49 protein-coding genes and 2 pseudogenes (1 of these 51 running past the window's edge) are annotated in these 57,671 nt (G+C 45.1%); 21 read left to right on the top strand and 30 right to left on the bottom strand.

Translation table 11 applies throughout. The features are described from left to right. The 4 genes in view from MiSe_RS10120 to MiSe_RS10105 are tightly spaced (at most 41 nt apart) and all read left to right on the top strand, a layout consistent with a single transcriptional unit that may run on beyond the window. Window positions 1-345: the 3' portion of a glycosyltransferase family 10 domain-containing protein gene (locus MiSe_RS10120; protein ID WP_226578319.1), read on the top strand. Its footprint begins 612 nt before the window's first position; 345 of the gene's 957 nt are visible here — the last part of the coding sequence; its start codon lies beyond the left edge, outside the window; it ends in the stop codon at window positions 343-345. 40 nt (window positions 346-385) lie between these two features. Continuing rightward, complete coding sequence (locus MiSe_RS10115; RefSeq protein WP_226578317.1) at window positions 386-1,234, top strand: ABC transporter permease; 849 nt, start codon at window positions 386-388, stop codon at window positions 1,232-1,234. Beyond that, on the top strand, window positions 1,234-2,511 hold the full coding sequence (locus MiSe_RS10110) for an ABC transporter ATP-binding protein (RefSeq protein WP_444980479.1): 1,278 nt from the start codon (window positions 1,234-1,236) through the stop codon (window positions 2,509-2,511). Before MiSe_RS10115 ends, MiSe_RS10110 begins: the two co-directional genes overlap by 1 nt. Window positions 2,512-2,552: 41 nt before the next feature. After that, window positions 2,553-3,365: a DUF6817 domain-containing protein gene (locus MiSe_RS10105; RefSeq protein WP_226578310.1), complete on the top strand. Its 813-nt coding sequence runs from the start codon at window positions 2,553-2,555 to the stop codon at window positions 3,363-3,365. A 434-nt stretch (window positions 3,366-3,799) separates the two neighbouring features. On the opposite strand, the gene MiSe_RS10100 is transcribed toward MiSe_RS10105, so the two are convergent. After that, window positions 3,800-4,123 (bottom strand): hypothetical protein, encoded by a 324-nt coding sequence (locus MiSe_RS10100; protein WP_226578307.1) that lies wholly within the window; start codon window positions 4,121-4,123, stop codon window positions 3,800-3,802. Between MiSe_RS10100 and MiSe_RS10095 the strand changes: the two genes are divergently transcribed. Continuing rightward, window positions 4,117-5,094 carry a glycosyltransferase family 2 protein gene (locus tag MiSe_RS10095; protein ID WP_226578304.1) on the top strand — a complete coding sequence of 326 codons (978 nt, stop codon included), beginning with the start codon at window positions 4,117-4,119 and terminating at the stop codon, window positions 5,092-5,094. The genes MiSe_RS10100 and MiSe_RS10095 overlap by 7 nt on opposite strands. 182 nt (window positions 5,095-5,276) lie before the next feature. Continuing rightward, window positions 5,277-6,878 (top strand): hypothetical protein, encoded by a 1,602-nt coding sequence (locus MiSe_RS10090; RefSeq protein ID WP_226578301.1) that lies wholly within the window; start codon window positions 5,277-5,279, stop codon window positions 6,876-6,878. 81 nt (window positions 6,879-6,959) lie between these two features. Here MiSe_RS10090 and MiSe_RS10085 read toward each other — a convergent pair whose 3' ends face one another. From MiSe_RS10085 to MiSe_RS10065, 5 genes and pseudogenes are all read right to left on the bottom strand, one after another. Next, window positions 6,960-7,568 carry a calcium-binding protein gene (locus MiSe_RS10085; RefSeq protein WP_226578351.1) on the bottom strand — a complete coding sequence of 203 codons (609 nt, stop codon included), beginning with the start codon at window positions 7,566-7,568 and terminating at the stop codon, window positions 6,960-6,962. Between the two features lie 45 nt (window positions 7,569-7,613). Continuing rightward, window positions 7,614-7,736, bottom strand: a pseudogene (locus tag MiSe_RS54440) (hypothetical protein); the annotation flags it as partial. 267 nt (window positions 7,737-8,003) lie between these two features. Further along, window positions 8,004-9,089 carry an RNA-guided endonuclease InsQ/TnpB family protein gene (locus MiSe_RS10075; RefSeq protein ID WP_226578298.1) on the bottom strand — a complete coding sequence of 362 codons (1,086 nt, stop codon included), beginning with the start codon at window positions 9,087-9,089 and terminating at the stop codon, window positions 8,004-8,006. A 53-nt stretch (window positions 9,090-9,142) separates the two neighbouring features. Beyond that, the gene (locus MiSe_RS10070; protein WP_226578296.1) at window positions 9,143-9,646 is read right to left on the bottom strand and encodes a calcium-binding protein; all 504 of its coding nucleotides are present in this window, start codon (window positions 9,644-9,646) and stop codon (window positions 9,143-9,145) included. A 347-nt stretch (window positions 9,647-9,993) separates the two neighbouring features. Beyond that, entirely contained in the window at window positions 9,994-11,985 is a 1,992-nt protein-coding gene (locus MiSe_RS10065) for a gamma-glutamyltransferase family protein (RefSeq protein WP_226578293.1), read from the bottom strand. Between the two features lie 157 nt (window positions 11,986-12,142). Between MiSe_RS10065 and MiSe_RS10060 the strand changes: the two genes are divergently transcribed. From MiSe_RS10060 to MiSe_RS10045, 4 genes are all read left to right on the top strand, one after another. Continuing rightward, a complete protein-coding gene (locus MiSe_RS10060; protein WP_226578291.1) occupies window positions 12,143-13,114 on the top strand; it encodes a sodium-dependent bicarbonate transport family permease in 972 nt (323 codons plus the stop codon). 4 nt (window positions 13,115-13,118) lie between these two features. Next, window positions 13,119-13,412: a P-II family nitrogen regulator gene (locus MiSe_RS10055; protein ID WP_226578289.1), complete on the top strand. Its 294-nt coding sequence runs from the start codon at window positions 13,119-13,121 to the stop codon at window positions 13,410-13,412. Window positions 13,413-13,594: 182 nt separating this feature from the next. Then, on the top strand, window positions 13,595-14,263 hold the full coding sequence (locus MiSe_RS10050) for a carbonic anhydrase (RefSeq protein WP_373872772.1): 669 nt from the start codon (window positions 13,595-13,597) through the stop codon (window positions 14,261-14,263). Window positions 14,264-14,354: 91 nt separating this feature from the next. Continuing rightward, complete coding sequence (locus MiSe_RS10045) at window positions 14,355-15,629, top strand: proton extrusion protein PcxA (RefSeq protein ID WP_226578287.1); 1,275 nt, start codon at window positions 14,355-14,357, stop codon at window positions 15,627-15,629. Between the two features lie 357 nt (window positions 15,630-15,986). On the opposite strand, the gene MiSe_RS10040 is transcribed toward MiSe_RS10045, so the two are convergent. The 6 genes and pseudogenes from MiSe_RS10040 to MiSe_RS10015 form a co-directional block, all read right to left on the bottom strand. Continuing rightward, window positions 15,987-17,222: a HAMP domain-containing sensor histidine kinase gene (locus tag MiSe_RS10040; RefSeq protein WP_444980478.1), complete on the bottom strand. Its 1,236-nt coding sequence runs from the start codon at window positions 17,220-17,222 to the stop codon at window positions 15,987-15,989. A 29-nt stretch (window positions 17,223-17,251) separates the two neighbouring features. Then, window positions 17,252-17,926 (bottom strand): response regulator transcription factor, encoded by a 675-nt coding sequence (locus MiSe_RS10035; protein ID WP_226578284.1) that lies wholly within the window; start codon window positions 17,924-17,926, stop codon window positions 17,252-17,254. A gap of 44 nt (window positions 17,927-17,970) precedes the next feature. Continuing rightward, window positions 17,971-18,687 (bottom strand): annotated as a pseudogene (locus MiSe_RS10030) (phytochelatin synthase family protein). A 123-nt stretch (window positions 18,688-18,810) separates the two neighbouring features. Continuing rightward, the gene (locus tag MiSe_RS10025; protein ID WP_226578281.1) at window positions 18,811-19,713 is read right to left on the bottom strand and encodes a glycine betaine ABC transporter substrate-binding protein; all 903 of its coding nucleotides are present in this window, start codon (window positions 19,711-19,713) and stop codon (window positions 18,811-18,813) included. Then, window positions 19,710-20,351 carry an ABC transporter permease gene (locus tag MiSe_RS10020; RefSeq protein WP_226578278.1) on the bottom strand — a complete coding sequence of 214 codons (642 nt, stop codon included), beginning with the start codon at window positions 20,349-20,351 and terminating at the stop codon, window positions 19,710-19,712. The genes MiSe_RS10025 and MiSe_RS10020 overlap by 4 nt, the downstream gene beginning before the upstream one ends. A 103-nt stretch (window positions 20,352-20,454) precedes the next feature. Continuing rightward, the gene (locus MiSe_RS10015) at window positions 20,455-21,207 is read right to left on the bottom strand and encodes an ATP-binding cassette domain-containing protein (RefSeq protein ID WP_226578274.1); all 753 of its coding nucleotides are present in this window, start codon (window positions 21,205-21,207) and stop codon (window positions 20,455-20,457) included. Between the two features lie 238 nt (window positions 21,208-21,445). Here MiSe_RS10015 and MiSe_RS10010 point away from each other — a divergent pair, with 238 nt between their 5' ends. From MiSe_RS10010 to MiSe_RS09965, 10 genes are all read left to right on the top strand, one after another. Further along, on the top strand, window positions 21,446-21,673 hold the full coding sequence (locus tag MiSe_RS10010; RefSeq protein WP_226578272.1) for a hypothetical protein: 228 nt from the start codon (window positions 21,446-21,448) through the stop codon (window positions 21,671-21,673). Continuing rightward, a complete protein-coding gene (locus MiSe_RS10005; protein WP_226578269.1) occupies window positions 21,654-22,115 on the top strand; it encodes a type II toxin-antitoxin system VapC family toxin in 462 nt (153 codons plus the stop codon). The genes MiSe_RS10010 and MiSe_RS10005 overlap by 20 nt, the downstream gene beginning before the upstream one ends. A gap of 7 nt (window positions 22,116-22,122) precedes the next feature. Next, window positions 22,123-23,712, top strand: a complete 1,590-nt coding sequence (locus MiSe_RS10000) for a DEAD/DEAH box helicase (RefSeq protein ID WP_226578266.1) — start codon at window positions 22,123-22,125, stop codon at window positions 23,710-23,712. 179 nt (window positions 23,713-23,891) lie between these two features. Beyond that, entirely contained in the window at window positions 23,892-25,106 is a 1,215-nt protein-coding gene (locus tag MiSe_RS09995; protein ID WP_226578263.1) for a DUF790 family protein, read from the top strand. A 33-nt stretch (window positions 25,107-25,139) separates the two neighbouring features. Beyond that, window positions 25,140-25,727: a Uma2 family endonuclease gene (locus MiSe_RS09990; RefSeq protein WP_226578260.1), complete on the top strand. Its 588-nt coding sequence runs from the start codon at window positions 25,140-25,142 to the stop codon at window positions 25,725-25,727. Between the two features lie 67 nt (window positions 25,728-25,794). After that, window positions 25,795-26,355 carry a Uma2 family endonuclease gene (locus tag MiSe_RS09985; protein WP_226578257.1) on the top strand — a complete coding sequence of 187 codons (561 nt, stop codon included), beginning with the start codon at window positions 25,795-25,797 and terminating at the stop codon, window positions 26,353-26,355. A gap of 241 nt (window positions 26,356-26,596) precedes the next feature. Continuing rightward, complete coding sequence (locus MiSe_RS09980; protein ID WP_226578254.1) at window positions 26,597-27,055, top strand: PIN domain-containing protein; 459 nt, start codon at window positions 26,597-26,599, stop codon at window positions 27,053-27,055. 1 nt (window position 27,056) lies between these two features. Then, on the top strand, window positions 27,057-27,248 hold the full coding sequence (locus MiSe_RS09975; RefSeq protein WP_226578251.1) for a hypothetical protein: 192 nt from the start codon (window positions 27,057-27,059) through the stop codon (window positions 27,246-27,248). Between the two features lie 130 nt (window positions 27,249-27,378). Then, a complete protein-coding gene (locus tag MiSe_RS09970) occupies window positions 27,379-27,696 on the top strand; it encodes a hypothetical protein (protein ID WP_226578248.1) in 318 nt (105 codons plus the stop codon). Further along, on the top strand, window positions 27,693-28,076 hold the full coding sequence (locus tag MiSe_RS09965; protein WP_226578245.1) for an aspartyl protease: 384 nt from the start codon (window positions 27,693-27,695) through the stop codon (window positions 28,074-28,076). Before MiSe_RS09970 ends, MiSe_RS09965 begins: the two co-directional genes overlap by 4 nt. A gap of 236 nt (window positions 28,077-28,312) precedes the next feature. Here MiSe_RS09965 and MiSe_RS09960 read toward each other — a convergent pair whose 3' ends face one another. The 13 genes from MiSe_RS09960 to MiSe_RS09900 form a co-directional block, all read right to left on the bottom strand. Next, complete coding sequence (locus MiSe_RS09960; RefSeq protein WP_226578243.1) at window positions 28,313-30,154, bottom strand: caspase, EACC1-associated type; 1,842 nt, start codon at window positions 30,152-30,154, stop codon at window positions 28,313-28,315. Between the two features lie 9 nt (window positions 30,155-30,163). Beyond that, window positions 30,164-30,544, bottom strand: coding sequence for a sugar ABC transporter permease (locus MiSe_RS09955; protein ID WP_226578240.1), 381 nt, complete (start codon window positions 30,542-30,544; stop codon window positions 30,164-30,166). 194 nt (window positions 30,545-30,738) lie between these two features. After that, a complete protein-coding gene (locus tag MiSe_RS09950) occupies window positions 30,739-30,975 on the bottom strand; it encodes a hypothetical protein (protein WP_226578238.1) in 237 nt (78 codons plus the stop codon). 3 nt (window positions 30,976-30,978) lie between these two features. Beyond that, entirely contained in the window at window positions 30,979-32,064 is a 1,086-nt protein-coding gene (locus MiSe_RS09945; protein WP_444980477.1) for a glycosyltransferase family 4 protein, read from the bottom strand. 74 nt (window positions 32,065-32,138) lie between these two features. Then, window positions 32,139-32,990 carry a glycosyltransferase gene (locus MiSe_RS09940; protein ID WP_226578235.1) on the bottom strand — a complete coding sequence of 284 codons (852 nt, stop codon included), beginning with the start codon at window positions 32,988-32,990 and terminating at the stop codon, window positions 32,139-32,141. Beyond that, entirely contained in the window at window positions 32,987-34,063 is a 1,077-nt protein-coding gene (locus MiSe_RS09935; protein WP_226578232.1) for a glucose-1-phosphate thymidylyltransferase, read from the bottom strand. Before MiSe_RS09935 ends, MiSe_RS09940 begins: the two co-directional genes overlap by 4 nt. A gap of 7 nt (window positions 34,064-34,070) precedes the next feature. Then, window positions 34,071-34,946 carry a dTDP-4-dehydrorhamnose reductase gene (gene rfbD / locus MiSe_RS09930; protein ID WP_226578229.1) on the bottom strand — a complete coding sequence of 292 codons (876 nt, stop codon included), beginning with the start codon at window positions 34,944-34,946 and terminating at the stop codon, window positions 34,071-34,073. Between the two features lie 77 nt (window positions 34,947-35,023). Further along, window positions 35,024-35,569: a dTDP-4-dehydrorhamnose 3,5-epimerase gene (gene rfbC, locus MiSe_RS09925; RefSeq protein ID WP_226578226.1), complete on the bottom strand. Its 546-nt coding sequence runs from the start codon at window positions 35,567-35,569 to the stop codon at window positions 35,024-35,026. A 43-nt stretch (window positions 35,570-35,612) separates the two neighbouring features. Next, window positions 35,613-37,376: a hypothetical protein gene (locus tag MiSe_RS09920; RefSeq protein WP_226578223.1), complete on the bottom strand. Its 1,764-nt coding sequence runs from the start codon at window positions 37,374-37,376 to the stop codon at window positions 35,613-35,615. A gap of 13 nt (window positions 37,377-37,389) precedes the next feature. Next, entirely contained in the window at window positions 37,390-37,932 is a 543-nt protein-coding gene (locus tag MiSe_RS09915; RefSeq protein ID WP_226578220.1) for a glycosyltransferase, read from the bottom strand. Between the two features lie 715 nt (window positions 37,933-38,647). Further along, window positions 38,648-40,819, bottom strand: coding sequence for a beta-barrel domain-containing protein (locus tag MiSe_RS09910; protein WP_226578216.1), 2,172 nt, complete (start codon window positions 40,817-40,819; stop codon window positions 38,648-38,650). 112 nt (window positions 40,820-40,931) lie between these two features. Then, on the bottom strand, window positions 40,932-43,922 hold the full coding sequence (locus MiSe_RS09905; RefSeq protein ID WP_226578214.1) for a peptidase domain-containing ABC transporter: 2,991 nt from the start codon (window positions 43,920-43,922) through the stop codon (window positions 40,932-40,934). A gap of 94 nt (window positions 43,923-44,016) precedes the next feature. Next, a complete protein-coding gene (locus MiSe_RS09900; protein WP_226578211.1) occupies window positions 44,017-44,760 on the bottom strand; it encodes a peptidylprolyl isomerase in 744 nt (247 codons plus the stop codon). 429 nt (window positions 44,761-45,189) lie between these two features. Here MiSe_RS09900 and MiSe_RS09895 point away from each other — a divergent pair, with 429 nt between their 5' ends. Further along, window positions 45,190-47,937 carry a methyltransferase domain-containing protein gene (locus MiSe_RS09895; protein ID WP_226578208.1) on the top strand — a complete coding sequence of 916 codons (2,748 nt, stop codon included), beginning with the start codon at window positions 45,190-45,192 and terminating at the stop codon, window positions 47,935-47,937. A gap of 320 nt (window positions 47,938-48,257) precedes the next feature. Here the strand turns inward: MiSe_RS09895 and MiSe_RS09890 are convergent, their stop codons facing one another. The 5 genes from MiSe_RS09890 to MiSe_RS09870 form a co-directional block, all read right to left on the bottom strand. Further along, window positions 48,258-49,736, bottom strand: a complete 1,479-nt coding sequence (locus MiSe_RS09890; RefSeq protein ID WP_226578205.1) for a calcium-binding protein — start codon at window positions 49,734-49,736, stop codon at window positions 48,258-48,260. Between the two features lie 427 nt (window positions 49,737-50,163). Then, a complete protein-coding gene (locus MiSe_RS09885) occupies window positions 50,164-51,444 on the bottom strand; it encodes a glycosyltransferase family 4 protein (protein WP_226578203.1) in 1,281 nt (426 codons plus the stop codon). Window positions 51,445-51,525: 81 nt separating this feature from the next. Further along, entirely contained in the window at window positions 51,526-52,278 is a 753-nt protein-coding gene (locus tag MiSe_RS09880; RefSeq protein ID WP_226578201.1) for a sulfotransferase domain-containing protein, read from the bottom strand. Beyond that, window positions 52,278-53,411 carry a class I SAM-dependent methyltransferase gene (locus MiSe_RS09875; RefSeq protein ID WP_226578199.1) on the bottom strand — a complete coding sequence of 378 codons (1,134 nt, stop codon included), beginning with the start codon at window positions 53,409-53,411 and terminating at the stop codon, window positions 52,278-52,280. Before MiSe_RS09875 ends, MiSe_RS09880 begins: the two co-directional genes overlap by 1 nt. A gap of 94 nt (window positions 53,412-53,505) precedes the next feature. After that, window positions 53,506-57,671: glycosyltransferase (locus tag MiSe_RS09870; protein WP_226578197.1), on the bottom strand; the 4,166-nt coding region annotated here is incomplete at its 5' end.

Raw genomic sequence — 57,671 nt, 5'->3', positions numbered from 1 at the left:
AATTTGTGTTTTGAAAATACTAATATTGATTATTATTGTAGCGAAAAAATTTGGGACAGCATAAATGCTGGCTGTTTGCCTATATATCATGGAAAAAATCACAAAATTTCCGAAGAATTTCCGAAAAATAGTTTTATAGACTACGCTGAGCTTAAAACACCAGCGGAATTATTTGAATATGTGGAAAAAATAGACGATAATGAATTTTGCGATCGCTTGAATCTTTGCATTGAAACGTTTAACAAAATTTACGAAAAGCGGAAACTTAAAAAGTATTATGACAAAAACTTCGATTTAGATATCCTTCAAAAAAATATAAATAAACTTGAACAAATAGTCGGTTAACCAAATAGAAGCTACCAAAAAATTGTAATCCCGGTTAAATATGCCACCTGAAGTTATTTACACCCCCGAAAGTCTCCTGCGTCATCCCGTCCAATTATTTAAACTCATGTGGCGAGATTTGTTAGCTGCGCGCGAACTCGCTTGGCGACTCATGGTGCGAGATATTAGCGCTCAATACCGTCAATCATTTTTGGGTTTTGCCTGGGCTTTTTTACCGCCGATTGTAATGGCAGCAGGTTTTACCCTTGCGGGTGAAGCCAAAATTTTTAATGTGGGAGCCACAGATTTACCTTATCCCGCTTATGTGATGTTTAGTACTGCCCTTTGGCAGACGTTTGTGGAAGCGCTCAACGGCCCGGTACAGGCAGTTATTGTGGCAAAACCAATGTTAGCTAGAGTGAATTTTCCCCGCGAGGCACTTATTCTAGCAAAGGTGGGTGAGGTGTTATTTAACTTCGCGATTAAACTGATTTTAATTGTGGGGTTGTTTATCTGGTTTCGGATTCCAGTCAGTTGGACGGTAATATTAGCTTTTGTGGCCTTAATTCACTTAATTATGCTGGGAACATTAATTGGTATGTTGTTGTCTCCTTTAGGAGTTTTATACCAAGATGTGTCAAAAGGTTTAACAATGGTGACAGGCTTTTGGTTATTCTTGACTCCAGTTGTTTATCCCATGCCATCGGGGGAAGGACTTTTTGGCTTGCTGGTTAAACTGAATCCGGTGACGCCTTTGTTGGTGACGACGCGGGAGTTAGCAACTGTGGGAGTTATATCAAATCCGGTGGGATTTTGGGTAGTGAGTATCATTACAATATTTGGTTTGGTGGTAACATGGATAGCATTCCGACTGGCGATGCCTTATGCGATCGAGAGAGTGAGCGCATGATGACTGAGTTGAAAGATAGCGCCGCAGGAAAACCTGACGACAGCGAGGTTGTAATCTCGGTTGAGAATCTGTCTAAAAAGTTTTGCCGGGACTTGAAGCGATCGCTCGCTTACGGCATCCAGGATATCGCGACGGAATTGGTAGGAGGACGCCGCCACAGCGAAAATTTGCGAAACGGCGAGTTTTGGGCGCTGAAAAATGTTAATTTCCAACTGCGGCGCGGCGAGGCAGTGGGTTTAGTTGGCTCAAATGGCGCTGGGAAAAGTACCCTGCTGCGGATTATTAGCGGTTTAATTAAACCCGATACTGGAAAGGTAAAAGTTAGGGGCAGTTTGGCTCCTTTAATTGCACTGGGAGCCGGGTTTAATCCCATTTTAACCGGAAGAGAAAATATTTATGCAAATATGTCAATTTTAGGGCTATCAACCCAAGAAATTAAAAAAAGATTTGATGATGTGGTAGATTTCGCCGAAATTTGGGAAGCGATTGATTCCCCCGTTCAAAGTTATAGCTCTGGGATGGCAGCCAGGTTAGGTTTTGCCTGTGCCATTCATATCGAACCCGATATTTTATTGATAGATGAAGTTTTAGCGGTTGGGGATATTAAATTTAGGATGAAATGTCATCGCCGACTGGCAAAACTGCGCGAAAACGGCACAGCTTTTATTTTAGTTTCTCATAATCCACCGGCAATATTAAACGTTTGTAACATGGGGCTTTACCTCTCAAAGGGTAAGCTACTCGCGACGGGTGACATTGATTCTGTTGTGCGGAAATACGAAGAGGATTTATGTTTAAACGGGATAGAAAAATCTGTAGGATATGCGTACTATCCCGAAAAAAATAAGAGTGAAAGTTTAGGGTTGGATATTGTTTCTATTAGCTTGAAAGATCGGCAAGGAAATATAACCGAAGCACTCACAAGTGGCGAACCATCTTACTTCTGTGTAGGATGCAAAGCTCATCATCAGATTAATAATGCTAATTTATGTTTAACGATTACCGATTTGTCTGGAGAAAACGAGCGGGTTTTGTATCTCACTTCCGCCAGCGACAATGAGTGTTTAGAAGTGTTTACTGGGGAAAAAGTAGAAATACAATTATACATGCCTTACTGTTGCTTAAAACCGGGGCGTTACAACGCTAAGGTTATTATGAGAGAGGGAGCTTACTCTTTTGATGCGGTTGAATCTTTTAGATTTACTGTGAAAGCAGATCGCTCGCTCAATCAGTCTTTATTTTATCAGCCACGGAAGTGGAAAATTATGCGAAATTAGCCTAAATCCTTGCTTCATTCAATCAAATTGAGAGCGGAATTATGCACTATTATGCCCAAACCAACATCCAACTTTTTAACCAGCTACGGCGCGAGGGTTACTCGAATCCCGATCTAAGCTGTATCTTTAAGGCTTATCAGTTAACTATGCGCCTATTTACAGGCAGCTTTCGAGCTTCTGGCAAAACATTTATTGCTCATTTGGTAGGTACGGCAAGCATCCTGGGTTCGCTTCATCTGCCTGCAAATGTAGTGGCGGCGAGTCTTTTACATGCTGCTTATGTCAATGGTGACTTTGGAGACGGAAGAAAGGGAATTTCCCAGACCAAACGCAAGCAAGTCAGAGATGTCGTTGGTGAGGAAATTGAGGGATATATTGCCAGATACACGGCTATGCAGTGGAACGAACAGACGATTCCTGATATCTGCGATCGCATAAATTCCCTTGATGCAATTGACCGCGATGTTCTGTTAATACGCTTGGCAAATGAACTAGAGGAATATCTGGATCTAGGCATCATTTATTGTGGAGATGTCAAGTATCAAAGATACATTAACCATAGCGGCGCTCTGATTGTAAAAATGGCAGAAAAACTAGGTTTTCCTAGTTTAGCTTTAGAAATAGAAACGGCGTTTAACGAAACCGTTGCCGCTGAACTTCCGCCAGAAATTCGCAATCAAAGCGGCTACAATTCATCCTATACGATTGTGCCTAATTCGTACCGGATACGACCATCAGTAGCCTTGTTGAAGTGGCTATTTGTTCAACTCAATTATTGGCGGTCTGCCATCGCTTACCGACTTGGTAATTGGCGGTCTGGTCGTGATATCGCAACCCAGGCTGAGATTCAGTAATCCCTCAAAAAAACTACAAAATTACCGACTGAAAACAAAGGTAAGTTTTTATGGCACAAAAACAGCTTTTTTACTCAATCGTAATCATTAATAACGCTTGTTGCTAGTTATAAACAAGGGCGTTGCTAATTGCTAATTGCTAATTGCTAATATAGGATTTTTACTGATTCGCCTCGTTCCCAGGCTCATGCCTGGGAACGAGGCATGAGCCTGGGAACGAGGCGACTGCCTGGGAACGCCATTAGCCGCTCTTCGAGAGATAACTAGCAACTTGAGTTAATACAATCCGGAAGAGCAAATTGCTAATTTTATCGAGTGGCCCAATCGCTTGAAGAATTATAAGCGCTCGCGCTCGTGATTCTGCTGTTGGGCAAGTTTTATCAGAGAAAAATAATCTCTATCTTAAGGGTGATTTGCTAAGCAATATATACAAATTACGCTCGCTCAAACGCTAGAATAAACAATCGAATGATAAAGGTTCCCGGTGCATCTAATTGATCAGAAATGCTGGGTAAAGTTCCCAGAGAGAGAAAAAAGATGTAAATCATTCCGCCAAAAAATTGCTGATGACAAGACTTGGGTTGATAGGGATGCCGAACGTCTGAAAATTTGTTAGAAGGAGCTAAAACATCAAACCTATCCCAAAAATTTATCTGGATTGGTTGTTGAAGCTTTGCTGATAAAGGAAGAATATTTTGGGTCAAGACTGTCCTGATTTCTGAAAGCTGAAATAAGTTATGAGGTAACGCTCGTGGCACAAGAACAACTTTTCTTTTCAATTATTATCCCCACCTACAATCGTCCAGAGCGCCTTACTACTTGTCTGGAGTCGCTGACTCGGTTGAATTATCCCTGGCATCGCTTTGAGGTTATTGTAGTGGACGACGGCAGCAAAACGCCTTTGGAGAATGTAGTTGCTCGCTTTCAAGATACACTTAACCTAACGTTGCTCAGACAACCCAATGCAGGTCCAGCATCGGCGCGAAACGCGGGTGCTGCGACAGCGAGGGGTAAGTATTTAGCGTTTACCGACGACGACTGCACGCCTGCTTCTAACTGGTTGCAAGTGTTAGAAACTTACTTTACCACGACGCCCGATTGCGCGATCGGCGGTCTGACACTTAACGCACTTCCCGATAATTTGTATTCAACGGCAAGTCAGATCCTGATCGATTATCTTTACGAGTACTTTAATCCAGACCCGGAGCGATCGCGTTTTTTTGCTTCTAATAACTTTGCCTTACCTGCCAAATATTTTCGCCAGAGCGGCAGCTTTGATACAAGCTTTCCTTTGGCGGCGGGGGAAGACCGGGAGTTATGCGATCGCTTACTCTACTATGGTTACCCGATGCGCTATGCAAAAGAAGCGCAAATTTACCACGCCCACAAATTATCATTGACAACATTCTGGCGGCAACATTTCAACTACGGTCGCGGCGCCTTCCACTTTCATCAATTGCGTTCCCGACGCAAATCAGAACAGATTAAAGTCGAACCTCTGTCCTTTTATTTCAACTTACTGAAATATCCCTTTTCCCATTCTTCGCGTCAACCAGGACTCCTGTTAGCGGCATTACTCTTCCTGTCGCAGGTAGCAAATATAGCAGGCTTTTTCTGGGAACGGAATCAGGTGAGGCAGACCGAAGTGGGAGAGAAGGACGGAACTTCTTTATTACAGGCAGTCTCAAAACTCACTTCCACCAGGCAAATGAGGGAGATGAGGAAGTAAGCTGGTTCGTCATCAGAGATAGGGAAGATGAAAAACAATTCTTCCCCTTCTTCCCCATATCCGGAATAATTACGTATTAATTTTTGTAAACAAGTATTAACTTATACCTAAATTACAGATGTATTTTATCTAAAGGGTAGATAATAGATCGGCAACCTTGACAACCCGAAGTAAGCGCCGTCATGGCAACTATCCAAAGAGATAATTATCGGAATTCGACTTTTAAAAGTAATAATGCCTTAAAAAACTGGCTAATTTTATTGTTTTTTAGTTTAGGACTTATTGGCATTCTCCATCATGAAATGTGGCGCGATGAACTCCAATCTTGGCTAATCGCCAAAGATAGTTCATCGATGATTGATTTATTCAATAACTTGAGATATGAGGGACATCCAGCTTTATGGCATAGCTGTTTGTATTTAATTACCAGGTTCACGCATAATCCGCTAGCCATGCAAATATTTCATTTATTGCTAGCTACCAGCGTTATTTATATTTTTATCGAATTCTCTCCCTTTACTCGTTTCCAGAAAATATTATTTACATTTGGATATTTTCCTTTTTACGAGTACAGCATCATCAGTAGAAGTTATAGCTTGGGAATTTTACTAATTTTTATGTTCTGTGCGTTATATCCAACGCGCAATCGCAGTTATTTTCCCCTGTCTGTTATTTTGGCTTTACTAGCTAATACCCATGCTTATGGGTTGATAATTGCTCATGTGTTGGCAATGACATTAGTTTTAGATGGGTTTTTAGATCCGGATATAAGAACATTATTTAAAACTAAAAAATGGAATGCGCTCGTTAGCTTAGCCATAGTATGTTTGGGGATTTTAATGGCGATTTTTCAAATTATACCACCCGATGATGCAGATTTAAAAAATGATGTTATCAGACTTGAAGATTGGGCTGCATTCCCATTATTGAATAACCGCTTATTCGCAACCATCTTAACAATTTGGCGAAGCTATATTCCCATACCAAACTTTTTTCATTATCAATTTTGGAATACTAATATTTTGATAAATGGCGATTCAATTGCCAGAATATGTGCAATTTCACTTACCATAATTATACTGTTATATTCGGCGGCGCTGTTTATTCGGAAGCCGATTGTCCTGTTTCTGTATTTATCCGGAACTTGTGGATTTCTGGTTTTTAGTTATACAAAGTTTCTAGGTTCTTTAAGACATCACGGACAGTTATTTTTCCTATTTTTAGCTTTTCTTTGGATTTCAAGCTTTTATATCAAATCAGACTTGTTAATCGAAAAATTAAAATCGAGTCAAAAAATACTGGCAACGTTAAATTTAGTAGAGCGGTCTAAAAATGTTTATTTAAGTGTAATTTTATTCGCTCATGTTATCGCTGGATTGTTTGCCTTTTCTATGGATTTGAATTATACATTCTCTGGGAGTAAAGCAGTGGCAAATTATATCGATCGAACAGGGGTAAAAGATTATGTATTAGTGGGAAGTCGGGATTATGCAGCCGCGCCAGTTGCCGGGTTTTTAAATCGTCAAATTTATTATCTTGAAAGCGATAAGCTTGGCAGTTTTATTGTATGGAGAAACCGAAAATTGCCCAAGCAAAGAGAAGTTCTTGAGCGGGTCGAACGCCTGATAAAGCAGAACAATAAGGCTTTACTAATTTTAAATTACAAGCTGAAGGTTAAAAGAAACGACCTGAACATTTCTTTTCTGTTCAAATCTAGTCAGAGTATTGTTCCTGACGAGACTTACTATTTGTACCTGATAGAGAAAAAGCCGGTTAACAATTAGGGGGACGGGGGGGGTTCAAGAAACCCGGTTTTTTAGAAAAACCGGGTTTGTTGAACCCGCCAAAAGGGGCTTGGTAGCTCACTAGGCAATCAGCGCGATATCTGTAGCACTTAATGGCGGGATGCCTTGCAGGAAGGCAAACTGAGCGCCGTTTCCCAAACCCTCAGCAGCGCCATTTTGGTTGTAGAATAACTTGCCACTGCCAGTGCTGTAGGTGATGAAAGCATTGCTGACAGCAGCAGCAATGTCATCAGCCACAACTGCAAACTCATTAGCGTTGATCGAACCACCTACGGCACTGGTAAGCGCACTAAAGGTTGTTTTGCTCAGAACAATTTTGTCTGTACCTGCTTTAAAGTCAGTGATGGTATCGATGCCAATCTCTTGTGTGTCGAAAGTTTTGCTGGTTTTGTAGAGGAAAGTATCAGCACCTTGATTTCCGGTGAGCAGGTCATTACCAGCTCCACCTACGAGGGTATCATTGCCAAACCCACCCTCAATAGTGTCATTGCGGTCTAGAACTTGAGTCCAACTTTGGTAAATTTGCACGACGTCATTGTCTCCCCCACCGTAGAGGAGGTCATTTCCGTTTCCGCCAGTCAGGAGGTCGTCGTCTTCTTCACCATAGAGGGTATCGTTGCCAGAACCCCCTTCGAGGGTGTCATTATCTTGTGCATCCCTGAGGCCAATGTCGAGGGTAAAGCTTCGCCCACCACGGATCAGGTCATCGCCGTCTCCACCATAGAGTCTGTCATTACCTCCCCCGGTATAAAGTCCATACCGACCGTAGACAAAGTAATCCCCGCCATCGAGGGTGTCATTACCAGACCCGCCATCGAGGGTATCATCGCCAGCCCCGCTATAAAGATTATCGTTGCCAGCTTCACCATAGAGGTGGTCAGGGGCACCAGACCACCAACTGCTAAGGGTGTCATCCCCCGTTCCACCATAGCCAGACCAGCCAACAGCGAAGGCAGAAAGGTAATCATTGCCGCTTCCGTTACATAAAACCTACTCAAACCTCATCACCACTTATCAAAGCTATGCAATTAGGCTTTGAGTATCGTTTACTTCCTGTTTCATCCTGGCGGTGTCGGCACTCACCAGTCCACAGGCTAGCATCGTCTAACTGACGACTCTTGACAGATTAATTGCTGCGTTCAAATCGCGGTCAATTACGAAACCGCAATCTTCGCACTGAAACACTCTTTCACTAAGGGAGAGCATTTCTTTCTTGGTTCCACAGTTGGAGCAATTCTTACTAGAGGGAAACCACCGATCGACAACAACCAGTTTTGAGCCATATAGTTCGCACTTATAAGTTAACTGCCTTCTGAACTCAAAGAACCCCATATCAGCAATAGCTTTGGCTAGCTTGTGGTTTGCCATCATGCCAGATACATTTAGATCTTCAATTACTACAGTGCCGTGGTTTTTAGCCAGTAGAGTTGTGAGTTTGTGCAACGTATCAAAGCGAATGTTGGCAATCTTCCTATGGAGCCTAGCAATTTGCACTTGTGCTTTCTTCCAATTGGCAGAACCGATGACTTTATGACGGTGCAACCATTGCATCCTGGACAACTTTGAAGAGTATTTTTTATAGGACTTAGCACCTGGAACAACTTCACCTGTTGAGAGAGTTGCCTGGTTCTTAATTCCGAGGTCAACGCCTACAATACTTTTCTGGGCTGATTTTTGTGGTTCTACATCAAATCGAAAACTGATAAACCATCTGTCAGCTTGACGACTTATTGTTGCTGACTTAGTTAGCAACTGTGGCAGGTATTCGTAAGTCTTGAGAACACCAATCACAGGGACTTGGATTTTATTGTTCCCCAAGATTTTGACCGGGCCTTCTAACGTAAAAGAATCTTTTTGACCTTTCTTTTTGAATTTGGGCGTTCCTTTCTTTTTATTGAAACAATCTTTCCAAGCTTCACGCAATGCCATCAATGACTGTTGTGGCGTAGATTTGCTGCATTCATAGTACCAGGGATTTTCTGATTTTACCAGCGCTACTAACAATTTATGCAGGTCAATCGCACTGGGAAATTTCAGTTTCTCATCTGGATGGTTCTGGTTGTGGTCAAGGATGTTTTTGGTCAGCCACAACCCCCAATTCCAGGCATGGCGAGCTACTCCACAATGTTTGATTAATGCTGTGCGCTGTTGGTTATTTAGTTTCAATTCGGTTTTGAACCCTAACAGCACTTCAGATACCTCCTCATACCAGAAGAAATGATAATAATTGATCAGATATTTAGTTACAGTTCCTTACCCCCATATAGGATGTCACCATAATCTCCCAGGAGGGTATCATTACCGGCTCCGCCATCGAGGATGTTGCTGCCATAGCCAAACCCTTCGCGCCTGCCACCGCTATTGAGCAAGTCATCGCCAGCGCCGCCTCTGAGGGTGTCGTTGCGGTACAAGCCCCCGCCATAGAGGACGTCATTGCCCGTCCCGCCTTCCAGGAGGTTATCGTTGTTGCTCGCGGCTTTGAGAGTGTCGTTACCAGACCCGCCTATGAGGGTATTTTTTTCCATTGGGGGGCCAGATCCGCCATCGAGGTAGTCATTGCCAGCCCCGCCATCAAGGTAGTCGCTGCCAAACCCCCCATCGAGGCTATCATCGCCAGTCCCACCATTGAGGGTGTCATCCCCCAACCCGCCATTGAGGGTGTCATTGCCTGCATAGCCTGATATCAGGTCATTTTCGTCAGTACCAATCAGGTAGTTATTGAAGCGATCGCCTGTTAAAATAGCCATAATTTATGACATTTTCTTTGATTTAACTGGATTTTCAATTTCCTTTTTAATTCTCTAATATTTAGAGTTATTTTTCTGACCATTTTGGCAATTTTTTACACAATTTTAATGTTCTAAATCTAACTAAACATAAAGGTTTAACCGTGAGCTTTAGGATAAATTTTTTCCGTTAAAACCCACATTCCGCCCCCTCAACTTTCCCTATCGGTTTTTACCTATTAATCAAGCTATAAATTATACTTTTATCCCGGAGATAAACGGAATAAAAAAAGGCATAATTTATAACTTGAAAAATAGAGTTTTCTGAGTAATTATCCTGTGTGACACCCCAGGGTGCGGAATGTGGGTTAAAAACCTTTAGCAGCACCTTCGCCGCGAGGATCGGCAGCACCTTCTAACCATCCGTCAGAAGTTTGGGATATCGCATTCGCATTTCCCCAAGGATTTTGTTGCTCAATTTGATGTCCTCGGCGGCGCAATTCTGCCAAAGTAAGGGCATCTAAACCAAAGGGTTCTACGCGCAGTTTATCGGGCGACCATTGATGATGAATGCGCGAGGCAGAAACGGCAGCACCGGCGTCCATATCGTAGACCAAGACGTTGAGGATAATTTGCAAAACGGTGGTAATAATTGTACTGCCGCCAGGGGAACCCGTCGCCAAACGCAGGCGATTATTTTCGGTGACGATAGTGGGAGACATGCTGGATAAGGGGATTTTGCGGGGTGCGATCGCATTTGCATCTCCACCTACTAAACCAAATAAATTGGGGACACCGGGTGCAATAGCAAAATCATCCATTTCATTGTTTAATAAAATACCCGTTCCCGGCACAACTACACCTGCACCAAAACCCGTGTTAATCGTAAAAGTAAGACTTACTGTATTTCTTTGTTCATCTACTACGGTTAAATGACTGGTATCGGGTGATTCTCTGGACATCAAGGACGGGCAAGATGCCCATCCCACAATACAAGATGCCCATCCCACAATACAAGATGCCTGTCCCACAATACAAGATGCCTGTCCCACAATACAAGATGCCTGTCCCACAATACAAGATGCCTGTCCCACAATCATAGATGAAGGGTCTTGTGGGGTAGGCATCCTGCCTGCCCGATCCCAGGACATGTCAATAAAACTAACAAAACGCTGCAAGATATCCCTACTTATTGGTTTAATTTCGCTAGCAGGACGTGCGCGTTGCATGGATATTTCCTGACGTCTTTTTGCGGCATAGGCGCGACTGGTAAGTGCTGCAACTGGCACGTCAACAAAATCCGGATCGCCTAAATGTACGGAGCGATCTGCATAGGCAATTTTCATGTTTTCTGCTAAGAAATGCAGCGTGTCCGGGTGATTCCATCCCTTGGATTTTATATCGGTATCGCCGATAATATTCAGCATTTCTAATAGCAAAACGCCTCCAGAAGAAGGCGGCGGCATGGAACAAATCTGATAAACGCGGAAAGTGCCGCATAAAGGTTCGCGCCAAGTTGGTTGGTAAGATTTAAGGTCTTCGAGGGTAATTAAACCGCCGTTTCTTGCCATGTCTTCGGCAATTGTGCGGGCGATATTGCCAGTGTAAAAAGATTGGGGGTTTTGCGCGATCGCGCGTAACGTCATCGCCAAATCTCGCTGGATTAAGCGATCGCCCAACCCAAATAATACTCCGTTGGGCGCGAAAATTTGCCGCGCCGCCGGATTATTCAAAATAATATTTGTGCGGGTTTCCGATATTTGACTGAACCGCCAAGTACGCACGGGACTGACAATAAATCCCTCATCGGCGAGGCGAATAGCGGGTGCAACTACTTCTCGCCAAGGCAACTTGCCATAGCGACGATGCACTTCGGCAAGTCCCGCAACGGTACCGGGAACTGCGACTGCCAAGTAACCATTTACACTTGCATTCGGACGCACCTTGCCTTGTGAGTCTAGATACATATCCCGCGTTGCCCGCAAGGGGGCGCGTTCGCGAAAGTCAAGCGCTTTCATTTCCCCGGTTTGTGCCAAATGCAACAGCAAAAACCCTCCGCCGCCGATGCCTGCGGAAAAAGGTTCGACGACGGAAATTGCAAAAGCGGTTGCAACGGCTGCATCTACGGCATTTCCGCCCTTTTTCAGGATGGCAAGTCCCGCCTCGCTTGCTAGGGGATGGGCGGAAACGACCATGCCTTTTTTACTGCGCTGGGGCTGGATAAAGGCAGCAGATGCGGGTTTATGAGGCCATAACAGCGAGATAGAGAAGCAAAGATGCAGTAAAAGCAGCGAAAGCCCGGTGCTTCTGTCGAAAATGCGCCATTGTTTCAATTTCAGTTGTTCCTTGTTTATATTCATTGATTTTTTTAAGCGATCCCCCCGACACCCGTCAATCTTTCCGATTTCTTTACTTTTGTAACCTAAAGTGAAACTACTTATCAATCGTTGAAGCGTTTGTTCGCAAACAACCTATGCCCAAATTCCCCATCTACCAACGTGAGGAGGAACCGAGAGTATGAATGCCAGCCTGATTTTGTCCAATATCCTGAATCCGCCAGTGCTTTTCTTCTTTCTGGGGATATTGGCAATTCTGCTGAAATCGGATTTGGAAATTCCGCAACCTTTGCCCAAACTATTCTCGCTTTATCTTCTGCTTGCCATCGGGTTTAAGGGAGGATATGAAATTGAAGAAAGCGGGATTAATCCGGAAATTGCGCTAACTTTGTTGGCAGCGATTTTCATGGCTACCGCTGTCCCGATTTACACTTTCTTCATCCTGAAAATCAAACTCGATACTTACAATGCCGCAGCGATCGCAGCCACTTACGGCTCGATCAGCGCCGTCACATTTATCACAGCCAGTTCTTTTCTAGAGCAACTTAACATTACCTTCAGCGGTCACATGGTCGCCGCGCTGGCACTGATGGAATCTCCAGCGATTATTGTGGGAATTATCCTGGTGAGGATGTTTGCTAAAAGTCAGGAAGAAAAAGAATTTTCTTGGGGCGAAGTTTTGCGAGAAGCTTTCCTCAATGGCTCAGTTTTTCTCTTAATTGGTAGTGTCATTATCGGCATTATGACTGGAGCAAAAGGCTGGGAAAAATTGCACTTTTTTACCCAAGAAATGTTTTACGGCTTCTTGTCTTTCTTCCTGCTAGACATGGGAATGGTTGCTGCCAGAAGACTGAAAGATGTTGGCAGAACAGGTTCTTTCTTAATCAGCTTTGCAGTATTTATCCCGGTAGCCAATGCAATTCTCGGCATTGTAATTGCAAAAATTATCGGCATGTCAGTCGGAAATGCGCTGTTATTTGCGGTTTTGTGCGCGAGTGCTTCTTATATTGCCGTTCCCGCTGCAATGAGAATGTCCGTCCCCGAAGCGAATCCCAGTTTGTACGTTTCCACCGCACTAGGAATTACCTTCCCCTTTAACATCATCGTGGGAATTCCTTTGTATCTCAACATCATCAAGACAATCGGATTTTAACAACATGGAACGGGTGAAAAAAGTTGAAATCATCACGAATACTTTAGAACTGGGAAAAGTTCTGGATATTCTAGAAAAGGTCGGTGTTTCTGGTTACACGATCGTCAAAGACGTGACAGGGAAAGGTGACCGTGGCGAAGTACTCGACGATCTAGAAACCGAAGCACTCACCAACGGGTACGTCCTCAGTGTTTGCACGGAAGAGCAAGAGCATCAATTAGTAGAAGCCATCAGACCCATTCTCAAAAAATATGGCGGTGTCTGTCTGGTTTCCGATGCCAAGTGGATCGAACATTAGGCGGATTTTGCAGTCCGTAAAGAAACCCGGTGTCTTGTAAAAATCTTGCCCATAAAGAAACCGGGTTTCTAAATTCCAGATTTTGCAGCAGAGGTGTTATTCATCCCCCCCGACTGGGAATACTCTATTCAGGAGTATGAACTTGCCAACTCAACCTTAATGCTAAGGAGGAGTGATTACCCATGCCAATGAAACGCTTAATTCAAGGTTTGAATGAGTTCCATGACAACTATTTCAGCACCCACCGAGAGTTGTTTGAGCAACTAACTCACGGTCAAGCGCCTGATGTACTCTTCATCACTTGTTCTGACTCGCGAATTGACCCGAATTTGCTCACACAAACTCAGCCTGGTGAACTATTTATCATTCGCAATGTGGGAAATATCATTCCTCCCTACGGCGGACTCAATAGTGGTGAAGGCGCTGGGATTGAATATGCCGTGTACGCTTTGGGTATCAAGGAGATTATTATCTGCGGTCATACCCACTGCGGTGCGATGAAAGGATTGTTGCAACTGAACAAACTTTCGGAAGAGATGCCTTTGGTTTATGATTGGTTGAAGTGTTATGCAGAGGCTACCCGCCGCTTGGTCAAGGACAACTACAAAGATTACGACCCGGAAAAACTTTTGAAGCTCACCATCGAGCAAAATATTTTGACTCAGATCGAAAATCTGGAGACTTATCCAGTCATTCGTTCTAAAATGCATAGTGGTGAACTTAATCTTCATGCCTGGATTTACGAGATTGAAACGGGAGAAATTTTAGCTTACAATGCCGATGTAGCGAAATTTACCCCCCTGGAAAAAGGGCCATTCCCCGTGCCAAATCCTTTGGCTGCATTGCACTGAACATAAACGCAAGGTTATGCCTTGTCGCCCTTACGCAAGGCATAACCTGCCAAATCCTAAAAACAAATTACGGTTCATTTGAAAATTGGTCATGAAAGCTTCTTTTTCTAATAAAACCACCGATGATGCACCAAATAAAGTCAATGGCTCATTGTCCTCTAGTTACCAATGGTTTTTGCAAACACCAGAGCGAGCGATCGAGCAAGCATACAAGGCAGCATTGAGAATTAAGTCGATCGAAGAGGAACACTTTGGTGGCAATAAAATATCTGCCGATTCAGTTGATTACGGTGAAAATGTGATGGATTATTGGCAAGAGCAGCTTGCCAAAAATTTAAATAATGCCAAGCTAAGAATTGCCGAATATAAGGCGAGTCGTTTAGTTATTAGCACCGCCAATCCGGTTATTTTAGAAAAGCTAGCTTTCATCGATGAGGTGCTAGCTAAGTACGAGTCTGACAAGAGTAGTTCTAAGGCGTTAGTGCCATTTTCTAATGCCGTGCAACTCGTAGAACAAAAATTAGCAGACGATGAGTCAGATCCAGAAAACAATAAAGTTGATGGCATCTCTGATAAAACAGGAGTATTTCCAAGGTCGATCGGGAGAACGATTAGTAGAATCAAAACCGAACTAAACCCGAAGTCTGAGGAAGAAGTTGTTAAAAAGTTTCGTAACTCAAGCCGGAAAACCAAAACGGCGATTGGGTTTGTCATCATTTTAATTATTGTTCCTGTCTTAACGCAGCAGGTTTCCAAACAATTTCTAGTTAGTTTGCTGGTGGAACGTTTCCGAGGTGAAAGTGAAGTTCCCATTTTTATCAATAGCGAAATGAAAGAAGAAGCGCTGCGGGAGTTGCAAAGTTTTGAAGAAGAACTTAAGTTTGATAGTTTAATTAAGGGGAGTCCTCAAATTGCTCCGGAAGTACTGTCAGAGCGAGTGAGGGAAAAGGCGAAAGAAATTGCTGAAGAATTCCAGCATAAAAGTCGCGACGCAATCGGCAATATTTTTGCAGATTTGCTGGCGCTTGGTGCTTTGGCTGCGGTCATCGTGACGAACCAAAAAGGAATCATCGCTTTGAAGTCTTTTATTGATGACATTGTGTATGGTTTGAGCGACAGCGCTAAGGCTTTTATTATTATTTTGTTTACCGATGTCTTTGTGGGATTCCACTCACCCCATGGCTGGGAAGTTGTGCTGGAAGGATTGGCGAATCATTTGGGAATTGCGGCAAATAAAAGTGCGATATCCCTATTTATTGCAACGGTTCCGGTGTTTTTAGATAAGGTGTTTAAGTATTGGATATTCCGCTATTTGAGTCGGATTTCTCCTTCAGCGGTGGCGACGCTGAGAAATATGAATGAGTAATCTGCTATGTAAGCGTGGGGCGGGAGCATGTCAGGAATGCAAATCTGCACCAACACCCTGAAGGGTGCGGCTATACAAACGAAGCCCGCTTTAGCGGGCTAAAGCTTTTAAAGCCTGTCTTCGCAGGCTTTGTTTGTGTAGCGACACCATGCGCGGGTGTCGGCTACAAAGTTGACATGCTCCCGCCTGGGGCGGGCGAATCTGCCCACCCCACCAGAGATGTGAAATTCTGGTGGGGTGGGCGCCTGGGGCGGGCGAATCTGCCCACCCCACCAGAGATCTGAAATTCTTGTGGGGTGGGCGTCCCGCCCGCCCCGCGTTCAGTTTATACTCACGGTAGCCGGGACGAAACCCAACCTACTTTGCTGGTAGGCGGACTTGGAAACAACTGCCAATTCCTAATTCGCTGGTGACGGTAATTGTACCGCCGTGATTTTGGGCGATCGCACAAGCAATAGCTAACCCCAATCCCGATCCCCCATTCCAGTAAGATCGCGATTTCTCCGCACGCCAAAACCGCTCAAATACCCGTTCGAGATGTTCTGGTGCAATTCCCACACCCGTATCTTCAATTTTGACAGAAAGTTGCGAACCAACGCGCTTGGCTTTGATTTCAACTACACCCCCCGATTCCGTATAGTGAAGTGCATTTTCAATCAAATTGCTAAACAATCGCACGAGTTGAACTGCATCGCCTTGCAAGTACAAATTTTCACTGAAACTAATTTTTAAATCGATTTGTTTGGCTTCTGCTTGCGGTTTATGCAATTGCACCAAATTTGTCAAAATTTCGGTTAATTTAACCCGCTCCCAATTGCGATTGGGAACTGTGTCGGTGCGTGCTAAAAATAGTAGGTCTTCGGTGAGGCGAGACATTTGATTGGTGGCGGATGCGATCGCGCTAAATTTCTCTCGATCCCCCTGTCGCATTCCTTCAGGATATTTCAGCGCTACCGCTGCATTGCTTTTAATAGCCATTAGAGGCGATCGCAGTTCGTGGGAAGCATCCGCAGTAAACTGTTTTAGTCTTTGAAAACTCTCTTCAATTGGCTTCATTGCTTGTCTCGTCAGCCAAATTCCACCCACTCCACTCAACACCAACGCCACAATAATTCCACCGCCTAACCCCCAGTCTAATTTCTCTTGCGTTGCATCTAATTCTTCTAAAGATTGACTCGCTCTCACATACCCGACCAATTTTTTTTCATCGCTGCTAATCAGCGGTACAGTCACGCCTTGGATGCGAACTTTACCAACGGTTTCCATTTGTACGGTTTGATGGGTTAAAATCGGCGAAGTTAAAACCGTTTTTCCTTGTTGCGCGATTAAGCGACCTTTAGCATCAAACCACTGCAAGGCTTGATGGCGCATGATTAAATCTTTTGATTCTACCTTGTTTTTGATTTTTAAATGACCAAAATTAATCTCGGCATTAACCGCCGCACCTTCTGCTAAAGCCATTAATTTTTCATTCATTTGTTGGCTTAAACTGCGAGCGAAGTTCACCCGCACTGCAATGGCAAATGTTCCGAGAATCGATGCAAATACTACAAGGTAAGATAACAGCAAATAATACTGAGTTCTCTGAAACACTATTTTCTGTAATTTGGCGTAAGTTTCCCTCAATTGCTCGACAGACAATAACCAACCCCGTATACTGTTTTGATAAAGTCTTCTGGACTTCCGGCTGCTCTTAACTTTTTCCTTAAGTTTGTCAAGTGCGTTTTGACTGTTTCTTCCCCAGATAATTTATCAATCTCCCACAGTTTATTGAGAATTTCCGAGCGAGCTATAACTTGATTTGGCTTTCTTAAAAAGCATTCTATTATCATATACTCTTTGGGAGTTAATGACAAGTTTTTTCCCCCATAAGTCACCTGGTGCGTGCTGGGGTCGAGTTCTAAATACCCATAGCTTAAAATCGGAGGTTTGATTTCTGGAACTCTGCGAGATAAAGCTCTAATTCTGGCTGATAATTCTTCTAAATCAAACGGCTTGACTAAATAATCATCTGCCCCCGCATCAAGTCCAATTACTTTATCACCCGTTGTATCTCGCGCTGTTAGCATTAATATTAAAGCGTTGATTTTTTGGGCGCGCAAACGCTTGCACAGGGTAATTCCATCTAATTTAGGCAACATCAAATCTAACAAAATGATATCGTAATTCGCGGCCTCGGCATACTCCCATCCCTTGATGCCATCTGCTGCTATATCTACGACGTGATGCTGATACTTTAAATCTTCCGCTAAGGGTTTGGCAATTCGGTCATCGTCTTCTACTATCAAGATTCTCATAGGCAATGGGTAATCGGTAATAGGTAATGGGTAATTGCCATACGCTATTCTCTACTTACTAACACAAATCCTCGCGTTTTACCCGAAACTGAATCCTGGGTTGCCATTGCTTGCCAGAGTTCTTCTGTTTTGACCCAGACTGGGGGATATTTGTAGCGGGAAACGTCTAGGATGAGGAAGCGATCGCTTGCTTCATTATATGCAGCAATAGGAGAAATATGACCGCCTCTTTCTTGACCAATGCTTCGGCGTAAATAGTTGATTAAAACAAAATTTCCCGGTTGTTTTAAATTCTCTACAGCTAATCGGCGAAATTCTGCTAAACTCGTGTCTGAAGCATGATAAACCTTGACTTTTGTCCTGTAACTTGCTAATAATTGCCCCAACTCTTCTCAGGTTATCCCTTGACGAGAAACCCTTTCAGGTGTAATGACTTGTCTTGTTCTTTCGTTATTAAAAAAGTTCTCTTGCGTAAAGACGCGATCAGGCCCAAATTCCGGTGATTCGGGTGCGGGAACGGATAAAGCATTTAACACCATCACCATGCTGGCAACTCCACAAAACGCTTGGTTTCTTTGGGTGATAAATTGCATACTGAGAGGCCAGTAGTCTTGTCGAGATTGGCTTTCAATTAACAATTTTTCGCCTTCGGGAGAGTTGAATGGTATTAGGTTTTGGGGAAGAGAAAGTGTTTGGGCAATGACACTTCCACCCGCGATGCAGAGGGCGAAAATAAATGTTTTTATACTCAGATTTTGCACCAGTTGCTAACCGAGGCAGAGCCTCGTTGCTTTCGTACCCAGGCAAGAGCCTGGGTACGAGATCTGGGAGGATCTGCCTCGCTTTGCGAGGGGTTTGATTGCAGGATGTTTCATAGATTTACTCTAATTTTTTACTAAACCTTTAGACTTGAGAAACTGTTGTGCGACCTGTTTAACATCTTTGCCTTCTGCATCAACTTGGTAATTTAAGTTCTGCATATCTTTTTCAGTAATAATTCCACCGAGTTGTTGCAGTGCTTGACGCAATTGGGGATATTTTTCTACAGTCTGTTTCCGGACGATGGGGACTGCATAGTAGGGTGGAAAGTATTGCTTATCATCTTTCAGCACTACCAAGTCCAAACGTTCAATTAATCCGTCTGTGGAGGCGCCAGCAATCAAATCCACTTGTCTTTCTTTTATGGCGCGGTACATTAATCCTAAATCCATGACGCGGGGGGGTTCGGAAAAGCGCAAACCGTAGGTTTTTGCGAGTCCGGAAAATCCATCTTTCCGTTCGATGAATTCGTAGCCAAATCCAGCTTTCCATTCAGGAGCTTTCTGCGCCGCTTGGGAGAGAGTTTTGATATTTTCTTTCCGGGCATCTTCGCCGCGAATGAGCATCGCAAAGGTATTGTTAAATCCCAGGGGTTCGGTTAACTCTAATTGGAATTGCTTCGCGTAGGCTTGTTTGACTTCCTGGTAAACTTGTTGGGAATTAGAGATAGGCGGTTTTTTCAAGATGGCGGTAAAAGCCGTTCCCGTATACTCGACGTAAACATCAATTTCGCCAGCAACAATAGCTTGATGGCAGACAAATGTACCGCCTAAGTTGAGGCGGCGTTCAACTTTGAGATTTGTATTCGCTTCGATATGCTGGGCGAGGATTTCTGCCAAAATCAGTTGTTCGGTAAAGTTTTTTGAACCAATGACGATTTGGTTCTGCAAACGAGTATTGCAGGCTGCGATCGCAACCATCAAACTAAAGCAAATCAGACACAGCGCCAAAAATCTTCTTTTCTTCATCTTTTGTTATTCCTTCCCACGGTTGGTGTTAGCAGCCGTTCAACGAAGCCCAAGGTAAAATCTACCACTAATGCCATCAGTGCAGCTGGAATTGCACCCAACAAAATTAACTGACCGTTGACCGTCGCCAGTCCCCTAAAGATAAATTCTCCCAGACCACCGGCACCTATGGCAGCGGAAATAGTTGCCAGACCAATAGCGATGACGGTGGCGACGCGGATGCCTGCTAAAATGACACCGAAGGCTAGCGGGATTTCTACTTGCCACAACAGCTGCTGTGAAGTCATTCCCATACCGCGTCCTGCTTCCCGGATAGCTGGGTCAACATTGGCAATTCCAGTGTAAGTATTGCGGATAATCGGCAATAATGCATACAAAGTCAGCGCTATAATTGCCGTCCACTCGCCAATCCCGCTAATGGGAATCAAAAACCCAAATAATGCCAAACTCGGTACTGTTTGCATGATGTTGGCAAAACCTAACACCAGTTGGCTAAATTCTGGCTTTCGGGTAATTAAAATACCCAAGGGGATACCCACTAAAATGGCAATGCCTGTAGAAATGCCGACTAGAAACATGTGTTCTAATGTCAGTTGAATTATTTCATCGCGATATTGAAGTAGGAAGTCAATTGTCATTGCTAATTGTTAATTGCTAATTGCTAATTGCTAATTGCTAATTGCTAATAGTTTAAATGCCATTAGCCATTAGCCATTAGCCATTAGCTATTTTTTTCTACTTTTATTGTTGCCAAGGTTGAAGACATTGCATAAAGGCGCGGACTTCTGGTTCTGGCGATCGCATAAACTCCGATGGCGTTCCTAATGCTACCAATTGTCCTGCTTGCATTAAACCAATTCTAGAGGCGAGGATAAATGCTTCTTGGATATCGTGGGTGACAAATATCACAGTTTTTCCCAATTTTTGTTGCAATTGGCGGAATTCTCGCTGAATTTCAATCCGGGTGATCGGGTCAAGTGCGCCGAAAGGTTCGTCCATTAAAAGTATAGGTGGATCGGCGGCGATCGCTCGCGCCACCCCCACCCGCTGGCGCTGTCCGCCTGATAGTTCGTGGGGATACCGTTTGGCAAATTGTTTGGGATCGAGTCCCACGAGTTGCAATAGTTCAAAGACGCGGGTGGTGATGCGATCGCGGGTCCATCCCTCTAAACTTGGCACTAATCCTACATTACGCTCAACGGTGAAATGAGGAAATAAACCAATTTCTTGAATCACATAACCAATGTGCCTTCGCAGTCGAATCGCCTTCCATTCAACTGTAGGAATTCCTTCTACCAGCACTTTCCCTGTAGTTGGGGTGAGAAGGTGATTAATTAGCTTCATGGTAGTCGTTTTGCCGCTACCGCTGCGTCCCAGTAATACCAAAATTTCGCCCCTTTTGATGGTAAAGTTTAGATTGCTTACCAGAGGACGGCGATTTAGGCAATAGGTTACATTGCGGAATTCGACAGCGATTGCGTTATCTGGTTGCATAATGAATTCTGGGCGTAGGCATGAATTTACTATATACGCAAGTTGCTAGTGATAACTATCATGGGTTTAAAAATTGCTAATCGCTAATTGCTAATTGCTAGTGGGAATATTTTCGAGATACACCATCAGCCATTAGCCATTAGCCATTAGCCATTAGCCATTAGCCATTAGCAGCCCTAAAAAGGTAACTATCAACTTAGGTTATATTTGAAATGGGTAGATATTTAGGAGAGAAGTTATGAAAGCAATCGCTACCACCGTTATCGTTACCGCTGATGGCAAAATTACGCTGCAATTACCCCCAGATATTCCCCCCGGCGAACATCAGGTAGTATTAGTCATTGATGAACAACCGCAGAAAAAGGAAAAGCGTCCACCGCTCGATTTTCCTACGATTAGCGTTGGATCTTGGCCTGCTGACCTTTCCTTAAGACGTGAGGATATGTATGATGACTGGGGACGATAATTCTGTATTTCTCGACACGAACGTTCTTGTATATGCCAGCATTCCTGAGTCGCCGTTGCACTTAGTGGCGCTAAATGCGATTCAGGTTCGCGAACAAGCGGGGATTGAATTGTGGGTAAGCAGACAAGTATTGCCGGAATACTTGGCAACTCTGACTCGTCCCCAAGTTTTCACCGAACCCATACCAATTGCAACTGTTATTGCAGAGGTTCGTTTTTTCTTAAATCGTTTTCGCGTCGCAGAAGATAACCCCCAGGTGACGGAAAGGCTGTTAACTCTAATGGAGCAAATTCCTATAGGAGGTAGGCAGGTACACGATGGGAATATTGTGGCGACGATGCTAGTTTATGGAATTAGCCGATTGCTGACTAATAATGTTGATGATTTCAACCGCTTTGCGGAATTCATTACAGTTTTGCCGCTGGTACAATCGATGATTTAATAAACTAATGCCGCGTACTCCTACATTAACTTTTGACCGAGGTACTTTAATTCTCCACCCACCGCCACGAGGCAAAAGCTGGGTGGAATTCGCCACTTGGGATGACAGAGTGGAAAAATTCCGCATTCTTGCCATTCACTATCGTCCTTTGGTGGAAGCATTGCAAGGGGAAGGAATTAATTTTATCGATGAAGCAAAGGAATTTGAACCGCTAAAACTCGTCCCCAGTTTGGAAATGGAACCCTACCCGCATCAAAGCGAGGCGCTAGCTGCTTGGAAGCTGGCGGGAAGGAAAGGGGTAGTAGTTCTTCCCACTGCGGCGGGTAAAACTTATTTGGCACAATTGGCGCTGCAAGCAACGCCGCGCAGTAGTTTAATTGTGGTGCCAACTTTGGATTTAATGCATCAGTGGTATGCTCATTTATTGGCGGCTTTTCCCGATGCGGAAATTGGGTTATTGGGAGGAGGTTCGCGGGATAAAAGTTCTATTCTTGTTGCTACTTATGATAGTGCGGCAATTCATGCGGAAACCTTGGGAAATCGCTATGCGCTGTTAATTTTTGATGAGTGTCACCATCTACCAACGGAATTTTATCGCGCGATCGCGGAGTATGCGATCGCTCCCTATCGTCTCGGACTCTCCGCTACTCCAGAACGCTCTGATGGCAAGCATTCTGAGCTTAATAGGTTAATCGGCGTCGAGGTTTATCGCAAGAAAGCTGAGGAATTGGCAGGGCAGGCGCTAGCGACTCACGAGATTATTCCGATTAAGGTTAAGCTATCGCAAATCGAGCGCGAGCGCTACAACAAACTAATCGAAATTCGCAATGATTTTCTCAAGTCAGAAAAGATTAAATTGGGAAGTCTCGATGGGTGGCGCAGATTTGTCATGGTCAGTGCTAGATCTCCTGCTGGAAGGCGAGCAATGTTAGCCCATAGAGAAGCACGAGAAATTGCTGTGGGTACTGATGGCAAAATGCGCGTACTCGCCGATTTGTTGGCGGAACATTATCCGGAACGGATGCTAATATTTACGACGGATAATGCAACGGTTTATCGCATTTCTCAAGAGTTGTTAATTCCCGCGATTACCCATCAAACCCCTGTGAAGGAACGCCATGAAATTTTAACCAAGTTTCGGGAGGGGGAATACAATACTTTGGTTGCTTCTCACGTTTTAAATGAAGGGGTGGATGTTCCGGCGGCGAGTATTGCAATTATTTTATCGGGGACTGGTTCGCCGCGGGAATACATTCAAAGATTGGGGCGAATTTTGCGTAAAAGTCAGGATAAGAATAAGCGAGCAATTTTGTATGAGGTGGTAGCGGAGGATACGAGTGAGGAGGGAACTTCGCAGCGGCGTCGAGGGGTGGAAAAGAATGAACCGCGAAGACGCAAAGAGCGCGAAGGAAGAGAGGAGAAGAAGTATCGGCAGTTGGAGATTGTGCCGTCTGAACCGATTTATGGAGTTGGTAAGCAAAGTGGTTATAAGGCTGCTGATTCGAAGTCGTCAGGGGGATACAATGTCTCTGAAGATTCCAGCGAGGCAGATCCTCCCGCTTCTAGTTCCCAGGCTGAGCCTGGGAACGAATACTAGGAGGCTCTGCCTCCAATATCCCAACGAGTACTAGGAGGCAGAGCCTCCAATATCCCAACAAGTAAGCGAGGCAGAGCCTCCCGCTTCTAGTTCCCAGGCTGAGCCTGGGAACGAATACTAGTGGGCTGCTGCCTCCAATATCTCCAATATCCCAGAATCAAATTCAATCTAAAATTACGATGTTACCCAGTGATTTGCTAATACACCGGCAAAATGGAGAGTCAATCGTTCCGAAGCACCTGAAGATTGATGACCGGAATTTGGAAATAGCTACGGATTTAATTACTTGTTTTCAAGATGCGGTTGGTAAAACTCAAGGGGAACTAGACAGTCAGCTTTTAGAGTTGGAAGGCGATAGTCCAGATTATCGCTTAAAGCGGGGATTGGCTCATCTTTTGAAGGGTGGTTTTTGTACGTTTGAAGTTGTTAGTCCCCTGGAACCCCAGGAGTTGCGTCAGCGCGTGTTTGCCCTATCTGCTAAATCGGTTCCTAATCCTTTGGCGTCTCAAAGAATACTGAGCAATTTAGCAGAGCAATTGAGTCAAGAACTCCAGCGGGAAGTTCTGCTTCAAGACATTAAAACTGGTTTATATGCCGATTTACAAGAAAATCGTATTTTAACACAATTTGAAACTCCTTCGCCTGAAGATTTGTTGCATCGTTATAATCTCTCGCAAGTGCAGGGAATTTTTTATCGTGCCAGTCAAATTACGCTCAATGCTCACCGCAATGTTCCGGGGGAATATAAGCTTTTGTTTCGCTATCTTAAGTTGTTTCAATTGATGGCTTATATTGAAGGCGATGCTGACCACGGGTTTACAATTGCGATTGATGGCCCGACAAGTTTGTTTAAACCTAGTACGAGGTATGGGTTGGCTATAGCTAAACTTCTCCCCGCTTTATTACACGTGACAAAATGGAGTCTTCACGCAACTCTACAAATCCGCGATTTTTACACTAACAAGGAAAAGATTGGGCGGTTTAGTCTCGATTCTAATTGCGGTTTAGTATCTCATTATCCACCGGGTAAGCCTTATGACAGCATGATTGAAGAGTCGTTTGCAAATAGGTGGGATTCGCTTAAAAGTGAGTGGGTATTAGAAAGAGAAGTTGACTTAATTCCCATTCCTGGTAGCGTGATGATTCCGGATTTTCGCCTAGTTCATCCCGATGGCAGGTCGTTTTTATTGGAAATAATCGGTTACTGGCGTCCGCAATATTTGCAAAAGAAGTTTGCTCAAGTTCGTCGCGCTGGTTGCGATAATTTGATTTTGGCTATTTCTGAACGATTAAATTTAGAAAAAGCTGGCGTCAAGGTGAGCGATACGCCAGCAAGAATTGTGTGGTTTAAGGATAAGCTTTTACCTAAAGCAGTGTTAGAGGTGCTAAAATAAAACAGCAGAATCCCATTTAATTAGGGGAGTCCTATGGTAGTCCAAACAGAAAAGCGTTACTACACTCCCGCAGAGTATCTGGAGTTGGAAGAAAAAGCTGAATACAAAAGTGAATACCGCGATGGAGAAATTATCCAGATGACAGGTGGAACGACGAATCACAATAAAATTGCTGGAAATTTTTACAAGAGATTTCCATTGACAGTACAAGGTCAAGATTATGACATATACATCGGCGATGTAAAGTTGTGGCTGCCTCAGTATCGCCTCTATACTTACCCTGATGTGATGGTCGTCAAAGGTGAACCTGTCTATGAGGGAACTGGTACAACAACGATTACCAATCCCTGTTTGATTGTTGAAGTATTATCAAAGTCAACTAAAGATTATGACAAAACAGATAAGTTTAAATATTACCGCTCAATTCCGGAGTTGCAGGAATATATTTTAATTGACCAGTATAGTTTTTCCGTGGAACAATATGCTAAGCGAGCAGCAGGTGAATGGATTTTTAAAGAGTATGAAGGAGAAGATGCAGTTTTAGTACTGGATTCTATTGAGTTTCAGATCGGTTTTCGCGAGATTTATGCGCGGGTTAATTTTGAAGTGGCAGAAGAATAAGTGAATAAACCTCTGAAATAATTTGAGTGCAGATACACAAAAAATTAGGTAAACATTGGAGGTAGAGATGTCTGTGCAGTTACTGAGGCGGAAGTTTACAGTTGAGCAATACCAGAAAATGGTAGAGTCAGGTATCATCGCTGAAGGTGAGCGAGTAGAACTCATCCGAGGAGAGATTATTGAGATGGCGGCGATTGGTAGAAGACATGCTGCTGGTGTCAATCGATTGGTCAGATTATTTACTCAACTTCTTGGCGATCGCGCAATACTTTCTCCCCAAAACCCAGTTGAATTAGATGACAATTCTGCACCACAACCAGATATAGCATTGCTTCATCCTCGTTCGGACTTTTATGAGGCGGGACATCCTCAACCCCAGGACATTTTTTTATTAGTAGAAGTAGCAGATACAACCGTTGAAACTGACCGAGAAGTAAAAATTCCTCTTTATGCCGAACAAGGTATTGTTGAAGTTTGGCTAGTAGATATTAACGCTCAATGCGTTGAAGTTTATCGCGAACCAACACCTACAGGTTACAAGAATATCCAGAAGTTTCAGCGGGGTCAAAATTTAGTAATTCAAACTTTTCCAGATATTAATATTACAATCGAGCAAATTTTGGGATAGAGCAAGACAATCCTTGTCTTTTGTTAAGTTAATGCTAATTTTTCGCCCTATCTTCCCCCGTAGGCAAGAATCAACATTATCCTTGTATATAACTTTAGGTAGGTCTATCGATTTATTAGCATCAAACAATATTATTGGCGTCCTGCCCCTACATCAATCGGAGGGGTTGATTTGTTTTAATTTCAACACATTAGGGTTATGATTATCTCAAATAGTCGAAAATTAGCACTAAAAGTGATTAATGTCTTTAATTTACCTTGATGTTTGCTGTTTGAATCGTCCATTTGACGATCTGACTCAAGAACGAATACGTTTGGAAGCTGAAGCTGTCCTCCTGATTATAGAGCGGTGTCAGAGTGGCAGATTAAATTTATTAGGCAGTGAAGCGCTCGATTTTGAGATTGCCAGAATTGCTGATGTGGTTAGAAGACAAAAAGTTTTATCCCTAATTTCTCTAGCAGCGTCTAGAATACAGATAAGTGAGGAGATTGCAAGCCGAGCTAGGGATTTACAGGAGTATGGTTTTCATCCCCTGGATTCTCTGCATTTAGCCTGTGCAGAAGCAGGCAATGCTGATATATTTTTGACAACTGATGACCGACTATTACGGCGAGCTATTAGAAATAGAGATATTCTCCGAGTAACTTCGGCAAATCCAGTTTTATGGTTGATGGAGACAACTGATGATGGAGACTTCTAAGATGAGTCCAGCACAAATTAGGCAGCAAGGTTTGGATGCTTTAGTTAAGGCTTTAGGGCCAGTAGGTATGGTACGCTTTCTCCACCAGTTTGATATGGGTAGTGGTGATTATACAAAAGAGCGATCGCAATGGTTAGCAAGTCTGACTCTTGAAGATATCCTTGATGAAATTAGCCAGAAAAGGGTTAGCTAGCCAGATAATGAAGCTGGGTGACTATTTCTGGCTTCATCGTCGCTGTTATAATAGTTGACGGGTTCTGAGGAACAGAAAAATAATGTTGGTGACAACTGATAATTATTAGTAGAAGTTTAGCTAAAAAAAGATGAATCAATCCTTAAAAAATTATCCCCGTCGCCGAGGCAGAGTTTTTCCCGAATATAATCTTTCACCCGAAGAACTAGCCAAACGCCAAACGGAAATTGATGTGTTTTGTCAGCGCTGTAAAGTTATTTGGCACAAAGCCTGCCCAGAATTAATCAAAGACCATTACAACTGGTTTATGATGATTGAGCCAGAAAGTGGGGATTATTTCATCGATACTGATGAAATCGCTGCCGAACAAAAAGCTCGTCAGAAGTATCCGCATGGGATGCTGGGAACGTTTCGGCTGAATGAAACGGGAGCCTGTGGCCTGATATGATTTTGGGAAGATTTGGCGAGATAGGAGAGTTATTGTTTGATATTGATTTAATAGGCGCTAATGAAGAAATTTTACCCGTTGAGGCACTATTAGATACCGGATTTACAAGCGGATGGTTAGCACTGGATCTTCAAGATGCAGAAGCATTAGGCTGGACTTTAATTGAACGAAGACGAGTGATGCGGACGGCTCAAGGTGAAACGTTTTTTGCTCTCTATCAAGGGAGGGTGATAATTGGGGAAGAAGAATTTACGATTCCCGTTCATGCGCGAGTTGGTGTTCAAGAAATTTTGTTAGGGTTGCAGTGGTTAAGAACGCAGCGGTTAGTGGTAGATTTTCCACAAGGATTGCTAACTTTAGAACTGTCGCCTTCATCCTGATTTAGTAAGTTGGGTTTCGTTCCCTCAACTCAAACTACGCTCTGCTACCGTAGTTGAGTATTGGAAATATCCTGCGATCGCATCAGATCTCATTTTAAGTGCTGCACTCAATGGGTATTGCTCGCACACCCTACGCAATATCTTCGTTAATCAGAAGGACTTTCGCAAAAGTTCTAGTGTTGTGTGCAATGCCTACCCCACGTGCCTTGGATAAACTTTTCCAAAGTATAAAATTGCTACTTTATGTCACACTCTACAATTCTGGATATGTATTCGTTGCGTGCCTTATTGTCGCGCCCAGAATTATACGTTACTGCTACCGGGAGTTGTCCCTTTGGAGCACTAAGGTCATAGGTAAGGTTGTTTATATCTGCAAAAACCAGTGTAACTACCCCCGGTTTTGTTTCTACCCAACCCCAACCGACGCGCATGATGAACTTACCCATATCACTGTTTACATCACTCGATTGCCAAATGTGCCTCTGTACGCTTAAGCCGAAGTGTCTTTTGCTGTAATTTACCCAGAGATTGTCGATGTAGCTTAAGTCTCCACAGTTAATTTTTTTAAAATCTTCTCCTCTGAGCGAACCTTCTTTCTGTCTGCCAGCTAATTCCACCATCTTTCGAGCAGTTTCGTTATCAGCCTCTTTCCACTTTGCCCCTGATAGAAGCTCTTTTAGTCGCTCGTAGCCCGATTTAGCTTGCATTGTCTGCCTATAGATTTCAAATCCTGCTAACCCAATTAGAATAATTGTACCAACGACAAGAAATTTGTTTCTGGCGTGGGCAATCTTTGCGAACAGCGATCGAGGGTTTGATGCAGATGGTCGAGTGTAGTCTACTCTCTGTTTAGCTCTGAGATCTTCGGTTATGGATTCTTTAGATGTAGATTTTTTAGTTGGGTTGCTTTCGACAGCAGAGATTGTCCGCTCATTCGTCCCGGCAGCTTTGGTTTCAACAGGAACTGACTTAGTTTGAGGTGCATCTCCCTCGGTAGGAGTAGATGCTCTCCCAGGAATAATTTTCGCTTCAATCGGTGCTACATCTTCATCTTTAAGAGCCAAAATCTTCTGTAAATCTCTCAATTCATTAAGTGTATATTCGGTGAGAGGAAATTCTTGCTGAACTGCCACAGTTAAAGTTTGCTCATACTGCTCTAGCTTCCGCCTGTACTCTTGATAGGGCTGCAAAACTTCAGTTTCAATAGCAGCCGTCTCTTCAGGTTGTAACCCCAAATTATTCCTCAAAGCAGCCAATATTCTGCGCCCAACAACTGAAATCTCACCGCGACTGGCATAACGTTCAGCCTCCTTACGATACCTCACCCTGGGGTCATCCTTGGGCGACTTTGCCAGCCGAATTCGATAGCCTTCCTCAACAGGATAGAACTTTGGCGTCATCGCTGGCGCTGCTTCTTGCACTTTGCTACTGGCATACTCGTGCAACTCATCAACGGAAATCCAACCATCCCCGTCTGTATCTGCTGCGCCTTTTTCAATCCCTTCTACCAGATAGCGGGTGTAGACTGCGAGTTCTGAGTCTTGTTCTTCAAAAGCATATTGGGTGGAAGTCGTCGCTGTGAGAATTGCCCGTCCTTTACCACCCAAGTATTCTTCTAAGTCTACGCTGGCATCATCTTTGGCGGTCAAGCCTTGAGCAAATGCGCCGCTAAAGCAACAGTCCAAAATCACAACTTGTCTTTGAGACTTGCTCTCATTCATACTTTCGTGCAGAAAACTGGCTGCTACTGCTGATGGCTTCACCAGCTTGCCATTGTCTTTGCGAGTGATACGGGTAGAAAGATACAGCTTGCCGCTTTCATCTTTCACCCCGTGACCAGAGAAGTAAAATAACAGCAAGTCATCCTTTTGGCTATCGGCAAAGAGGCGATAGATAGCTTCTTCTATCTCTTGCCGTTGGGGATTTTTCAGCACGGTAATATCCGCCTCGGCAAAGCCACCCATTTCTGGATGCGCCAAAACTCTCTTCATCGCCTCCACATCTTTTACAGCCGCCGGTAGCGGATTTAACCCAGGTTCGTACTCGCTGACCCCAATCAGCAATGCCACCTTTGCCATGCTGCCAGTCTACCCTTTGAGAAATTCCTGTGCTTTTTGATATGCGTAGTCAAACTCTGCTTGGCTGCTGGCTTCAACGTTCAGTTCTCTGCCATCAGGTGCTTTAACGCTTATTTTAATCGGTTGACCGCCTAAGCGATCGCCCAAAAACCCAAACAAAGCCTTGATATTGGCGACACTCACCTCTGCTTGTAACATTCCTAACAAAAAGCCTCCTAAAGCTTTTGAACCTTTGGGGGCTTCTTCAACTGGTACTAAATCTGCATCTTCGACCCCATCCACCTCTTTCATCTGGGGTAGTAAGTTCTCTACTTCTGCTTGTAATTCATCGTTGTCTAAATTCGGATCTTGCAGGGAAATGGTTATCTTAACGTTCGATGTGCTTGCCATGTAAATCTACTGAGTGCTGTTAATATTAGCGATACAATAAATTATTCTTTAAATCCGGTAAATCTCGATCGGATTTTATTCCCCAACATCGAACGCTGACCAGACGCCGACCGACGCCAACCGACCGACGCCGACCGACCGACGCCGACAGGCTGAAGCCTGTGGCTACACAAACAAAGTCCGCCTGCGCGGACTTATAGAAAATTGAGAATTTTCCAGCCTGCGGAGGCAGGCTTTGCTTGTGTAGCGACACCCTTAAGGGTGTAGGCTACGGATGAAAAATTGAGAATTTTCCAGCCTGCTACGCCTTGCTTTGCTTGTGTAGCCACACCCTTGAGGGTGTAGGCTACGGATAAAAAATTGAGAATTTTCCAGCCTGCGGAGGCAGGCTTTGCTTGTGTAGCCACACCCTTAAGGGTGTAGGCTACCAAGAATCAAAGATATCGCTGTAATACAGCAGCAGTTGCCTGTCCTGTTTTTGTCCAACTAAACTGTTTAGATCTGGCAATTCCAGCTTGACGCAAGTTATTTCGCACACTGCCATTTTCTACCACCACCCGCATCGCTTCGGTAATTTCTTCCACGTTATAAGGGTTAATTAAAATCGCCGCATCTCCTGCAACTTCTGGTAATGAAGAAAGATTGGAAGTAATCACGGGAGTACCGCAAGCCATTGCTTCTAAAACTGGCAAACCAAATCCTTCCCAAAGACTGGGAAAAACTAAAGCGATCGCGCGATTTATCAACACCGGCAATTCCCTATAAGCCACGTAATCCAAAAACTTTACATTCGTCAATTTTTTCTCTTCTACAAATGCTTTTATAATAGAAGTATAACGGCGATCGCTTGGCCCCGCAATCCACAATTCGTATTCCCTATAATTGGGTAAAGCCGCAAATGCCAAAATTAGTCTTTGCAAATTTTTATAATGGTCGTGTCTGCCTATATAAAGGAAATAATTGCTTGTCGGTAAATCTAAAAATCGAAAGTTATTGGCGTCGTGTGCGAGTAAAACAGGGGTAATTTTATTATAAGGTATATTGAAAAAATTAGTAATATCTTTTGCGGTTGATTCTGAATCGCAAATAATATGTTCTGATTGTTCTAAAACCCTGGGTACGTAGTAGCGAAAGTAGGCGGTTAAACGAGAAAATTTTACCGGGAAGCGGAGGGGAATTAAGTCGTGAACCGTAACTACGTAACGACAGCGAGAGAATAAAGGTGCTTCTGGAATCGGGGAAAATAATAGACGCGATCGCAGCTGATGACAAATTTGAGGTAGTCGCAACTGAGTCCAAGCTAAACGACGGATATGTCCTTTGGTTCCTTGGTCTGAACTGAGGTTGGTCGGAACGGGGTAACATTTATAAGGCGGGATAGATTGGGGAACCAATAAAGTTGGATTCAGTTGTTGTAGTTCTGGAAATATATTCATAGCATAAGTGGCTAACCCCGTAGGCTTAGCCGTCAAGCACGATAAATTTATTAACAGGGATTCCCCTATATCGGGTGTGGTCATAAGTATTTGGTTGAGATTGACGGGGAGATTCCTTCTACAAATTCCCCGCGTCTCCCCATCCCCGTGTCCCCGCGTCATATTTTGATCGCTCTCTCGCAATATTTCAAAACTCCTTTGATCTCACTCGTCGCTATTTTACGCTGAAAGGGTAGCGCAATCAGCGCCGATAAACTAATTCTCACAAGGCGGTACAATAAAACTAAGTGGCTGGCGTGCTTTTCCAGGGTCAATAAATAGCTATAAATGGTATGTTGGATTTTTAAGTTGATGTTTCTATTTGTAATCGAAGAAGGTTGGTGCATCACTTTAATTTTATCTGTTATAGCTATAATATGTCCCCCTTCGGCATAGCGCAGACAAAAATCGCAGTCTTCGTAGTACAAAAAGTAATCCGGGTCAAATTGCGGACACTCCTTAAATTGTTTGAGGTTAATCAGCAGACTGCATCCCGTTACCCATTGTGTATGTGCGTAGGGTTTTTCTGGTGAGGATATGGGTGTTTTTGTAGCAATGATTTCGCCATTTTTTCGGATAAATTCACCCCCACTAAACCAAATTTTCCCCGTCGGTTCGCCAACTATTGTCCCTAAAATTGATATGTCTGGATAAGTTGAAAAAAATTTTTTTGCTCGCCTCATATCATTATCTATAAAGTAAGCGTCTGGATTGATTATCCAGACGATTGCTTGCGGATCTTTGGCATAAATCCAATTTAATCCCCTGTTGCAGCCTCGACCAAAACCTAAATTTTCTCCCGATTCAATAATAATTATCTTGTCGGTTTTTAGATGATGAATGGCGGCATCATCGGCGGAATTATTGACTATAATAAATGTATAGTCGCCGCCATTGTTCGATTGAATCGATTGGATTAATTGGGCGATGGCATCGGTTGAGTAATAGTTAACGGTAACAAAGTAAATCACGCTAGCTCAATTTGGCTGTCATCTCCTATCATAAACCGCAATGCTTTCGGGCGCTGTGGGGCAACGGTTAACTGGGCGCGTTGTCCAATCACGCTATCGACAATTCGTTGATGAATCCCTACAACTTTAGCTCCTTGTAAAATCACGCTATGGTCTAAGTCAACATCAACCAGTTTAACTTGAGCGGCGATACTACTATAAGGGCCGATATAGCAGTTTTCGATATGGCAGTCGCTACCGATATTGACAGGGCCGCGAATCGTGCAATTAATTATTTTAGTTCCCGAACCAATTTGCACTCGTCCAATTACTTGACTTTTCTCGTCTACTTCACCTTTGATATCGGAGGTGAGACAGCAGGTGTCTAAGATAATGCGATTGGCTTCTAGCAGGTCATCTTTTTTACCTGTATCTAGCCACCAACCTTCTAATTGACAAGCTTCGACTCGTTTTTGTTGGTCAATTAAGTATTGAATCGCATCAGTAATTTCAAGTTCGCCACGGGGGGAGGGTTGAATATTAGCGATCGCATTGTGAATCGTGTTAGCAAAATAATAAATCCCCACCAGCGCCAGATTCGATGGGGGGACTTTGGGTTTTTCTATCAGTTGCAACACTCTTCCGTTTTCATCCACCGTTGCGACGCCAAACGCGGTAGGATTGGCAACTGGTCGCAGCAATATTAAAGCATCTACCGCTTCAGCGCTAAATTTCTCTAAAAATAAGCCCAAGTCGCTTTGAATCAGGTTATCGCCCAAATACATAATAAATGGGGAATCCCCTAAAAAAGGTTGGGCGACTTTAACGGCGTGGGCTAAACCAGCGGGTTGCTCTTGTAGGATATAAGTAATTTTGGCACCGAAGCGTTCGCCATTACCTGTTTTCGCTTTCACTTCCTCGCCAGTTTCAGGGCTGATAATAATCCCAATATCGGTAATTCCAGCAGCGACGATGCCTTCAATCCCATACCACAGAATCGGCTTATTGGCAACGGGAACTAATTGTTTTGCCCCAGTATAAGTCAGAGGGCGCAACCGCGTACCTTTACCGCCGGATAGAATCAGTGCTTTCATGTCAATTTTAGAGTTTAGATTGGCTAAAATCCCTTAGCATCTGTCGCAGTCCTTGACGCCAGTGCGGGGGATAAGTTCCTAAAACTGCTGTTATTTTGGCACAAGATAAGACAGAATAGGCAGGTCTTTTTGCCGGGGTGGGATATTCGGGGGTAGTAATGGGAACTACCCGTTGCACTTTTAAATTCCAGCCAAGTTGCGATGCTTCTTCAAAGATCGCCACAGCAAAATCGTACCAGCTGGCGACGCCGCTGTTGGTGTAATGATAAGTTCCGGGAGGGGTTTGATCGAGTAAACTGGCAATGGCATTGGCTAAATCACCCGTCCAAGTCGGACTGCCAATTTGATCGGCAACGACGCGAATTTCTTCCTTGTCGCTTCCCAACCTTAGCATCGTTTTGACAAAATTACCTTTGCCACCCACACCATAAACCCAAGCGGTTCTGAGGATAACGCGATCTTCGCAATTTTTGCCAATTGCCAATTCGCCTTCGAGTTTAGATTTCCCATAGGCACTCAACGGATTGGTAGGATCGGTATCTTGATAGGGATAGCTTTTAGTGCCATCAAACACATAATCGGTGGAAATGTGAATCAGGCGAATCCTCAGTTTTTGGCATTCTTCTGCGAGGATACCGGGCGCCGTCCCATTCACCGCCATCGCCAAGTCGAATTCGCTTTCCGCTTTATCCACCGCCGTGTAAGCTGCTGCATTAATAACCGCATCCGGTTTCACTTCTGCAATTATCTGACGCAGACTCTCAGGTTGGGAAAAGTCTACCCTTTCTCGTCCCACACCGATAACTTCGGCAGAAGATGCTAGAGTTTGTTGTAATTCTTGCCCTAGCTGACCGTTAATACCAGTAACTAAAATTCGCTTCATTGTATTGCTAATAGCTAATGGGTAATTGCTCGTGGTTTCAGCAGGCAGGACTTGCTGAATTAACCATGACCCTTGACTTATTCAAACACTTCTGCTTCCTTAAACAATTTACCCGCTTCGTCTTTAGCGGATAAGATGGGAGATTGATCAAAAGGCCAATCTATCGCTAAATCCGGATCGTTCCACAGGATACACCTTTCGTGCTGTGGTGCATAGTAGTTGTCGGTTTTGTACAACACCTCCGCCACTTCTGAAACCACCAAAAATCCGTGGGCAAATCCGGCGGGAATCCACAGTTGCCGTTTGTTTTCCCCACTCAAATGGTAACCCACCCATTGCCCAAACGTCGGCGAACTTTTTCTAATATCCACCGCTACATCAAACACTTCTCCTACAACTACCCGTACTAACTTTCCTTGGGGTTCTTGCACTTGATAGTGCAAACCTCGCAGGACATTTTTAGCCGATCGCGAGTGGTTATCTTGGACGAAGCGGACCGTTGCGCCTGTTTTTTCCGCAAACGCTTTTTCGTTGTAGCTTTCGTAAAAAAAGCCCCGACTATCTCCAAACACTTTAGGTTCTATTAGCAGAACATCATTTATTTTTGTCGTGACAACGTTCACTTTCAATCCTCCCCTATCTTTGGCTATCCTATCCCAATCTATATTATTTTGCTATGCTGCGAGAGCCATTCAACTCAAAAGCTTTCCCCGTCTCGGCATCGAAAGCCCAAGCCTTGATTTTCTCTGCTGATTTCGGCATTTTATCCAAGGCGATAAATTTTTCCCAGCCCGAATACTTGTAGGCGTTATTCTTTAAACTTTTTGCCACATCTGTTCTTTTTATGTCCGTGGAAGCTACGGCAAACGCAATTGATTCGCCATTCTTATTTTTATAACTCAGAACCACGCCATCAGCTGGCCTTTCTTTTTCCGGTAAAACTGCCCATCCCCTCACCCTATACTTATCTTTACCGACTCGATCTATTCGATCTAACCATCCATAATCCAACCCAGATACTTGGTTCCCCTCGCTCTTTTCAATTTTATTACTTTTCAACAATTTTGGCTTGAAAAATCCCATGTTATTCAAAACGTTTACTTTGGTTTTTGTATCGTTGGTATCTGCCCAAATTCGCTTCAGGCAATCATCATCTTTGACAAGGTTTATCAACAGCAAACAAGCTTTTCCTTTATAATGGCTTACCTGGAGCTCTTGCATCTTTTTAATCCCATACCCCGCTGTTATTACATGCAAGAATATCAGGATTGTTAGCACCGATGATAAAATTCGGTTTAATGCTAAATTTCGCCGCGATATAATTTTTCTAATTTCGGCATCTTCCAGAATTATTGCCACCAGATAAATCAGAGTAATTGCTAAATATACCGCAAAAGTTGCGTATCTAGAAGACAGGGACTGTTTGACCCCAAACCCAACTCTTCCTGAAGTTGTAATCGCTGCACTTATCAGGGTATACCCAGCGATAATTAACCACCCTGTCGTGCGATGTAGTAAGTTGTTTTGATGCCAAAATTTTAGCAGGTACAGAACCAATCCGATAAAAGTCACTATTAAAATTGCCCCGACAATTGTGGCGACGGTTAATTTATTTTGAGCCAAGGGCGCTCCCAAAAATGCTAAAAAGTAATTTACCGCTTTAATTGGGTGCAGCAACCCTTCGCTAAAGCTGGGGTGATAGGGAGGTTTTTTGTAATCATAAAAGTACAGAACAACATTGGATATAAATCCAACTAACCAGGCTACGATTAACCATTTTTGCTTCAGCAATTCTTGGGACGCCTTTGGTTTAGCCAAAGCAATTGCTGGAAAAACCAATACCCAGCATAGCAAGCCATTGGCATAAGAAAAAGTTGAAATTGTTGCTAGAACAATGCCGATTAAAATCTTAATTCTTAAGGATAAATTAGAGTAGGCCACTAATATACAGGTTGTGAGACAGGCAATGGGAACGAATACGACTACTTGTATACCCCACAGCCAATTTTCCCACTGAATCGGTGAAAATATTAACAGATTTGACAAACATGCTAGCAAAAGCAATTTTACCCTGCTACCCCCAACTGTGAGTAAGCTTAAACGGTAAATATTAAACGAGACTAGGCAAGCCAAAATAAAGATAACTAACATCTCATATCTCACATCCCACCCCGTTAGGTATGCCATCCCTATAAACAGCAGCCGCGGAAAGAATTTCCGGCTTTCGTTGTGCTGGGAAATCAAGTCTTGAAACGTCAGATTGCCCGCATAAATTTTCTCAAATATCGAGGCCAAAGGCCACTGATCCCAAAACAAAACGTTGACACCGTACTTGACGATGAGGATTCCCGTCAAAATTGCCGGAATAATTGCTAGTAAAAAAGCCAGTTTTTCCCCGACTTCTTTAACATTAAATTTGCTGACATTCATGCTATTTCTTAATTTACTCTTCAAATCCAATTGGCTCTCTAATTATATAGTAAGGGCGCTGCTTCACCTCATCATATATCCGCCCGATGTATTCTCCAATAATGCCCAAAGAAATGAGTTGAATGCCGCCGAGAAACAAAGCGATCGTCAATCCTTGATTCCACTCTAAAAACTCTTGACCCAAAATTAACTTGTAATCCAGTCCAATCAGGCCGATGATAAAGGAAGCGATCGCCAATACAAATCCCAAGAAAGTAGAAATTTTCCAAGGAATTGTAGAAAAGGAAAATATGCCATCAAACGCCAGTTTAAACAGCTTGAGTACCGTCACCCTTGGCTCACCTTTATATCGCGGGCCGCGTTCTACCACAATACCTGTTTGTTTAAATCCTGCATAGGATCTTAAACCGCTAATATAACTGCCATCGTTGATAAAAATCACCTCGCTATCGCCATCGAGTTGTTTGAAAACCTTAGACAGTTGTTTCCATAACTCCCGAATCGTTTCTTCCTCGTTATAGATTGGAATAACAACGGAATAATCTGCATTTGTCATTGACTTCCTCTCCCACCACTAATACAGAAACCTCAACTCACTTCTGTTGCGTTTGCGTTGCGTCTCCACGGGGAGAATCGCTCCATCAATCCCTGTAATTTTTCTCCGACCATCTATACCATTAAATCAGAGCGATCGCAACCGTTGGCAGCCTTCGCCCAGGGTATCCACTCGGCAAATCACTTTTGGTTAATTTTACAAGCGATCGCGCCATCTAGAACCGAGATCGTTTTTCTTTCTGATTAGGACTTACCCACGACAAACCTATCACCTTTGTTTCTTGCTGCGGACTCGATTTTTGATCGAAACCCGGAATATGAGCGTAATATCATGTCCTGAGGTATCGGTAGTGTATGGATGGCTAATTGCTAATTGCTAATTGCAAGCTTGTCAATTGCCTCCAGAACAGCCATTAGCGATTAGCTATTAGCAGTTACACAACCGTTGCTACTGGACATGATATAAGTCCTGCTTCTATCAATCTGATAACTTCCCTCTTCTGCTTACTAGGCGTGTGGGTTCAAGCCATGTATAAAACAAAACTGTGGAGGCAGCAATTACCCCCACAGTTTTCCCAGATGGTGCTTTTTAGCCGATTAACTTAAGTTGCTAGTTATCTCAAACGTAAAGTGGGGCTAATAGAAGGAAAAATGCTATATGAGCAATTAGCAATTAGCAATTAACAACGGGATAACTAGCAACAGGCGTTAGCTGATTACCTGACAGTCTTGAGACTATCGGTTGACTTCTGGAACAACTCTGTAAAGATATCGATCACCTTGCGCTTACGCACCTTAATCGTCGCATTAATTGCCATCCCAGATTGGAGATTATATTCCTTACCGTTGACGTTAATTGTCTGGCGCTCCATCTCAATTTCAGCTGGAAACGCATAGAAAGGACGTTCCTGGGTCGGCGGCAAGGCATCCCGACCAATCAACTTTAATGTGCCCTTGATAGTGCCAAATTCCGTAGAAGGGAAGGATTCAACGCTGATATCTACATCCATCCCTTCTTTGACGTGTCCGATATCTTTGTTTTGCAGGTGAACGGCTGCGACTAAGTTATCTCCAGGTACAATTTTCATCACTGGTTCGTTATCAATTGACCTGACGACATATCCGGGTGAATTCGGTTTTAAATCGAACACTATCCCATCTTCTGGCGCCCGCAATTCTTGGTATTGAACTGCTTGTTCCGCTTTCACAATTTGGCTGGAAATTTCATCGAGCTTTTTCTGATTTTCCAAGCGGAAGCGAGCGAGTTGGCTATCAATTTCCGCCACCCGTTTCTGATTATCGGCAATTTTCGTCAAGATATCTTTCGCCGATAAAGCCACCGTATTTTGCAACTGTTCCTGCGCCCGACCAATCGCTACTTGGATGCGTTGTTCTTCCTTGACTAAGCGGTCGATTTCGGCTTGAGTTTTCAACAATTCCGCTTCCCGACCCGCGACTTCGCCTTGGCGATTGGCAATTTCACCATAACTGGCGGTAATTTCCTGACGGCGGCGCAGGATTTCCGATTCCCCGGCGGTAATTTCCTGACGGCGGCGCAGAATTTCCGATTCCCCGGCGGTGATTTCCTGACGGCGGCGCAGGATTTCCGATTCCCCGGCAGTAATTTCCTGACGGCGGCGCAGGATTTCCGATTCCCTTGTCACCACTTCATTTCTGCGGGTCAAAATGTCCGCTTCGCTTGCTGCGAGTTCCTGACGGCGCGTCAAAATTTGTTGCTGTTGCCGTTGAGCTTGCAGTTCGGACAGCGCCCCTGCATCTACCACGGGTTTGATTTTGTTATACAAAGCTTGATCCGTCTCGAGCAACTGCCTTGCCGTTTCAATTCGCTCAGCTGCCTTGGGTACTTGCGCCCTTGCCACTAATAACTGCTCAGCTGCCCTGGGTAATTGCGCCTTAGCCACTTCCAACTGCTCAAGTGCTTTGGGCAATTGCGCCTTAGCGGTTTCCAGTTGCTCAACGGACCTGTTTAATTGCGCCCTAGCGGTTTGCAGTTGTTCTACTGCCCTGGGTAATTGCGCCTGGGCTGTGGTTAGCTGATCTTTGGCGGTGAGGAATCGCTGCTTTGCTGTTTCTAATTGCGCCTGCTGCATGGGTAATTGTTTCCTAGAAGCTTCTAGGAGTCCCCGCACCTGCCCTAGTTGCGTTCCTAATTCCTGGACTTGCAATCTGGCTGCGGCTACGCGAGACTGAATTTCGGCGCGACTGGCTACTAACAGTCTTTGTTGGTTGGCGTTGAAGTCCCCACCGCCACTTCCCGCCGTTTTGCCGCCGGAAAGCTGCGCCCTCAAGTACTCGTTTTCTGATAGGAGGGCGTTGCGCGACTCCATCAGACTGCGCCACTCTGGCGACCCTCCCGCCATATTGCCATTTTTGGCATCGTTATAAAACTGATTTTCCTTTAACAGCGTGTCCCGCAGTTTTTTCAACGATTCTAAATCGGCTTGGGGCGCTCTGGGGTCAAAGGTGAGCAGCAGGTCGCCTTTTTTCACCTTTTGACCGTCTTTAACGAAAATTTCCCGCACGACGCCGCCGTTGGGCGCCCGCACTTCTCTAGCTGCCCCCACGGCTTCTAATTTACCCATGGCGGGTACAGCTTGCTCGATGGGCGCAAGGCACGCCCAAGCAATCCCGGACCCCGTAATCCCCACAATTACCCAAACAAAGGCGTGGGACCACCAACCTGGTCGTCCTATCAGGACGGGTTGTTCGCTGGGTTTAAATTCGACTACTTTGGGGACAACAACGGGTTCTGGGCTGGGCAAATAAATCGGTTTAAAGTCCTTGACAGTGGTAGCCCCATTGTGCTTACCATTGCCGTTGCCATTGCCATTTCCGTTGGAATGATCGATTAATTGTTTGTTGGTCATAGTTCTTCATTGGTAATTGGTAATTGGTAATTGGTGATTGGTAATTGGTAACAAGCTTTCTTATTACCTATTATCGTAGTTTCCACGGCTCTGCCTGGGAACGCCATCCGATTTAAGACAGTCCTGATTCTTGTTGTTGGTAGAGGCAATAGTAACGGCCTTTGAGTGCCATTAATTCTTTGTGCGTTCCTTGTTCCACCACGCTTCCCTGATCCATCATCAATATCACATCGGCATTTCTCACTGTACTGAGTCGGTGGGTGATGAAAAATACAGTGCGATGGCTAAAGGCTGCTGCTAGGTTTTCGCAGACTTGGTGTTCTGAGTGGTAATCTAGGGCGCTGGTGGCTTCGTCTAAGATTAGCATTTTGGGATTTTGCAGCACGGTGCGCGCGATCGCAATCCGCTGTCTTTGTCCCCCAGATAGGGATGACCCCCTTTCCCCCACTATCGTGTTATACCCTTGGGGCAAGGACATAATAAAATCGTGGGCGACTGCTATTTTAGCGGCCTCTATAATTTCTTCGTCGCTGGCTTCCGGATTTGTCAGGGCAATATTTTCCCGCACGGTGCCGTTAAATAGCAGCGTATCCTGCAACACCATGCCGATTTGCCGCCGCAGCGAGTAAAGTTCGACTTTGGCAATATCGTATTGATCGACTTGAATTCGCCCTGCGGTTGGTTCGTAAAGCCTCGCCAGCAACTTCATCAGCGTGCTTTTTCCCGAACCGCTTTGTCCGACAATCCCAGCAAAGGTTCCCACTGGGAATTCTACATTCACATTCACCAGTTGCAGCGGTCCGCCTGGATTAAATCCAAACGATAAGTTCTCGTACTTGACTCCTCCCTCAATCGGCGGCATGGTGATATTGCTGCGATTGCTTTCGTCTGCCTCTGGAGTGGCATTCATCACATCGCTCAACCGTTCGATAGATAAGGCGGTTTCTTGGAAGTTTTGCCACAGTTGCACCAGGCGCAACAAGGGACTGGTAACGTAACCAGCAATAATCCGGAACGCAATTAACTGCCCCAGGGTCATCTTATTGTCCAACACCAAGTACGCCCCTACCCACAACAGCAGCAGTCCCGATAGCTTGTTGAAAAAGCCCGATAGCGAACTGGCGGTACTAAAGGTCAGCACTGTCTTAAACCCCGCCGATATGTAGCGGGTATATTTTTCTTGCCAGTTCCAGCGAGATTTTAACTCGATTGTCTGCGCCTTGACGGTTTGGATGCCGGAAAGCACTTCGACTAAATACGACTGGCTATCCGCCAAGCGTTCGGCTTTGGTGCGTAACTGCCGCTGTACGATCGGGGCGACAATTAAAGTCAAGACGGCGAATAACGGGATGGTTAATAAGGCGACAACCGTCAGGGGCACGCTGTAAATTATCATCACGATGATATAAATCACCGAGAATACCGAGTCCAGCACGACCGTGAGTGCTGTCCCGGTCAGAAACGAGCGAATGTTTTCCAATTCGTTTATCCGCCCTGCTAGTTCCCCCACGCGACGATGGTCGAAATAATTTAAGGGTAGGGTCAGCAAGCGATCGATTACCTCCGAACCCAGGGTGACGTCAATCCGGTTGGTGGTATCTACAAATAAAACCGTCCGCAGGTGGGTTAACAGCCCTTCAAACACCCCCACGCCTAGCAAAAAGACTCCCAACACGTGCAGGGTATCGATACTGCGCTGTACCAGTACTTTATCGATAATCACCTGGGTGATCAGCGGGTTGGCAAGTCCAAACAGCTGGACAAAGAACGAGGCGATAAAAACTTCGATCAGGACTTTGCGATATTTGGAAATAGATGGTAAAAACCAGCGGAGGCTGAAATTTTCTTTGACTCCTTCGGGACGGGCTTCCAGCAACAGCACCTGTCCCTTTGCTCCCCAAGTTTCGGTAAAGTCCCTGGGACTGCGGCGGCGAATTCCTTCTTGCGGTACGCCTAAAACCAGTTCTTTTTCGGTAATTTTATAAACGACGGCAAAGCTATCTTGCCATTGAATTAATGCTGGTGCTGATAATCTGAAGAGAGCTTGGGCGGGTACTTCTACCAGTCGGGCTTTTAAACCCATTGTTTCGGCTACTGCCCCGCAGGTCATCAGCGTAATGTTGCCGGTGGATTTGATTTGGTTATCTAATATTTTGCGCAGGATGTCGCGGCGAAATGGCACGCCAAAATGCTGGCTCAGCATTTTGAAGCAAGCTAAAGGCGCTTCAATTTTTCCCCTGCCTCGCACGAAGGGGAAGTTTTCCCGTTCTTCTTTTTTTGTTTCCGAAAGCCCTGGTGGGATATCAGGCGCTAGCGGTATTGCTTCATAGGGTGATTCTCCGCTGTCGGGGACGGGTTGGCTTTGCGTTTGCAGCGTTTCGCTGGGATTCTCTGGTTCGGGTTGGCTGACTATTGGCAACCCCAGCAATCTAACCCCTTGTTTGCCTCGGACTGGCTGCCATTTGCCGGATTCTTGCGTGGGAAATCGGCTACCTTCTGAGAAGGCACCGATGGTGCCGCTGCTGACCAGCCATAGTTTTCCCGCATCTAATGCCGGGATTTGCGGCGTGCCGGATGGAAAATTCAGCACTTCTACACCCGGCAGCACCTGGACGGTTAATTCTTTCAGATTGGCGTCCCCCAGGGCGCGGCGCTGCAATTCCACACTCAGCAGTGCAGCAACTTCGCAGGCATTGGCGCGATCGCGAAATGCCCTCTTTAATGCCTCTTCTTTCTCCAGGTAGGCCAGAAATACCCCTGCCGGAACGGTAATGCAGATCGATTCGGTGGAGGCGATCGCTGTTTCACAACCCACTCCCCGCACCAGCGATCCCCACCCCAGGACTTCACCGGGCCCTGCTAACTTTAAGCTTACGGGCATTTGCGTGCGATGGTCTTGTCCCAACAGCCGCACCTGTCCGATGTATATTATCGATATATTCGCAGGCAGCGCCTCTCGTTGCAGGATCGTTTGTCCAATGCGATAGCGCAGCATTTCGCATTCCCCTGCCAGCTTTTGTAATGCGGCGCTTCCCAGTTGCGAGAACGGCTCTGTCTGGGCCAGAAAAGCTTGTATTTGCGTTCGAGAAACTGCTTGGGTCATAGTAATTTTAGATTCGGTAGTTGCTAATTGCTAATTGCTAATTGCTAATTGGTCATGCTGCTCTCCTGCTCCAGATCCCCTATCCTACTACTGCTTACTCTGGCTGGGTTTCTACCAGTTGCAATTGCCCCATTTGTTTGATCTGCTCGTTCATCCAACTTTCAAACATTTCGTCGATTAAGCGGCGGCGCATGGCGTCATCGAGTTGGGCGGGAATCAATTGTTCTAATCTGACTATGACAAACCATTCGGCTAATGCGCGGGGCGGCCAAAGTTGACCGGGTTTGCTTACTGATAGTAGTTGACTAATCAGGGGATGGGGTTGACGGATGGGAACTGGTCCCAATAAACCCCCCGTATTCGCTTCTACCCCTTGAGAGTATTCTTTGGCGATTTCGGCAAAGGATTGTTCCCCTCCTTGGATGCGAAAGTATAACTCGTTCGCCAAACCCAGGTCTTTGGTGCGGAGCAGGGAATATCTCACTTGGTCCAGATAGGGTTTGCGTGCCAGGAAATAAGACTCGACCTTATGTCCCCAAGTTTCTTGCTTATATTTTTCCAGCCGCACGGGTCGCGTGGCGATTTCTTCTAGGTGTTCTGGTGTCAAGTTTTGACTCGTTAGCCAAGCTTCTTTCGCTTCCGGGGTGGTCAGCTGATATTGCGCTTCCAACTGCCCGAGCGCTGCCGCCTTTTCTTCTTCTGTACAATTTATATCAGCGATCGCTTCATCTATTATCAGCCCGCGTAAAAACTGCGGCATCATTTGATACCTACCTAATAATACCAGCATTTCCTCTGCTTGAATTATTTTATTGCCAGCTTGAAACACTTGTGCCATTAGTTACTACTGATAGAAGTTTTTACGGTTGCCGATTGAGATGGGACCCTGATACTAAGTTAACCTGATTCTGTGGGGATTTTACCATTCGACGGCGCCCAAGGGCGCCCAACGGCGCTGCCATCGCCTACTACGAACGGAGACTTCGCGCCAGGGATTTTGCCCCAAACAGATATCCGCCGCCTTTAACCTTGGTATACAATCGAAAACCGTCAAATTCCAGAAAAGCCGCCAAACGGATTGCAACTGCAATAACTGCACCGAATCGCCTATGATTTATTACCAAACCTCGGATATTTTTCCCAGACTTTTAGCAAAATGCGATCAAATCGACTTTAACCCTTTAATATACCATTGCAAATCTGGAAAACCGGGATAATTTTTAAACAATTGTAAAAAATCGGCGAAGACCCTCTCCTGAAGCTCTCTATGCGGATTTTATTCACCATCCCCCACTACTTTAAACCTCTTGGCGATGGGCGGTACGCTTCCCTGGGAAAAGACCCCCAGCCGCGCATCGAGGCGCTAACGGCTTGCGTCACGGCGTTGCACCAGTTATTTGGCAACTCCCAGCTGGTGGCGGACTTTGACCAACGCAAAACAATTCCGGCGAATCAGCCCCAAGCGCATCAAATTGATGTTGTAATCTGCACAACCCAAGGTAGCCACCTATTGGATCGACTAAGGTTGCCTTCCCATCTGTACAAACATTATCCAACCCGCGTCGAACCGATGATGTTGGGGTTTGAGTGTCAGGCGCTACTGCGGGACTGTTTGGGCAGTTACGAATATTTCTGCTTTCTGGAAGACGACGGGATTTTGCACGACCCCTGGTTGTTTACCAAACTCAACTGGTTTACCCAGCAAGCGGGGAATATGTGCTTACTTATGCCCCATCGCTACGAAGTATCCCTCGATGGCCCCAACTGCAAAACCTACATCGATCCCAACCTAGCACCTGAATTTACCGCTAAATATCAAGACCTGCAAGACCAGCCGGAATTGAAAGGTCAAATTATGGGCAACAGCGTTCGCTTCCTGCGGACATCCAATCCCCATGCAGCTTGCTATTTCTTGAATGTCGCCCAAATGAACCACTGGGTGCGACAGCCTCACTTTTTAGACCGAGATACCAGTTGGTTCGGTCCATTAGAAAGTGCCGCTACCCTGGGAATTATGCGGACTTTTCGCACTTACAAATCAGCCCCCGAAAATGCCAACTTCTTGGAAATCGAGCATTTTGCTTCCGGCTGGGGTGAAAAAGTGTTAAAAATTTGTAGCGGCGCTGCAAAGCAAGGAAGCTCTGGAGCAGAGGAGCAGGAGAGCGCTTTTGGGGCGGGTTTTACCGATAAGCTGAAAACTCAAACAGATAATTTAACTAAACCCGCCCCTGTTGGCGAGCAGGGGAGCGCTGACCCTCGTTCCCAGGCTCTGCCTGGGAACGCTATTACCCAGGCTCTGCCTGGGAACGCTATTACCCAGGCTCTGCCTGACTATTACAATCGCATTAATCCAGATTTGCTCAGGTTATTGCCCGCTGATGCTAAGGTCATTGTTGAGATTGGCTGCGGGGCGGGTGCTTTGGCAGAACACTACAAGCGCATCAATCCCCACTGCCAATACATCGGCTGGGAATTGAACCCAGAAGCGGCACAATTCGCCGCAAATAGACTAGACCGTGTAGTGGTGGGAAGTGCCGAAGACCCAAACCTAGCGCTAGATATCCCAGAGGGGACGATAGATTGCCTGGTTTATGGCGACGTGCTGGAACATCTGTACGACCCTTGGACGGTGATGCAGCGCCACGCAGCCTGGTTAAAACCGGAAGGTCAAGTTTTGGCATGTATCCCCAACGTGCAGCACTGGAGCCTGCTCGTCAAGCTGTTGCGGGGCAACTGGAAGTACGAAGATGAAGGCTTGCTCGACCGCACCCACTTGCGCTTTTTTACCTTAGATAGCATCAAGCAACTATTTGCCGCTGCAAAGTTACAAGTATATGAAATTCAAACGCGGGCAAATAAAGGAGCCGATTATGAAAAGTTCCAGCAGGTGATAGCGCCGGTACTCCCAGCTTTGGGTGTCGATAAGGCTCAATTTGCCCTCCAAACTGGTGCTTACCAGTATCTGGTGCGCGCAATTAAATCTTCAGTACAACCCAGGCGTCTGCTGATTCAAACGATGATGATGGCGCCTTTGGCTTGCGACAGAGTGCGAGTTTTGGAGCCAGACCGCCTCAGTTCTACGATTCCAGGGGTGCGGACCGTGGCGGCGGTGAAAACCGCCGATTTGAGCATAGCTCAGCCTGGAGAAGAAAAGGTATTGATTTGGCAGCGGGGCTTTTTGCAAGCGCCCGATGATATTCCCAAAATACAAGAATTGTTGCGACGGGGATATTTAATTATAGCAGAAATTGATGACGATCCCATGCGTTGGCCCGCTCACGCAGAAAATCAATTTTTTACCTACCGCGTTTGTCACTGCGTGCAAACTTCTACCGCACCTTTGGCAGAGTTTTTGCGGCAAATTAATCCTAATGTGAAGGTATTTCAAAATCAGCTTGCTTATCTACCAGAAAAGAGGCAGTACGGTGAAGATGGAGAGATAAAAATATTTTTTGGGGCGCTGAACCGCGAGGAAGATTGGGCTTTGATTATGCCTGCTTTGAATCGGATACTGGCAGATTATGGGGAAAAAGTGCGGGTGCAGGTAATTTACGATAAGCAGTTTTTTGAAGCATTGGAAACGCCCCACAAGGAGTTAGAACCGTTTTGTCCTTACGAGCGTTATCAGGAAATTTTGCACGCTTGCGATATTGGTTTGTTGCCGCTCAATCCTACCCGGTTTAATAACATGAAATCTGACCTCAAGTTTATTGAATGTGCGGGACATGGGGTGGCGGTGTTGTCGAGTCCTACAGTATATGAGGGAGCGATTTTAGAAGGGGAAACTGGATTAATCTATCGTTCGGTAGATGAATTCGAGGCGAAGTTGCGGCAATTGATTGAGGATACGCAATTCCGGCATCAGTTAGCAGCAAATGCCTATGAGTGGGTGAAGGAAAATCGCTTGCTATCCCAGCACTATCAACAGCGGCGGGATTGGTATTTGCAAATGCGAGATGAATTACCCAGGTTAAATGAGGAGTTGCGAAGTCGAGTGCCAGAGTTGTTTGGCTGATAATTAACGCAAGTTGCTAGTTATCTTTTGAGGGCTGAAGACAGGCTAATGGCTAATAGCTAATGGCTGGTAGAACCGAAAAATATTCCCATCAGCAATTAGCAAGCTTGCGATTAGCTTCTGCTGTGCAACCCACGAGAGTTATAACTAGCAACTTGGGTTAATTAGAATTGTAGGTTGGGTTGAGGTAAGGAAACCCAACTTCAGAAAGTTAATAATTTGGCGATTAAAAATCCCGGTTTCTTGAAGAAACCGGGATGCTTGGTTTATATCGGGGTTCACTGGGTTCAACCCAACCTAGTACCTACTTCTACAACCTACTAAACGATGATGAAGTCGGTGTTGGTGAGGGTGGTAGCATTTTGTAAAAAGAGGAACTTGCCCTCTGCAAAAGTACCAAAGTCTGGCTGACCAAGATTTTGATTGAAGTAGAGGAAACCAGTACTCTTGTCTAAAACCAGGGGTGCAACGGCAAGCTTAGCCGCATCGACGGATGTAACGACTGCAACTCCTGGTGTCTTGGTTGGATCGTTTAACGGATCGCCAAACAAGTCTTTTCCTAGAACTATCTTGTCTACACCTGACTGAAAGTCTAGGATGGTGTCTAGCCCAAGTTCGGTTAAGTTGGTGACTTTGCTTGCCCCTAATGGATTGCCGTCAGGAAGCTCAATTTTGGTGTAAACAAAGAAGTCGGCTCCACCACCACCAGTGATGACGTCGTTTTCCCTGCCACCAATCAAGGTGTCGTTGCCATCATCCCCAGTGAGGCTGTCCTTGCCATCGCCACCGAAGATGCTGTCATTACCAGCACCACCAAACATTTTGTCGTCACCTATCCCAGCTATTATGGTGTCACCGCCGCTACCGCCATAGACGAGATCGTTTTCGCTGCCAGCGTTTATATTGTCATTACCACCACCACCGTAGACGGTGTCTTCGCCAGCTTTGCAGTCGATAACGTCGGCACCAGGTGCGGTGTCGTTAGTAGTTGTAGTATCGCCACCGACTAAAAAGTCCTTCTGAGTAGTACCTACAAGGGTGTCGGCACCGGCACCACCATAGAGGGAGTCGCTATTAGCACCAGGGGCACCTTCTGACCCAACTAGGGAGTCGTTGCCCTTGTCGCCTTTCAGGACGCTGCGACCGCCTTTACCAATGATGATGTCATCGTCTTGACCACCTAAAACGGTGACGTTGCCTTGCACCGCAGCGTCAAGCGCGATGGTGTCAGCACCCTGACCAGCGAAAATGATTGCCCCTGATGCCTTGACTGTGATGTTGTCGTCCCCTTGACCGGCATACACCGTATCTCCACCAAGAGCGGCGATCGTATCGTTACCGGATTTCTCTCCCTTGGCATCATCGCCGTACAACAAACCGCCGCCTGCACCAACGAGATTGTCATCATCGGCGTCACCGTAGAGCGTCGCACCCGCCGCGCCGACCATGTTGTCCTTACCCTTACCGCCATACAGGATACTGCTTTGAGCGGCGATCAAGCTGTCGTTGCCCGCACTGCCGTACAAGGTATCGGAAAAAGTTGCTTTCAGGGTGTCGTTATCATCACCGCCGATCAAAAAACTTTGGCTGACGCTGGTGAGGTAGTCACTACCTTTGTCGCCATAAAGCGTACTGTTGGGGCCACTGCCGAGTAGGCTATCGTTGTCTTTACCGCCATAAAGTATGACGTTTCCCGACAAGGCTCTGATCGTGTCATCCCCTTGCAGTCCATATATTGTATCGCCAGCAGCACCGACTATCGTGTTGTCGGGTCCCGGCGCAAGTATAATCTCAGCCATTTATCGTTCACTCCTCATTTTGTAGTCGTGTACTGGATATGTTGATGATATATCCGACAAAGTTTCTACAATGGCTGCTTGCCGATTGAGCTGACCAGCCAGATTTCTCGGTTGGTTTCGCTGGCAGAGCCTCCAGTAGTATAGCTTGCATCATTGATTCTCTCCAATTACTTAGACAGCGCCCCAGCTAAAGATTGTTGCCGCCCCATGAATAATACTGACGCTTCAAACCGGGTTTCTCAAACGAGAATAAATCTTTTCAGCAACGCCGGACTTGGCTAGCAACCCAGTTTCTTTAGTTTTTTGCGTAAGCTTTCATGACTGTGGCACTGCTGTTATAGTTCCCCTTCTATAGGAAATTTTTAACAACGATGGTTATCATACCGGAGTTTGTGAACCTTCTGCTGCAAGATTTGGCAAATTTTTTCTACCGCACCGCTAAATCCTGACCCTGTGTCAATTGGTAACTGGTTTTGCTGAGGTCGGGTGGGAAGGATCGATTTGCCACATCTTGAATTAGTTGGATGTGGCGGGGTAGCAACTGTTGGTGGGCATATTTTTCTACGGCGGTTTGTCTTGCTTTGGCGCGGATTTCTGCCATGCGGGTAGGATGGTCTAATACTTCGCAAATGCGGTCAGCTATTTGCTTGGGGGAGAAGAAATCTACTAGCAAGCCATTTTCTCCATCCTGAATCACTTCGCGCACGGGTGGCGTATCCGATCCCACGACTAAACACCCGGTGGACATCGATTCAATCATTGACCAAGATAATACAAAAGGTCGGGTTAAATAAACGTGAACTGAGGATGCTTGAATTACTTTCAGGTACAGTCCGTAGGGTAAGGTGCCGACGAAGTGAACCCGCGATAAGTCTAAGGGGACTTTTTTCAGCATCTGCTGTTTGTAGGTTTCGCCGTTGGGTAGGGATTTGCCGTAGCAGACGCGATCTGAACCGACAATTACTACGTGGCAGTTGGGACGGCGTTCTTGCAGGTAGGCGAGGGATTCGATAAATTCTGGAAAGCCGCGATAGGGTTCCATGCCTCGTCCTACGTAGGTGACAATTTCGTCTGCGTCTGATAAGTCGAGGTTGGGTAGGATGAGTTTGGCGTCTGGGTTGGGTTGGAAGTAGTCGGTATCGACGCCGTCGTGGAGGACGCTGATTTTACTATGGAATTCTTTGGGAAATTGGGATTGTTGCCAGTGGGTGGGGGAGATGCCCCAGTCGCAGCTGTATAAGTCGATTAATATGGGGGCGTTTTTGATTCTGATGCGCGCCATGTCATCGACTGTGAGGGGGTCTGCCGGGTCAAAGTCGGCGTCGGAACCGATGGAGTGGTAAAACCACTCGAAGTAGCATAGCAGGACGGCGTTTGGGAAGGCGTCTTTGACGAATAAGGTGGGTCCCCACCCGGAATGTCCGTAGACGATGTCGGGGACAAATCCTTCTGATTTGAGTTGTTCTGCTACTCGGAATACTGCTTGTCCGTGCAGGACGCCGCTTTCTAGGAATCGCACGTAGTGGTGGGTTTCGGCGCGGGGGGTGCGACTCGGTTGAAACATGACTTTGCGGACTCCGGGAATTTGCCACTCTGGGTTTTCGACTTTGGTAGCAAAGACTACTTCGTTGTTGGGGTCTTGACCTAATAATGCGGCGACGTGGCGAAATTGGGCGGGAAAGTTGGGATGTAAAAATAGGATTCTCATTGGGATCTAATTTATTGAATTATTGAACCGCGAAGGCGCGAAGGACACGAAGGAAGAGAGAAGAAGAGGTGTTTGGTTTTGTTACCAGTTAAGGGTTGTGTTTAGGTAGTTTTCTAGGTTTTGATTGTGTGGTTGGAAGTAGGTTTGTAAGCGTTGGTACATTGCTGGGTCGATGGGTGGGTATTCTCCTGCATTATATTTACCATAGTCTGGGAGTTGATATGGGGGTATTTCTAGGAAGTTACAGACTTGATTTAGGATGGTTGGCGGGTGGTTGTATAGGTCTTCGCTTTTGATGATTAAAATTTGTTGTTTGGGGAAGAAGTTCATCCAGTTTTTGATCTGGTCTAGGTATATGCCTCTGGAAAGGTAGGTGTAGTGTTGGTGGTTGAAGCTGTAATAGTTGGGGTTTTCTACGATCTTTTCGGTTTCGCCTGCTAGGCGGGTGGGTTCGGATGCGATCGCTTCCTCTATCCCTTTGTCTTCTACTCCCAATCTTACTTCGTGATAGTAATGGGATATCCCTCGCTCTACTGGGTTTCTCAATAATATAATTATCTTGACTTTTGGCAATATTTGTTGTACTCTTTTCGCCACTAATGGATGAAAGATGTAGTAGGGGCTAGCTTCTCCGGCGAGCATTTTATTTTGGCGATCAACTGGGTGAAATTGGTCTTGATACCATGAGATTCCTTTGTCAAAGTTTAGGTCAAAATAATGCACTTCTTTTGTGCGCGCGGGTACTACTTGCGGATGTTGAATTAGGTAGTTGTACAAGGATGTTGTGCCACATTTTTGCGCGCCTATTATCAGAAAATCTATTTCACATCCCATTATTTTACTGCTTTTATACCTTCAAAAAATACTCCGGCTGCCACAATTTCTCGACCTTTTTTTCCCAGGGCCATGTCTAGATTTTTACCTTCTTTTAAAAGGAATTCACGCCAATCTTGTAATTTATTTTTCCACGCTTGTTGAGTAATATAGGGTAAAACGGCTTCGAGCTGCATGATAAATCCAAAGGAAGGATACTGATAAGGTCTAATTCCACTGCGTAACTCTTCAAAATCAGACATTACTAAACGAAGGCCGTGCAGTGTCATGTTAAAGTAGTGACTGGGATCGCCGTGTAGTGGCTGCATAAAAGCTGTATCGATAAAGATTATACCCCCTGGCTTTAAAATTCGATGTAATTCTTTAGCGGTTAGGAATGGATTGGGTATGTGTTCAAATACTGCTTGACTGATAACTGCGTCAAAGATGGCATCTGGAAAAGGTAATTTGGTTGTGTTGCATACAATATCGGTGTGGGGATATTGCTGTACGTCAAGATAGCAAATATTGGGTCTTAGGTCGCCTTCGGGGGTGTTTCCTGCACCAAAGTCTAGAACGAGTCCATCTCCTATTTTAGTCAAAAGTTCAATAACATAGGGGGAATAGGGATGGGTTTTTTCGGTTTCTGTTAGCCTGAGAAATGGCAAATCTCCTTTTTGCAGGATGTGGGGGGTATTGCCTCTGGTATAAACTGGATAATTGCAAACTCCGCACGACCGATCTATTTGATTTAGTTTGCTTCCACATTCTGGGCAATATAGCAATTGTTTTAGTTCAAATTTTCGCTTTCTGGGTTGCAGTTGTTGGCTTTCATTAGCCACCAAGGTAAATTCTTTTTTTAATAATGAAATATTTTGATTTTGTTCGGAGATTTCAATTTCTATAATTTCCCCTGGTTTGATTGTATGGGGAATGAGAATATCCCCTGAAAAACCGCTGTTTAATGCATTTTCTTGTTGGGGAAAAGCTGCTGCTACATCGGGGCGGAGGATTCCATGAGATAGAGTAACATAGGTTTTACCGTTCAGGGATACATTCAGCCGTACTTTTTGATTTTCTTCAGGTATGAACCACCCGGAAAAATTGGTGATATAGCTTATTTTTTTATTCGTTGGGGTATCGAGGTTAAACATTTTTGCTATTCCATATAATCGGGATATATATATTAGTTTGATTTTGAACTGTCGAAGTTTATGTTTGAGGGAAGGATGGATTATTTTTGATAATCTATTTTTGGCTAAGATAAGCTTCGCGGAAAATTTGGGCATAAGCTTGGGTCATTTCGTCAAAGGTGGTTAAAGATTGGAGGACGTAACGGGAGTTTTGGGCCATTTGTTCGCGGAGGGATTTATTATTTAGGAGGGATGCGATCGCACTCGCTAATTCTGCCGCATTTCCTGGTGGATAAAATATCCCGTTGACTCCGGGACGGACTTGTTCTTTAATCCCGAATACGGGGGTGGTGATGATGGGTAGGTTATACGCCATTGCTTCTAAAATCACTCTGGGATAGCTTTCGATGCGGGAAGTGCAGACAAAGATATCGGCGGCTTGGTAATATCTGGCTGTATCTGCCGTTTCTGGTACTATTGTTAATCGCCGTTGTAAGGATGATGGTAGTTCTGCTGCTAATTTTGCCAGTTGGCGACTGTAGTAATTTGGGCGATCGCCGACGATGAAGCAGCGAATGTTGGTATGGTGTTGTTGGGGTAGGTGGGAGAGGGCGCGAACTAGGTCTTGTTGTCCTTTGCGATCGCATACTGTCCCCAATAGCAAAATTACCACATCTTCGGGTTCCACTTCCAAAGATTTTCTCGCATCTAATTTCGTCCACCCTGGCGCTGCTGCATCCAATCGTTCTATATCTAAACCGTTATGAATCACGGTAAAATTATGCTGAGTATTCAGCGGTAAATAACTGTCCCGCGTCGCATCGGCGACAAAAACGATCTGGTAAGGATAAGCGAAGCATTCTAAGGCGCGGGATGCTATTTCTGCGCCGAAATGGTTGAAATATGTTTGCCAAGGTTCGCTTTCGTGCAGGTTCCAAACGCAAGGAATGCCGATTTTCTTGGCGCAATCTACCATGAAAAAGTTATTCAGGGTATTGGCATAGATTAGATCGATATCGAGTTGCTTAATTTCTTCTCCCAGCTTTTGCAGTGCTTCGTCGTATGCACCTCGGGTATAAATATTCGCCAGGGGATGTTCCCGCACGATGACTTCTATTCCCTGCTGTTGGTATACTTCTCGCAATGGTCCTTCATTGACGCAGAAAGCGATGGGTTTGATCGCTCCTTTTTTGGCAAGATTTACGGCAATTTCGTATTGATGCAGCGGCGCACCTGTGAAGTTTAAATCGTTGCTGCACATGAGGATTTTTAGGGTTGGTATATCCCCGGTGAAAATCCGTCGCGCTTGGATTTGTACCTGTTCGTTTTCTAAGGAAAGATGCGGACTGTAGAAGCAGTCTACTTTTTTTCCATACTTTTGCCGATAGTTTGCTCTTTCTTTGGGGTTATCGCTAAATCCTCTCGTACTCCCCTCGTAATGAATAAATTCTGCCGTGGGACAATAAACGGAGCGATACCCTTTTTCTAACAATCGATAACCGTAATCTGCATCGTTGTAAGCGACGGCGAATTCTATCTTGTCAAATCCGCCTAATTCTAGGAATAACTGTCGCGGCGTCAGCAGACAAGCTGCGGTGACGGCGGAGTAATTTCGCGTCACTTTGGCGTAAGAAAGATATCCGCCGTCGTCTTTATTTATTAGTTTAAATGCATGTCCGGCTAACCCGTGATGCATCCCGTGAATAACTCCAGCATGTTGCACTCTGCCATCGGGAAAAAGCAATCTCGCACCGACTGCGCCGACGCCTTCGATTTGGGCGTATCCTATCATTTGAGATAACCAATCTGGGGATATGACTTGGGTGTCGTTGTTGAGGAATAGCAGATAGTCGGTTTCGAATTGTTCGGCGGCGCGGTTGTTAATGGCGGCGAAGTTGAATTTCCCATCGGGATTTTTCACTTTTAAGACGCGATGGGGAATTTGTTCTAGATATGCTAAGGTTTCCGCTTCGTCGCTTTCGTTGTCAACGACGACGACTTGGTAATTTTGGTAGGTGGTTTTTTCCAGGGAAGTTAGGCAATTTTGCAGTAAGCTTACCTGGTTTTTGGTGGGAATAACAATTGCAACCGAGGGGCCGGTGTCTGGGAATTTATGGGAATATAATCCTAATCCCAATCTCAGCGCCCATTCGGGTTGATAAGCGGTTCCTTTTATCCCTCGTCGCTGCAATGCTTCTTGCACTGCTTTTTCTCCAGCGATGAAGCTTTTTGGTTTTGCAGCGCCGGTGATAGCGGTCGATCCGGGTGTGGCGCGCCAGTGATAAAGGACTAAGGGTAAATGAGCGATTTTATTGGTTTTTTCTGTTGCCCTTAAGGCGAAGTCGTAATCTTGGGAACCTTCAAACCCGACTCGCATTCCGCCCAGGGTTTCAAATAAGTTTCGTTTGACGGCGCACAAGTGGCTAAAGTACATGTAGGAAAGTAGCAATTCTGGCGACCAATCGGGTTTAAATTGAGGTGCGTAGCGTTGTCCGTTGGTGTCGATTTTGTCGTCGTCGGAATAAAGAAAGTCGGTTTCTGGATTTTCTGCTAAGTATAAGGCGACTTCCCCTAATGCATCGGGGGTAAGTTCGTCGTCGTGGTCTAAGAATACCAAATAGTCCCCGGTTGCTAAGCTGGCGGCGCTGTTGGTGGCGGCGCTGATGTTGCCGTTTTTTGGCAGATAAATAACGCGGATGCGGTTATCTTTTGTCAGCCACTTTTGCAATAATTTTGGGATATCGGGGTTGCTGCTATAGTCGTCGGCGATGCAGAGTTCCCAGTTTTGGTAGACTTGGTTGGTGACGCTGGCGATCGCGCGCTCTAAAAACTCGACCGGAGTGTTATAAACTGGCATCACTACCGATATTTTCGGCAATGTTCCCCGACAGGTATTTAACCGCGCCAGCAGATATGCTTCTGCTGTTTGATTCCACTGGTTAACCTGCAACCAAGCTGAGTATGGTTCTATGGGTTGAGGAATATTAAACCCAGGGGTCGCTAATTCTGTCTTTGACTGTTGTTCCCGATAAAGACTAATAATTTTTCTCACCAAGCGGGGTATTTCTCCCGGATTTGGTAGCAACCTACCCCCAAGTCGGATGCGCCTTTCGTAGATTTTTTTCCTGACGACTTCTACAAATCTTGTCGCTGTCTGCAATTGGTTTTTCCAATTCTCAAGCGCCAAGTCTCGCCGCACAATTAAAGGTAGCGGTGCTTGAAATAATGCTACTTCTCCATTCTCCAAAGTTGCTTTGAGCAAAACTTGCCAACTTCCCGGCGGAATGGCGGCGTTTGCTTCCCATCCGCTGGCGGCGCTATCTTGCCAATCTGGGTAAGCTTTCCCCACATCTGGACGGTAATTTCCATAGGCGCATTCTACAGAAATATCGCCGACGCAAAGGACTAGTTGTTCAATTTTCTGCTGGGGATGACAGCACCAACCTGAAAATAATATAGTGCCGCTTTTCTGTTCCCAATCTTTTGGCGCGTCAATTGCTGCTGACAATGGTGAAATTACCAAGGAGTAGGAGGCGAATCGTTGCCATTTTCCCGGTTCGGTTAACGCTTCTAGTACCAGGTTGTGCTTTCCCGAATTAAGGGAAACTGGAATAGCAAATCCGGATGCTTCCGCACCTTTAATTTCCCTATACGCGGCGGCGACATCTGACCGCGCCATGCCATAATTTCCTGGGAAAATTTGCTCTCCCACTCTGGCGCGGATGCTTTGGATGTTAGATTGGGTATTTTGGGTATTGCAGCACCAACCGCATATTTGAAAATTCCCATTGGCGATATTCCAACTGGTGGGAAAGTCGATGGCAAATATAAAGGGTTTGATCAGGTAGCGCAGGCGGCGTTTTAATGCCAAGTATTTTTGTCGCAACTCCCAGAATTTAGAATATTTCATCGCCGCAATTTCGGCGGCGAGGGCTGCGTTCTCAGTGCGGGTGTGAGATAATTCTGTTTGCGATCGCTCTAATTCTGCTTGCGCTATATTTAATTGAGTCTGCGCCTTATCCAGTTGTCCCTGAGTTGTGCCTAATTCGGTTTCGACTTGCACCAATTTCGCCAAAGCTGCTTGTAATGTTGTTTCCTTGGCGTTGAGTTGTCCCTGAGTTGTGCCTAATTCGGTTTCGATTTGCACCAATTTTGCCAAAGCTGCTTGTAATGTTGTTTCCTTGGCGTTGAGTTGTCCCTGAGTTGTGCCTAATTCGGTTTCGATTTGCACCAATTTTGCCAAAGCTGCTTGTAATGTTGTTTCCTTGGCGTTGAGTTGTC

It is taken from the genome of Microseira wollei NIES-4236 (genome assembly GCF_020521235.1).
GTDB lineage: Bacteria > Cyanobacteriota > Cyanobacteriia > Cyanobacteriales > Aerosakkonemataceae > Microseira > Microseira wollei.
The sequence above is the reverse complement of the archived record's forward strand: the minus strand, read 5'-3'. Positions and strand labels throughout refer to the sequence as shown.

Coding starts and splice junctions, on each gene's coding strand:
- MiSe_RS10115 (WP_226578317.1), top strand. CDS start 386: ATGCCACCTGAAGTTATTTACACCCCCGAAAGTCTCCTGCGTCATCCC.
- MiSe_RS10110 (WP_444980479.1), top strand. CDS start 1,234: ATGACTGAGTTGAAAGATAGCGCCGCAGGAAAACCTGACGACAGCGAG.
- MiSe_RS10105 (WP_226578310.1), top strand. CDS start 2,553: ATGCACTATTATGCCCAAACCAACATCCAACTTTTTAACCAGCTACGG.
- MiSe_RS10090 (WP_226578301.1), top strand. CDS start 5,277: ATGGCAACTATCCAAAGAGATAATTATCGGAATTCGACTTTTAAAAGT.
- MiSe_RS10070 (WP_226578296.1), bottom strand. CDS start 9,646: ATGGCTATTTTAACAGGCGATCGCTTCAATAACTACCTGATTGGTACT.
- MiSe_RS10065 (WP_226578293.1), bottom strand. CDS start 11,985: ATGAATATAAACAAGGAACAACTGAAATTGAAACAATGGCGCATTTTC.
- MiSe_RS10060 (WP_226578291.1), top strand. CDS start 12,143: ATGAATGCCAGCCTGATTTTGTCCAATATCCTGAATCCGCCAGTGCTT.
- MiSe_RS10055 (WP_226578289.1), top strand. CDS start 13,119: ATGGAACGGGTGAAAAAAGTTGAAATCATCACGAATACTTTAGAACTG.
- MiSe_RS10050 (WP_373872772.1), top strand. CDS start 13,595: ATGCCAATGAAACGCTTAATTCAAGGTTTGAATGAGTTCCATGACAAC.
- MiSe_RS10045 (WP_226578287.1), top strand. CDS start 14,355: ATGAAAGCTTCTTTTTCTAATAAAACCACCGATGATGCACCAAATAAA.
- MiSe_RS10035 (WP_226578284.1), bottom strand. CDS start 17,926: ATGAGAATCTTGATAGTAGAAGACGATGACCGAATTGCCAAACCCTTA.
- MiSe_RS10025 (WP_226578281.1), bottom strand. CDS start 19,713: ATGAAGAAAAGAAGATTTTTGGCGCTGTGTCTGATTTGCTTTAGTTTG.
- MiSe_RS10020 (WP_226578278.1), bottom strand. CDS start 20,351: ATGACAATTGACTTCCTACTTCAATATCGCGATGAAATAATTCAACTG.
- MiSe_RS10015 (WP_226578274.1), bottom strand. CDS start 21,207: ATGCAACCAGATAACGCAATCGCTGTCGAATTCCGCAATGTAACCTAT.
- MiSe_RS10010 (WP_226578272.1), top strand. CDS start 21,446: ATGAAAGCAATCGCTACCACCGTTATCGTTACCGCTGATGGCAAAATT.
- MiSe_RS10005 (WP_226578269.1), top strand. CDS start 21,654: ATGATGACTGGGGACGATAATTCTGTATTTCTCGACACGAACGTTCTT.
- MiSe_RS10000 (WP_226578266.1), top strand. CDS start 22,123: ATGCCGCGTACTCCTACATTAACTTTTGACCGAGGTACTTTAATTCTC.
- MiSe_RS09995 (WP_226578263.1), top strand. CDS start 23,892: ATGTTACCCAGTGATTTGCTAATACACCGGCAAAATGGAGAGTCAATC.
- MiSe_RS09990 (WP_226578260.1), top strand. CDS start 25,140: ATGGTAGTCCAAACAGAAAAGCGTTACTACACTCCCGCAGAGTATCTG.
- MiSe_RS09985 (WP_226578257.1), top strand. CDS start 25,795: ATGTCTGTGCAGTTACTGAGGCGGAAGTTTACAGTTGAGCAATACCAG.
- MiSe_RS09980 (WP_226578254.1), top strand. CDS start 26,597: ATGTCTTTAATTTACCTTGATGTTTGCTGTTTGAATCGTCCATTTGAC.
- MiSe_RS09975 (WP_226578251.1), top strand. CDS start 27,057: ATGAGTCCAGCACAAATTAGGCAGCAAGGTTTGGATGCTTTAGTTAAG.
- MiSe_RS09970 (WP_226578248.1), top strand. CDS start 27,379: ATGAATCAATCCTTAAAAAATTATCCCCGTCGCCGAGGCAGAGTTTTT.
- MiSe_RS09965 (WP_226578245.1), top strand. CDS start 27,693: ATGATTTTGGGAAGATTTGGCGAGATAGGAGAGTTATTGTTTGATATT.
- MiSe_RS09960 (WP_226578243.1), bottom strand. CDS start 30,154: ATGGCAAAGGTGGCATTGCTGATTGGGGTCAGCGAGTACGAACCTGGG.
- MiSe_RS09955 (WP_226578240.1), bottom strand. CDS start 30,544: ATGGCAAGCACATCGAACGTTAAGATAACCATTTCCCTGCAAGATCCG.
- MiSe_RS09945 (WP_444980477.1), bottom strand. CDS start 32,064: ATGACCACACCCGATATAGGGGAATCCCTGTTAATAAATTTATCGTGC.
- MiSe_RS09935 (WP_226578232.1), bottom strand. CDS start 34,063: ATGAAAGCACTGATTCTATCCGGCGGTAAAGGTACGCGGTTGCGCCCT.
- rfbD (WP_226578229.1), bottom strand. CDS start 34,946: ATGAAGCGAATTTTAGTTACTGGTATTAACGGTCAGCTAGGGCAAGAA.
- MiSe_RS09920 (WP_226578223.1), bottom strand. CDS start 37,376: ATGAATGTCAGCAAATTTAATGTTAAAGAAGTCGGGGAAAAACTGGCT.
- MiSe_RS09915 (WP_226578220.1), bottom strand. CDS start 37,932: ATGACAAATGCAGATTATTCCGTTGTTATTCCAATCTATAACGAGGAA.
- MiSe_RS09910 (WP_226578216.1), bottom strand. CDS start 40,819: ATGACCAACAAACAATTAATCGATCATTCCAACGGAAATGGCAATGGC.
- MiSe_RS09905 (WP_226578214.1), bottom strand. CDS start 43,922: ATGACCCAAGCAGTTTCTCGAACGCAAATACAAGCTTTTCTGGCCCAG.
- MiSe_RS09900 (WP_226578211.1), bottom strand. CDS start 44,760: ATGGCACAAGTGTTTCAAGCTGGCAATAAAATAATTCAAGCAGAGGAA.
- MiSe_RS09895 (WP_226578208.1), top strand. CDS start 45,190: ATGCGGATTTTATTCACCATCCCCCACTACTTTAAACCTCTTGGCGAT.
- MiSe_RS09890 (WP_226578205.1), bottom strand. CDS start 49,736: ATGGCTGAGATTATACTTGCGCCGGGACCCGACAACACGATAGTCGGT.
- MiSe_RS09885 (WP_226578203.1), bottom strand. CDS start 51,444: ATGAGAATCCTATTTTTACATCCCAACTTTCCCGCCCAATTTCGCCAC.
- MiSe_RS09880 (WP_226578201.1), bottom strand. CDS start 52,278: ATGGGATGTGAAATAGATTTTCTGATAATAGGCGCGCAAAAATGTGGC.
- MiSe_RS09875 (WP_226578199.1), bottom strand. CDS start 53,411: ATGTTTAACCTCGATACCCCAACGAATAAAAAAATAAGCTATATCACC.